This window comes from Gallaecimonas zhanjiangensis, assembly GCF_057624825.1.
Window position 1 is genome coordinate 2,826,287 of record NZ_CM172603.1, and the last position, 56,863, is coordinate 2,883,149.

Consider the following 56,863-nt stretch of genomic DNA (forward strand, 5'->3'; position numbering starts at 1 on the left):
AGTACTGCTCGGCGGTGTCGGGGGCCAGGGCCACCGTCATGCCGAACACTTCGCTGAACACGGTATCAAGCCAGATGCGCGACGGGGTGCCGCGAAAAAGGTGGTAGTTGTCGGCAAAGAGCCGCCAGATGGCGATGGGGTCGGTTTCCACGGCGGCGCCGTCGCGGCGGGGAATGCCCAGGCGTTCAAGGCTGATGCCCTGGCTGTAGAGCATGCGAAACACGTAGTGGTCCGGGCGGATAAAAAGCTCGCTGGCGTTACCAAAAGACGGGTTCTCGGCGAACCAGCGCGGATCGGTATGGCCGTGGGGGCTCAGTATGGGCAGATCCTTGATGCTGTCGTAGAGGCGCCGGGCGATGGCGCGCACTGTCGGGTCGGCCGGAAAGAGGCGGTCCGGGTGCAGGTTCAGTGGCTGTGGCATTGCAAGTATCCTCCCGTCAAAGGGTCACGCCGCGTTTCCAGATGGCAATTTCGCGGCTGTGGTTACGTTCGTTACAGGTCAATTCGCCCGAGGCTATGGCCAGCAGGCGCTCAAAAAAGGCTTGGCTTAAAGCGTCCATGGCAACCCCGTCCAGCAGTTCACCTGCGTTGAAATCAATCCAGTTGCCTTTGCGCTGGTAGAGATCGCTATTGGAGCTGATTTTCACCGTCGGTACCGGGAAGCCGAGCGGCGTGCCCCGACCGGTGGTAAAGAGGATCAAGGTGGCGCCGCTGGCGGCAAGGGCGGTGGAAGACACCGCGTCGTTACCCGGCGCTTGCAGCAATGCCAAACCGCGGCCATGGACAGGCTCGCCATAGGCCAGCACCTCTTGCACCTGGGCTTGGCCGCCCTTTTGGATGGCGCCTAATGACTTTTCTTCCAAGGTGGTCAGGCCGCCGGCCTTGTTGCCCGGTGAGGGGTTTTCGAACACCGGCTGCTTGTGGTCGATAAAGTACTGCTTGAAATCCTGCACCAATTTCACCACCGCCTCGAAGGTGGCGCTGTCCTTGGCGCGGTTCATCAGCACCTGCTCGGCGCCGAACATCTCCGGGGTTTCGGTTAAAAGCACGGTACCGCCAAGGGCGGTGAAGCGGTCGGTCATGCGCCCCACCAAAGGGTTGGCAGTGATGCCGGAAAAACCGTCGGAGCCGCCGCACTTCATGCCCAGCACCAGTTCGCTCGCCGGGCACGGCTCGCGTTTGTCCAGCGCCAGCAGCGGCAGCATCTGGCCGATGGCCTCGACACCGGCTTCCACTTCATCGTCCACCTGCTGGCTGTTGAAAAAGCGCACCCGATCGCTGTCGATGTCGCCGGCCGCTTCTAACAGCTTGTTGAGCTGGTTGTTCTCGCAGCCAAGGCCCACCACCAGCACGGCGCCAGCGTTGGGGTGGTTGATAAGGGCGGCGAGAATGGCGCGGGTGTCGTTAAGGTCGTCCCCCAGCTGCGAGCAGCCATAGGGGTGCACAAAGGGCACGAAGGCGTCGGCGATGCCGGCAAATTCCTGCTCGCAGCGGCTGGCGATACGCTGGGCAATGGCGTTAACGCAGCCAACGGTGTTGACTATCCACACCTCGTTGCGGGTGCCAACCCGGCCGTTTTTGCGCCGATAGCCCATAAAGGTGCCGCCGCCAAAGGCCTCAAGGCTGGGCTCAACCTGCTGGTAACGGTACTCCCCGGCGCCGCTGAGGTTGGTGGCGAGATTATGGGAATGGACATGCTCGCCCTTATTGATGGCGCTGGTAGCAGAGCCGATGGCAAAGCCGTACTTCACCACCTCATCCCCTGCCGCCAGCGCCTTTAAGGCTACCTTGTGGCCGGCGGGCAAATCGGTGGCCAGCAGCAGTTCTTCGCCGTCAATCAGGTGGCGGCTGCCCTTGTCCAGGGCCAGGGTGGCCACCGCCACATTGTCCTTGGGGTGCACTTTAACCAGGGCAACTTTCATAGGGCCTCCAGCTCGGTGGCGCTGACAAGCTTGCCCGCCACCCTGACGTTGTTAAGTTCGAGTTTGCCGACGTTCTCCAGCACCGAGGGCGCGGCGACTTTGTCGATACGGCAATTGCTGAGGGTGACCCCTTCGATGGGGGCCGAGGCAAAACCGCGCAGGTAAAAGGCGCGCTGCGCCGAGCGCACCACCAGGTTGTCGATGTGGATGTCCCGCACTTCGGGCAGGAAGCGGCCCTGTTGGCCTTCTTCGTAGAAGAAATTGATGCTGACCGCGTCTTTGACTTCCCCCACCCGCAGGTTGCGGATACGGATGCCTTCGATGGTGCCGCCGCGCCGGGCATTGGTTTTGATGCGAAAGGCCCGTTCCAGCTCCGGGCTATCCATCTGGCAGTTGTCCAAAAAGACGTTGTAGACGCCGCCGGAGATCTCCGAGCCCAGCACCAAGCCGCCGTGGCCGTCTTTCATCTGGCAATTGCGCACCACCAGGTTGCGACAAGCTTGGCCCACCCGACGGCCGTCTTCGTTGCGGCCCGATTTAATGGCAATGCAATCGTCACCGGTATCGAAGGTGCAGCCCTCAATCACCACGTGGTCGCAGCATTCCGGGTCGCAGCCGTCATTGTTGGGGCCGTGACTGCGGCACGTGACTTCCCGCACCGTTACCGACTGGCAAAGCACCGGGTGCAGCAGCCAAAACGGCGAGTTAACCAGGGTGACCCCTTCAATCAGCACGTTCTGGCACAAATAAGGCTGGATAAAGGCCGGGCGCAGGAAGGAGCCTTGGCCATGCAGGCGGGTACGCGGGTCGGTGCCGGCCAGCACTTCTTGCTGCAACTTGTCCCTTGCCGCCTTTTGGGTTTGGGCAATCGGGTCCTGGCGCCAATGGCCCTCGGGGTGCGGCCCCTTCCAGGGCCACCAGGTGTTGTCATCGGCGCCGCCGTCCAGTACCCCTTGGCCGGTCACGGCGATATTGCGCTGGCCGTAGGCATAGATGAGCGGCGACAGGCCCATCATCTCCATGCCCTCCCAGCGGGTGAACACCGCTGGCAGGTAATGGTCGGGGTTGGGGGAAAACACCAGCACCGCGCCCTTGTCCAGGTGCAGGTTGACGTTGGATTTAAGGTGGATGGCGCCGGTTAAAAAGCGCCCTTGGGGCACCCGTACCCGGCCGCCGCCCGCTGCCGCGCAGGCGGCAATGGCCGCAGCGATGGCATCGCTATTGAGCACCTTGCCGCCGGGCACGGCGCCAAAGTCGCTGATGGGAAAGTCGCGCTCGGCAAATTTCGGCAGTTGGGTGTTACGGACAATGTCATCGGCCAGGGCCCAGTCGTCTGCCGGCGCCTGGGTTTTAGGGGCACTAGCGCAGGCTGGCAACTGGCTTAGCACCAGCCCTGCACCCAGGGCCTTGATGAAATCGCGTCTTGGCAGACTCATGGCGTTACCTCCCCTGCAAACACAACTTGCCACCGGTGGCAAAGCCATTTCAAGAAAAGCCGGTTCATTGTTTGAGCTCCAAGGCAGCCAGGATAAAGGGCCCCACGGCTTTGGGGTCGTTGTCGCGTTTTTGCTCGCCTACGTAGTACTCAAAGCTGCCGCTGCGATAGGGCTCGCCGCCAAGGCCAGCAACGGCGCAGACCTGAGTGATAGTCACTTGGCCGCCTTGGGTTTTAATGAGCTTGTCAGTCAGGCCCTTAAAGCCTTTTTGGGCCACTGCCAGGTACTTTTCTGGCAAATAGCCTTGGTTCACCCCTCGGGCCAGGGCGTAGACCAGCATGGCGCTGCCGGAGGCCTCCAGGTAGTTGCCGTTGCCGGCGCCCTTGTCAGTGACCTGATACCAAAGCCCGGAGCTGTCTTGAAAGGCGCTGACGTTTTTCGCCAGCTCATTGAGGGTGGCAATCAAAAAGCCCCTGTCCTTGTGGCCACGGGGGAAGTGGTCCAGCACGTCTACCAGGGCCATGGCATACCAACCGAGGGCACGGGACCAAAAATTAGGGGAAGTGCCGGTTTGCGGGTTGGCCCAGCGCTGCTGGCGGCTTTCGTCCCAGCCGTGGAACAGCAGGCCCGTTTTCGGGTCCTTATCGTGCCGCTCTATCAGCCGAAACTGCTGGGCGATGTCGCTAAAGCTGTCGCTGCCTTCACTGAACCACTGGGCGTACTGGGCGTAAAAAGGCGCGCCCATGTAAAGGCCGTCCAGCCACATCTGGAAGGGGTAGCGCTTTTTATGCCAAAAGCCCCCTTCGCTGGTACGGGGCTGCCCCGCCAGCTGCTGGCGCAAAAGGTGCAAAGCCTGGATATAACGCGGATCCTGGCTTTGCTCATAGAGGGGAAACAAAATCTTGCCGGCGTTAATCATGTCGATATTGAAATCGCTCTGCTTATAGCCGCGAATGTCGCCGGTTTCGTCAATCAGGGTGTCGGCATAGGCCTTGGCGTAGTTGAAATAGCGCACATCGCCGCTTTCCTGATAAAGGCGCAGCATGGCGGTCAGCACCAGGCCCTGGGTGTAGTTCCACTTGGGCTTTTTATAGCCCTCGATGGTCCAGGCCTGTGGATGGCGGGCCATCTCGGCATCGGCCATCCGTTTGGCCCAACTGTCCTTGGCTGATGCCGCGCCCGTCAGCGCCAGCCAGCTGGCCAGCACCAGGGCGCCGGCTTTTAATAATTGCTGCATTCTCTCCCCCTATTGCTCTGTTCCCACCCGCTGACTGGTAGAGTCGCGGATGATGAGGCTGGGCTGCACTATGTAGTTCACCCTTGTGGTTTTTTCGTCTTTGTTTTCAATGGCGCTGATGATCTTCTGGGCCGCGAGGCCCGCCATGTCGGTGACCGGCCGGCGAATGGTGGTGAGCGCCGGAATGATGCGAGACGCCAGGATGTTGTCGTCAAAGCCGCACACCGACAGCTCCTGTGGCACCTTGATGCCAAGCTCATGGGCCACTTTCAGGACCGCTGCCGCCATTTCATCGGTGTTGGCAAAAATGGCGGTGGGCCTGCCCTCCCCGGCCAGCAAGGTGCGGGCGCATTCGAGGCCGCTTTGGTAGTTGTTCTTGCCATTGACGATGCGCCCCTCGGGTATGGGCAGCCCTAAGTCTTTTAAGGCGCCGCAAAAACCTTCAAAACGCTCGGTGGAGGAGTGGTAGTGCATGGGCCCGGTGATAAAGCCGATGTCTCGGTGGCCAAGGCCCACCAGATGCGCCGCCATTTGCCTGACGCCGGTGCGGTCGTCCGAGACCACGATATTGGTGTGGTCGTCCAAATCCAAGGAGGCCATACGCACATAGGGGTGGCCTTCGTCACGCAGCGCCGCCGCCAGCACTTTGCTCTCTGACACCGGTGGCAGCACGATAACCCCATCCAGTTTGGATCGGCCCACAAAGGCCAGGCAGTCTTCCACCATGGTGGGGCTGTCGTATTGACAAGGGTGCACCACCAGCTCGTAGCCCTGGCGCGAGCACACATCCAACAGGCCCCGTTGTACCTGGTCGATATAAAGGGCGTCGGGGTTGTCGTAGATGATGCCGATAAAGTAGGAGCGGCTTGAGGCCAGGCCCCTGGCCTGTTTGTCGGGCTGGTAGTTGAGATCGGCAATGATCTTCTGGATAAGTTTGCGGGTTTCTTCACCGACGCTTGCCGAGTCGTTCAGCACCCTTGAAACCGTGCGTTTGGACACATTGGCGGCCCGGGCCACATCGTTGATGGTGGGTTTTTTCATTAACATAATCATCTGCTCATCATCAGCGGGCTGCTGGCCTGCATGCCGTAGGTTAGCGGCAGCGCGCTTTTCTCGCGCGGCTCAGGCTGGCGATGATACACCGCTTTATAAATGGCGCTGGCGGTGTCTTTGAGCTCCCCAACCAGTTGGGTGATGCGCTCGCCTTTGAACTCCCCGGCCGGGCCAGTGCAGCCCAAGGCTGCCACCACGGTGCCACCGGTGTCACGAATGGGTACCGCCAGGCAGCTCACCTCGTCGTGGTATTCGCGGTCGTCCAAGGCATAGCCCAGGGCAATCACCCTTTTAAGCTCCTTGCGAAGGGCCTCTGGCTCGGTGATGGTGCGGCAGGTCAGCGCCGCCAGGTAGCGCCCGGCAAAGAGCCGCTCCAACTGGTCAAAATGCTTAAAGGCAAGGAACACCTTGCCGGTGGCCGAAGCGTGCAGCAGGGTGCTGACGCCAGGGCGGCAGGCAATCTTGGGGTGCTGGGCGCTGTTGCACACCTCAACAATCAGGCTCGACTCACTGTTGGGTACCGCCAGGTGCGCCCCAAGACCGGTGCGTTGGGCCAGTTGCTGCACCGGCCCTGCCGCCTGCTGGCGCAGCTTGTCGGACTGCAGCGCCTGAAAACCGAGGTTGAGCATGCCGGGGCCGCTGACAAACTGCTTGCCGCGTTTTTCCACCAGCGCCTCGGCACACAGGGTTTTAAGCAGCCGAAACACCGTGGTACGAGGCAGGCCAAGCTCGGCCTCCAGATGGGTGGCGGACAGGCCGTCACTGTTGGCGGCCAGCAGCTGCAACAGCTGGCAGGCCTTGGCAACACTGGGAATTTGATACTTATCCATGTCTCCCTCCTAGAGTCCCATCCATCGCGGCAAGGCTTCGCTGATGGCCGGTACATAGGTAACCAGCATCAGCACCGCAAACATGGCGATGTACAGTGGTAACAGGGGTTTGAGCAGCCGCTCTATGGTGGTGTTGGCCACAGCGCAGCCCACGAACAGCACGCTGCCCACCGGCGGCGAACACAGGCCAATAGAGAGGTTGAGCACAATCATGATGCCAAAATGCAAAGGCGACATGCCTAGCGACTCGGCCACCGGCAAGAAGATGGGGGTAAAAATGAGCACCGCCGGGGTCATGTCCAAAAAGGCCCCCACCACAATCAACACCAGGTTGATGATCAGCAAAATAACGATGGGGTTATCGCTCAGGGTCACCAGCGCCTGGCTGATGGCCTGGGGAATTTGCTCAAAAGACAGCAGCCAGGACATGGCGCTGGAGCAGGCGATAAGGAACATGACGATGGCGGTGGTTTCCACCGCTTTGAGCAAAATGCCCGGCAGCTGGCTGGGTTTGACCTCTTTATAAAACACCATGGACAGCACCAGGGCGTAAATCACCGCCACGGCGCCGGCCTCGGTGGCGGTAAAGATGCCGCCGATAATGCCGCCAATCACCACCACAATCAGCAGCAGGCTGGGCAACGCCGCCCCCACTTTGGGCAGCACCTGCGACCATTGCAGCCTATCGCCCACCGGGTAGCCCTTGGCCTTGGCGTAAATGGCGCACACCAGCATCAGCGCCAGCCCCAGCAAGATGCCCGGCAGGTAACCGGCCACAAAGAGCGCGGCGATGGACACCCCGCCGCTGGCGATGGCGTAGATGATAAGGATGTTGCTGGGGGGAATGAGCATGCCGGTGGTGGCCGCCGCGGCGGTGACCGCCGCGCTAAAGTCGCGGCTGTAACCCTTGCTCTCCATCTGCGGCACCATAAAGCTGCCGATGGCCGAGGTGGCCGCTACCGCCGAGCCGGAAATGGCCCCAAACAGCATGCAAGACACCACGTTCACCAGCGCCAGGCCGCCGGGCAAGGCGCCAATGAGCGCCATGGCGCACTCGATAAGCCGCCGGGCAATGCCGCCCCGGCCCATGATGAGCCCCGAGAGAATAAAAAACGGAATGGCCAGCAGCGCAAAGCTGTCGATGCCCCCCACCATGCGCTGGGACACCGTGCTCACCGCCGTTTCAAAGTCCACATTGATAAGCAAGGTGGCCACGGTGGCAATGCCGATACAAAAGGAAATGGGTACGTTGATAAGCAGCAGCACAAAAAACAGCGCCAGCAGTACCACAACAGATAACGCCATCAGCTGGCCCTCCTGCTTAGCAAGTGCTCACAGGCATAAAACATCATCAGCAGCCCCGACAGCGGCACCACCGAATACACCCAGCCCATCTCGATGCCCATGGCCGCCGACACTTGCTTGAGCTCAAGGGTCAGCGACATCAGGTGATAACCGCCGGCCACCATCACCGCGCCAGCAAAAAGCAGCACGCAAAGGTGTACCAGGGCATCAGCCCGCCGCCCCTGCACCGGGCCAAGGCGGTCAGTTAAAAGGCTCAGGCCCAGGTGCGCCTTCATCCGGTAGCTATAAGCGGCCCCCAGCATGCCCACCCAGATAAGAAGAAAACGAGCCATCTCTTCGGTGTCGGAGCTGGGGCTTTGCAGCACGTATCGCGACAGCACCTGCCAACTCACCACCAGCACGATGGCGGCCATGGCAGCAATGAGCACCCACTTGAGGGCCAGATCCAACATTTGCGTCAGTAATTTCATGGCGCCCCTCACATGGTTTTGATGCGCTCAAGGAGGCGGCCAACCGCCGTGCCCTTGAAGCTGTCGTGGATGGGTTTGACCGCCGCCATAAAGGGCGCCTTGTCTGGGCGAATAACCTCTACCCCTTTGGCTTCCACCGCCTTGATGGCGTCGTCGGAGGCTTTTTGCCAGAGGTTTTTCTCAAAGACGATGGAGTCGTCTACCGCCTGGCGCAGCCACTTTTGCTGCTGGGGGTTGAGGCTGTCCCACACCTTTTGGCTGGCCAAAATCACGTCCGGCACGAAGCTGTGTTCGTCCAGGCTGTAATAAGGCGCCACCTCATAGTGGTGAGAGAGGTAATAGCTGGGCGGGTTGTTCTCGGCGCCGTCCACCACCCCTTGTTGCAAGGCGGCATAAAGCTCACCCCAGGCGATGGGGGTAGCGGCGCCGCCCATGGTGTTGATCATCTTCACGGCGGTGGGGCTATTGAGTACCCGGATCTTCTTGCCCTTGATGTCGGCCGGGTTCTGGATAAAGCCCTTGGACGAATAAAAGCTGCGGCTGCCGGCATCGTAATAGCCCAGGCCAATCAGGTGCGCCGGCCGGGTCTGGGCCAGCAGGTTCTGGCCGATGTCGCTGTCCAGCACCCGCCAGAATTGGTCGCGGTCCTTAAAGACATAAGGAATGGAAAAGAGCTGCATCTGCGGCACAAAACCCTCAAGGGTACTGGCCGAGACCTTGGTCATGGCCAGGCTGCCAATTTGCAGCAGCTCCACCAGCTCGCGCTCGGTGCCCAGTTGGCCGTTGGGGTAGATCATCAGGCGCATCTGGCCGCCAGAATACAGCTCCAGGCGCTGGGCCATGTACTCCATGGACTGGTGCACCACGTGCTTGCTGTCCAGGGTGTGTGCCATTCGTAGCACCGTGACCTTGGATTCCTGATGACACCCCCCCAGGAGCATCAGGCCCAGTGCCACCGGTAGCAATTTACCGATAAGGGCTCGCATAAATTTCCCCATTGTTGCAGTCCCTGCTGCCGGACTGCCGTTGCTGCTGACATTGCTGTTGTTATAAGCCGGCGCCGTTAACGCAGGACATCGGCCGGGAACTTGTCCATGTCTTCGTAATCGAGGTTTTCACCGGCCATGCCCCAGATAAAGCTGTAACTCTGAGTACCGGCGCCGCAGTGAATGGACCAGGGCGGCGAAATAACCGCTTGCTCGTTCTTGACCCAGATATGGCGGGTTTCGGTGGGCTCGCCCATGAAGTGGCACACCCCCTGCCCCTGGGGCAGGCCGAAGTAGAAGTACACTTCGTTGCGCCTGTCGTGCTGGTGGGCCGGCATGGTGTTCCAGACGCTGCCGCTAACCAGCTCGGTCAGCCCCATCTGCAACTGGCAGGTCTCTACCACGCCATTGATAAGGAGCTGATTGATATAGCGCTCGTTGGCGGTTTCGCTGCTGCCAAGATGCAGCACCTTGGCGTCACTCTTGCCGACTTTCTTATTGGGATAACGGGCATGGGCCGGGGCAGCATTAAGGTAAAAGCGCGCCGGGTTTTGGCTGTCGAGGCTTTCAAAGCGCACCGCTTCGTTGCCGGTGCCAAGGTACAGCGCCTCTTTAAAATCCAGCTCAAAAGCGCTGCCATCGGCGACCACCCGGCCGGGACCACCCACATTGATGATGCCAAGCTCGCGCCGGTACAGGAAAAAAGGCGCCTTTAACGGGTCGATGGCCTCCAGGGCCAGCGGCGTTTTGCCGGGCACGGCGCCCCCCACCATAAAGCGCTCGTAATGGCTGTAAACCCAGTTCACCTCGCCTTCGACCATCAGCTGCTCGGCCAAAAAGGCGCTGCGCAGCTGCTCGGTGTCCATGGCCTTGACCTCATTTTTACCAAGGGCGTAGCGCACCTCGTAATGGGTTGTCATCGGTTACCTCCTGTTATCGGGCCAGCCAGCCGCCGTCGACCGCCAGCACCTGGCCGTTGATGTAGTCACTGGCGTCTGACGCCAGGAACACCACGGCCCCTTTTAAATCTTCCGGCTCGCCCCAGCGGCCAGCGGGAATACGGTTTTCAATTTCCTGGCTGCGCGCCGCGTCGTCTTGCAGGGCCTGGGTGTTGTCGGTGCGAAAATAGCCCGGCGCAATGGCGTTGACCTGCACCCCAAAGCGCCCCCACTCGTTGGCCAGGGCCTTGGTGATCCCGGCGATGGCGTGTTTAGAGGCGGTGTAGGCCGGTACCCGGATACCGCCGCTGTAAGAGAGCATGGAGGCGATATTGACGATTTTGCCGCTGCCTGTGGCCACCATCTCCCGCCCCAGCAACTGGCTGAGCAAAAAGGCCGACTCCAGGTTCACCTGCATCACCTTTTGAAATTCGGCCAAGGGGTGATCCAGGGCGTCTTCCCGGTAGATGCAGCCGCCATTGTTTACCAGCACGTCAACCTTGCCACTGGCCAGGGCCTTTTCTGCCAGAGCTTTCACCGCGTCGCTGTCAGCCAGGTCCGCCGCCAAGGCCATCGCTTTGCCACCGAGGGCACGAATTTTGGCAACCGTGTCATCGCAGCCACCTTCTCGAGAGCTGGCACAGATCACTTCGGCGCCGTTTTCGGCCAATCCCAGTGCCATGGCTTGCCCCAAACCACGGCTGGCGCCGGTTACCAAAGCGCGTTTTCCTGTCAGGCTAAACATGATGCGTCTCCTACCGCAGTCAATCTTTCTTTAAAAATCAAATAGCTAAAGAAAAAGCCCAAGATAAAGAGGCAGTGGCCGGTGAATTTCAGATTTGAATCTTTTTTCATTTTTGGCTGCTTTCCCTTAAGGTAAGGCTTTGACCTTTACGTAACAGTAATTACACATATAGCTAAGCTTTGTCACGCGAAGGCCAGAATGTCAACCAAATGATGCCACCGGTGGCAAAGCACAAAGCAGCCTGGTTCACATATAAAGCGTTTACAGCAAACCAGGCCAGCAAGGGCAGTACTCATCACTTAGGGGGAGAACAAGAATGCAGCCCAAGTTCAAACTGAATCGTATTGCGTCCAGCCTGGTAGTGGCCGGTCTGTTTTTTGGGGGAGCGAGCCTTGCCATGGCCGCAGAAGAGCCTGCTAAAGACGGCGCTAATCAGACCGCTGAAGATATGGAAGTCATTGAAGTTACAGGGTACCGAGCCAGCTTGAACCGGTCTTTGCTGGATAAGCGCGCCGCCGTGGGCTCCAAAGAAAGCATCATGGCCGAGGACATCGGTAAGTTCCCGGACTTGAACGTTGCCGAAGCCCTGCAACGCATTCCCGGTATTACCATCACCCGTGAAGCCGGTGAAGGCCGCCAGGTCTCCTTGCGCGGCCTGGGGCCGAAGTTTACCCGGGTGACCATCAACGGCATGGACTCTGCCGCTGCCACCGGTGGCTCCGATGCCTCGGGCAGCGTCAACACCAGCCGCGCCTTCGATTTCAACATCTTCGCCTCCGAGCTCTTTAAGCAGGTGGATGTGTACAAAACCCCGGAAGCGTCCCGCGATGTGGGCCTGGCCGGTGCCATTAACATGCGTACCGCCCGCCCCTTCGACTTTGACGGCTTTAAAACCGCCCTGTCCCTTAAAGGCGCCTACTCCGAGCTGCCGGATAAAACCGACCCCAGGGCGGCGTTTTTGATCTCCGACACCTTTGCCGACGACACCTTCGGTGCCCTGTTTTCGGTGGCTTATTCCAAACGCTCCATCCGCGAGGAAGGCCACACCACGGTGCGCTGGCAGCGCAACAACTTCTCGGCGGTAGGGGCAAACGCCAACGGCGAGCTGAACGGCGCCTTTTACCCTCGCTTCCCCCGTGCAACCGGGGTGCTTAACGAGCAAAAACGCTTAGGGGTTACCGCCTCTTTGCAATATCGCCCCAGCGACAAAATAGAAATGACCCTGGACGTGCTCCATGCCGAGCTCAACAACGACCGGGACGAGTTCCAGTATTCGGCGCCGCTTTCTAAAAACACCTCCAAGATCACCCCGGTGGCAGCGGTGCTAAACGGCGACGAGATTGTGGCGGGCAAGTTCGAGCATGTGTCCACGGTGTCGGAATACCGCCGTGACCGCATGGAAACCGAGTTTGACCAGTACACCTTCAACACTGACTGGCAGATCACCGACGACTTCAAAGCCAATATCCTGCTGGGCTATGGCGATTCGACCTACAAGAACCCGCTGCAAAACACCGTGGGTATCGCCAACAACGACAGCACCTTCTCCTACAGCTATGCCAGTAACATTGATGTCAACAACATCACCAACGGCACGGCGGTCAGGAACATGGACATGCCCAACATGGTGTGGGGTTTTGATACCACTGACCCGGGCAATTATGTGGTGGACCTGATGCGGGTGCGCTCCACCAAGACCGACAACTCCAACAAGGTGGCAGAATTCAACTTCACCTACATGGGTAGGGACGACGCCAAGCTGCACTTTGGCGCTGGCTATCGCAAATACGAGATGGAGTTTCGGGATTATCGCAACAGCGGCGAGAACAACTTCGACGGCGACCCGGTTACCAGCGACATGGCCTACCTGCTGCCCCTGGGCGGCTACGGCGACGGCCTGGACCCAACCTATTTCCCCAACGACAGCAACTGGCTGACCCCCAACTACGATGCCTTTATGGCCGCCTACATGGGCCAGCCGGGTACCGAAATGGAGCTTTCAGGCCAGCGCTCTTTTGGGGTGAGTGAAACCATCTACAACGCCTATGCCCAGTTCGACAACGTATCGAGCCTCTTTGGCAAGACCCTGCGTTATAACTTTGGGGTTCGTGTCGAGCGCACCAAGACCACCTCCGACACCTACGTGGGCGGTGACGTGGATGCCTTCGTCAACTATGAGAACTTCTACACCGACGTATTGCCCTCGGCCAACTTCGCCCTGGATTTGACCGACCAACTGGTAGGCCGCTTCTCCATGGCCAAGGCCATTACCCGCCCAAGCCTTGGCAGCCTGGCTGGCGCCGTTAACCCCAGCTCGGTTAACCAGAAAATCAGCTCCGGCAACCCCAAGCTTGAGCCGTTCCGCGCCAACCAGATTGATTTGGGCCTGGAGTGGTATGGCGAAGATGAGAGCATGGTGGGTGCCAGTGTCTTTTATAAAGACATCGAGCAGTGGATCAGCACCGAAACCTCCAGCCGCCTGCTGACCCCAAGCGAAGTCACCGAGTACAACCTGGACACCAGCTACTTCAACCCAGCCACCGACCAGTTTGCCTTTACCAACCCGGTGAACTCTCCCGGCTTTGACATCCTCGGTTACGAGTTCATCTACCAGCAGCCCTTTAGCTTCCTGCCGGGCTTCTTGAAGAACTTCGGGGTGGTGACCAACTTCACCTACGTGGATGCCAAGACCGACTACGAAAAAGAAGACGGCGTCTTTGACTCGGCCCCCATCACTGGGCTGTCGAAGATCAGCTACAACGCCACCCTTTACTACGAAACCGATGTTTACGGTGCCCGCCTGTCCTACAACTACCGGGACAAATACCTCAACAACCTGGGTACCACCAGCAACAACGGCAACGATTCCAACGGCTTTAAAGACGTGGGTTACCTCGACTTCTCGGCCTTCTACAACATCAACGACAACATCTCCATCAGCCTTGAAGCCATCAACCTCACCGATGAGTACAGCTTCTTCTGGGTTGACCGGGACGCCCAGCGCCCCTACGAGGTGCTGCACACCGGCCGGCAATACTTCCTGGGCCTAAGGGCCAGTTTCTAAGCCTCATGGGGGAGCTTGCTCCCCCCTTTTTTATCAATGGAGTAGATGTATGGACTGCAAAGCCTTCACCCTCGCCGTGCTGGCCCTGGCCACAGCCCCGGCCATGGCCGCCGCGCCGCTGCTAACCCTGACCATTCACAACCCCAACCCCGCCGCCCTGTCCCAGGTGCTGGAAGTGCCCTTGGCCGGCCACAACCTGCCGGCCATGCTCAAAAGCGATAGCGGCGAGGTGGACACCGAGGACAAAAACGGCGACGGCAAGGCCGACACCCTGCTGCTGTGGGTAACGGTGCCGGCCAATGGCCAGCAACAGGTGAATATCAGCCAGGGCAACGCCAAACCTATGGCCCGCACCCATGCCGAGTTGTCAGTGCGCCAGGGCGGTAAATGGCAGGGCCAAAAGTACGTTGCCGACGGTTTTACCTTTAAAGAAGCCGACCAATACCAGACCCCGCCGCAACTGACCGACCATTCCTTTTATCTGCGCTACGAGGGGCCGGGCTGGGAGAGCGACAAGATTGGCTACCGGCTTTACCTCGATTGGCGCAACGCCTCGGATGTGTTCGGTAAACGCACCAGCGACATGGTGCTAAAAGACGTGGGCCAGGACGGCTATGAGAGCTATCACCACCTAAGCGATTGGGGCATGGACGTGCTCAAGGTGGGTAAATCCTTAGGCATCGGCTCCCTCGGCCGCCTCACCGGCCAAGGCATTGCCCACTTTAAGGAGGTCAAGGACACCCGCTACCAGCTGGAAAAAGACGGTGGCCTGCGCTCAGCCTTCAAGGTGCATTACCGGGGCTGGAAGGTGAATGACGAAACCCTCGACGTGGACAGCCGCTACCAGATTGATGCCGGCAGCTACGCCAGCAAAGTGACGGTCAGTACCCGCCCAGCCACCCAAAACCTGGTCACGGGCCTGGTTAAGCTCCCCGCTACCGAGCTGTTAAAAGGCAGCAGCGGCGACTGGCACTACATGGCCACCTGGGGCAAGCAGAGCCTGTCTGGCAAGAACGACAACCTGGGCCTGGCGCTTTTCTATAAGGCCAGCGAAGTGGCCAAGGTCAGCGAAGGCGACCACGACCATATGCTGCAATTTAACGCCTCCGAGCAGCCGCTACATTACTACCTGATGAGCTACTGGCCCGACCCGGCCAAGGCCGGCAGCACCGACGAAGCGCACTTCAAGGCGCTTTTAACCGAGCAGCTGACCCGCCTGGCAAGCCCGTTGAAAGTCAGCCAGGTCGACTGGCACTGACCATAAAAAAGCCCCCTTTCGGGGGCTTTTTTATCCTGCCAACTTGTCGGCAAACGCCTCGGCGTATTTGCGGGTCTTTTTGTAAACCCCGTGGGCGGCGATGTCTTCCAGTAACGGCTGGTAGCTCTTGTTGCCGGATTTACCGAGGATACGGCAGATCCAGGCGTAGAAGTTATCCTGCTTTTGGAAGCGAAAACGGCTGATACGGGCTTCGGTATCGAGAATATGGCTTAGCTGGGCCAACAAATAAGGATTAGTACCGTAGTTGCGGGCAATATCCTTAATGGCATACATGCGCTGGTCGTCGTCACCGGTGCGCAGCATGTTCGACAGCTGGTTGCCACGCCAATCAAGGGACGGGTCCATGGTAGACACGTCATGAATTTGCTTGGCTAGGTGGCTGTGGTAATCCATCTGGAGCAAATAGCGCTTGGCGTACTTTTGCAGCGCTTCAGTCGCGCCCTTGTCTGCCACCAGTTGCACCGTCGGGCGGTACTTTTCAAGGCCAGAGAGCGCCAGCGCTTTGGCGGCCCAAGTGGCTTCTTCTATGGCTGCAGGATCGCTGCTTTGGTAGTTATCCAGCACCTGCTTTTGCACCAGGCCGTACAGGGCGTCGCTGTAGAGCCAAACCTTCAACAAGGATTTGTCGGTATCGATGCGCTGGTCGCGGTCGGTACTTTTAATACCGGCAATATAAGGCGCGTTGATTTCGGCCGGGATGTAATCGGCTGAGGTAAGCCCTACCGGCTTGATGTCGGCCGCTTTAGCTTGTTCACTGCGGGCCTGGCGCTTGGCAAGAATGGCTGCGTCATCCAACCCTTTGGTTTTAAAAGCAAAGGCGTTAGCGTCGTACTGGCGATCGATTTGGATGTATTTAATGACCTCGTTGACAGTCGCGCTCAGATAACGGTATTCGAGCTTGGAGTCGTCGGTAAACATGCCACCAAGGGGAACGCTGGAAACAAAGTTATTAAGGTTTTGCGGGTCAAATACCGGGCTGATGTCCTGCTCCAGCATTTCGTCGCCCAAATAATGCTTGGTGAAAAACTGCATGGTGGGATTGACCATTTTGTCCACCGGGAACGGGGTTTTATCGCCTACAAAACGCTGGTGGTAGTCAATAAAGATATCTAAATCCACGACGTTGAGGTCATCCTGGCCGGCCAATAACCCCTCATCTTGAAGGCGCGTATCAAGATACTGCCTGGCCAGCGCCTTGCCCTGCTCTTCGGGCAGCATGCGCTTACCGAGGCGGTCAAAGGACTTGGAGATGTCGATATCAAAATGGCGAATGCGGTATTTGACGGTGATGTTGCTCTTGGGATAGTGCGGCTTGTCGTCAATAGCCTTGCTGGCACACCCTGACAGCAGGGCTGCTGCCAGTACTGAAACAGAAAATATCCTTAACATGATTCCTTGCCTTCTTTACTGCTTAACTGCCCAGCCAGGCTGGCAGGGCCCAAAGTCGCGTCCTAGTTATTTAGCGACTTAACATTCCAAAATCATTAAAATGCCTTGCCGGTTTTTACACTCACCAGCCGGGGCCAGGCCAGCCTTGGTTGCCATAAAACCGGGAAGTTTCGGGCGCTTGCCTAAATAGTCGGCAAACAGTTCCACTCTGGCGGTTAAACCGTTGACGCTCTGCTCTGGTATCGGCATAATTCGCGCCGTTCACTCGTTGGCTATGTAGCTCAGTTGGTTAGAGCACATCACTCATAATGATGGGGTCGCAGGTTCGAATCCCGCCATAGCCACCATGAACAATGCGGAAGTGGCGAAATTGGTAGACGCACCAGATTTAGGTTCTGGCGCCGCGAGGCGTGAGAGTTCAAGTCTCTCCTTCCGCACCATTTTGCTGGAGTATCGCCAAGCGGTAAGGCAGCGGGTTTTGATCCCGCCATTCCCAGGTTCGAATCCTGGTACTCCAGCCATGTTATTGATACTGGCCTTTTTAGCGCGGGTATCACGGCAGCAGTTGACGAAGCCCTCAGGGTTTTGAATAATTGCCAGCCCAAAAGAATAAGCGTGGCTATGTAGCTCAGTTGGTTAGAGCACATCACTCATAATGATGGGGTCGCAGGTTCGAATCCCGCCATAGCCACCATGATTTTGCTGGAGTATCGCCAAGCGGTAAGGCAGCGGGTTTTGATCCCGCCATTCCCAGGTTCGAATCCTGGTACTCCAGCCATTCATTTTGATGCCTGCCGAGGTAGGTGTCGGATAAAAAGAAAAAACAGTTTTGCTGGAGTATCGCCAAGCGGTAAGGCAGCGGGTTTTGATCCCGCCATTCCCAGGTTCGAATCCTGGTACTCCAGCCATTACATCCAGGCCCGCCTAGTGCGGGCCTTTTCTTTTTCTATTCCCGATAGCCTGATTCCAGCTTGCCCATCCTATGTCGCTATTGGGGCTTTGCCCGGATATTGCCCGAGATGAAAGCCATCCCTGGCGGCTCATACCACCTCGCACTTCCTGTGCTCGCGCTCAACTGCAGCAAAGCAGTGCTTTGCTTTCTAGCTGAGCCCCGCCATTCCCAGGTTCGAATCCTGGTACTCCAGCCATTACATCCAGGTCCGCCTAGTGCGGGCCTTTTCTTTTTCTGCTTAAGGCAAAGCCCTTCCCTATCAAAGCTTGCACCGTGCCTCCCCCTGGCTGCATCTTAAAAGCTATTCCCCCTTTCATGGACAGCCCTATGCACAAACTCTTTTCCTACGGCACCCTGCAACTGCCTCAGGTACAACAGGAAACCTTTGGTCGGCTGCTGCAAGGCGATAAGGACAGCCTGCCAGGTTATGTGCTGGCCAGCATCACCATCCGCGACCCGGAAGTGATCCGCAAAAGCGGTACCGCCATCCACCCTATCCTCCAATACACCGGCAACAGCGATGACAAGGTGGCAGGTACCGTGTTTTTGCTGACCGACAGCGAATTGGCGCACTCCGACGCCTATGAGGTAGAGGAATACCGGCGGGTAGAAGCAGTGATGAGCTCCGGGCAGAAGGTGTGGATCTATGCCGATGCCAGTGAGACGCAAGCGGGGTAAGGAAGGGAAAGCGGTGCTTTGCTTTCGCTATGTCCCGCGATAGGAGCATCCCTGGCGGCTCATGCCACCTCGCACATCCTGTGTTAGTCGGTTCGTCCTGAACCTCCCCCTTCGGGCCATCGCAGGGAACCTGCGATGTTCAAGGACGCTCCCGGCGTCCTTGTCGCGCACAATGGCAGCAAAGCAGTGCTTTGCTTTCGTCTTGTCCCAAGTTTAAAGCCATCCCTGGCGACTCTTGCCACCTCGCACATCCTGTGTGCTCGCGCTCAGCTGCAGCAAAGCAGTGCTTTGCTTTCGTCTTGTCCCGCGATGAAAGCCATCCTTGGCGGCTCATACCACCTCGCACATCCTGTGTGCTCGCGCTCAGCTGCAGCAAAGCAGTGCTTTGCTTTCGTCAGATCCAGTCATGGGGAAACATCCCTGTAGTCCGCCCACCTCGCACATCCTGTGCTCGCGCTCAGCTGCAGCAAAGCAGCGCTTTGCTTTCTAGCTGAGCCCCGCAGCGTAGCGCAGGATCTGTTTTTTGATGGGGGGGAGGAAATCAAGGCCCATTACCGCCAGGCCGCGCAGCTTACCAAGCAGTGGCTTGTCGTTGGAAAAGCCCTTGTAGCAGGCGTCCATCATGGTTTGCATCAAGAGGTTATGGGGTTTGCGGGCGCGCTCATACGCTTTTAGCTGGCTGTCACTCCACCAGGGCTCGCCCTGGGTAAAGGCGGCGCCGATAAGGCGGCCGAGCACTTCCACGTCGCGAAAGCCGAGGTTCACCCCCTGCCCTGCCAGCGGGTTGATGGTGTGGGCGGCGTCCCCCACCAGCCAGACGCCATTTTGGCCATAGTGCTGGGCATGGCGGCGGGTAAGAGCAAAGTTGCCGGCGCTCAGCACCTCGATTTCCCCAAGCTGGGCCGGGTACACCTTTTTGGCCTCTTCGGCCAATTGCGCCGGGCTTAACGCCGCCAGCCTTTTTATCTCGCCAGGGCTGTCGTACCAGGCCAGCACCGCCTGGTTGTCGACCATCGGCAGCCAGGCTTTGGGGCCGGTAGGGGTAAATTGCTGCCAGGTGGTATCGCTCATCTGGCCCTGGGTTTTCACCGCCACCAGCAGGCAGCGCTGGCGATAGTCCCAGCCGGTCAGGCCAATACCGGCCTGGCCGCGCAGCCAGGAGTTGGCGCCGTCGGCGGCAATGGCGAGCCGTGCGTGAATGGTATCCCCGTTATCCAGGGTCAGGCTGACCCCGTCACTGTGGTGAGTAAAGTCGCTAGCGCGGGCCAGTTTTAGGGTCACGGCATCTGGCAGTACGTCCCAAATGGCCTGTTGCAGGCGGGTATTTTCGATAAAGACCCCTAACTGCTCGCAGCCGATTTCATCGCTGCTAAAAAGGCATTGCTGGGCGCCTTCATACACCGCCAGATGCTGGTAGGGCTGGCAATGGGCGGCAGGCAGCATAACGCCGAGGCTTTCAAGGTAACGCACCGCCCCTTCGCTGATGGCGCTGACCCTGGGGTCTAGCTGGCCTGGTAGCCGGGGCGCTTGCTGCTCGATAAGCACCACTTGCATGCCTTGGCGCCCAAGGGCCAAGGCCAGGGCCGCCCCCACCATGCCGCCACCATTGATTACCAGATCCACGTTCATCACTGCTCCTTCTTAGGCTGGCGCCATTGTACCCAAAGCGCCCCGGCGGGACTGACAAAAACCCTTACATTTGCGCAAGGAATTAAAGGCAACCTTCTTCTGTCTAATGCACTGCCACCCGGCAAACGTGGAGATGCATCATGAAACGTACCTTTCTTCTCGCCGGGGCTGCCGTGGTTATGTTGTCCACCCCGGCCCTGGCTGCAATGGACCCCCAAATCGAAAATGCCCTGATAGCAGTGTGCAAGGCATCCATCAGCAACAAGCCCTTCGTGCTCAGCGGCACCCTCAAGGAACATCGCTTGAGCTACCCGGTTGTCGCCGACAAACTGGTTTGCAACAACCAACGGCTTTATAACTTCGCCCTCGACCGCGGCGCCGACCGCACCGCCGCCCAGATCTTCAGCCGTGGCCGCATGGGTGTGGTAACCATCGAAGACCTCAGCAAAACCGCCAGCAATACCGACTGGTCGGTGTCCTTCTAAGTGCCAGCATGCCACCTCCGCCGTGGGGGTGGCCTGTTCTGGATCAGCAAAGTCTGTTGCCCACTTGCCAAGATGGTCGCCAACAAGCGGCCCGGCATTGTGGTAGCGGCCAGGCGCATAGGGTAGAATACGCGGTCATTTTCCATCCCGATTAGAAGTTGCAGGTAGCGAGTCACATGGGCAAGAAGTTGCACATTAAAACCTGGGGTTGCCAGATGAACGAGTACGATTCAGCCAAAATGGCGGATCTGCTGGGCAGCACCCACGACCTAAGCGTCACCGAAGTACCCGAAGAGGCCGACGTGCTGCTGCTCAATACCTGCTCCATCCGCGAGAAGGCCCAGGAGAAGGTATTTCATCAGCTGGGCCGCTGGAAGGAACTGAAAAAGTCCAACCCCGACCTCATCATCGGCGTTGGTGGCTGCGTGGCCTCCCAGGAAGGGGAATTTTTGCGCGAGCGCGCGCCCTATGTGGACATCGTGTTTGGGCCCCAGACCCTGCACCGCCTGCCGGAAATGATCAACCAGGTGCGCGGCACCAAGTCGGCCATCGTCGATATCTCCTTCCCCGAGATTGAGAAGTTCGACCGCTTGCCCGAGCCCAAGGCCGAAGGCCCCACCGCCTTTGTGTCCATCATGGAAGGCTGCTCCAAATACTGCTCGTTCTGCGTGGTGCCCTACACCCGAGGCGAGGAAGTGAGCCGCCCGGTGGACGACGTGCTTTATGAGATCGCCCAGCTCGCCGAACAGGGCGTGCGGGAAGTGAACCTCCTTGGCCAGAACGTCAACGCCTTCCGTGGCGCCACCCACGACGGCGGCATCGGCAGCTTTGCCGAGCTATTGCGCCTGGTGGCGGCCATCGACGGTATCGACCGCATTCGCTACACCACCAGCCACCCGGTGGAATTTACCGATGACATCATCGAGGTGTACCGCGACACCCCGGAAGTGGTGAGCTTCTTGCACCTGCCGGTACAAAGCGGCTCGGACCGGGTGCTGAACCTGATGAAGCGCAACCACACCGCCATCGAGTACAAATCCAAGATGCGCCGCCTGCGCGAAGCGCGCCCGGACATCTGCCTGAGCTCCGACTTTATCGTCGGCTTCCCCAACGAGTCTGACGACGATTTCGAGCAGACCATGAAGCTGATTGCGGATGTGGGCTTTGACCAGAGCTTTAGCTTTATCTACTCGGCCCGCCCCGGCACCCCGGCCGCCGACATCCCCGACGATGTCACCGAAGACACCAAAAAGCAGCGCCTTTATGTGCTGCAAGAGCGCATCAACCAGCAGGCCATGAACATCAGCCGCCAGATGTTCGGCACAGTGCAGCGCATCCTGGTTGAAGGCCCGTCCAAGAAGAACCTGATGGAGCTTCGCGGCCGTACCGAGAACATGCGGGTTGTAAACTTCGAAGGCGACCCCAATCTTATTGGCAGCTTCGTGGACGTGGAGATAACCGACGTGTATCCCCACTCCCTGCGGGGCCGCATTGTCCGCACCGAGCCCGACATGGGGCTGCGCGTGGCGGTAAACCCGGCCGATATCGTGGCGCAATACGATGCCCGTAACGGCAAGGCCGACGCCCTAGGCGTCGCCACTTTTGACCCTACAGCGTAAGAGGAACCATTGGCTAACCCTTTACTGACTGTCAGCGTACATCTCGAGCCCGCCCATATGGACCGCCTGGCGTCCCTGTGCGGGCCCTTTGATGACAACCTCAAGCAGATTGAGCGCCGCCTGGGCGTTGAAATCAACTACCGCGACAACCACTTCCAGATTTTAGGCCGCGCCATTACCGCCAAGGCGGTGGCTGACCTCCTTCGGGATCTGTACGTGGAAACGGCGCCGGTTAAAGGCAAAATCCAAGACCTGGACCCGCAAGTGGTGCACCTGGCCATCCAGGAGCTGCAGGTGCTGGAAGCCGAAGGCAGCCTCGATGAAAACCGCGAGATTTTCGTCAAGACCAAGCGCGGCGTCATCAAGCCCCGTACCCCCAACCAGGGCCAGTACATCCAGAACATCCTGAACCACGACATCAGCTTCGGCATTGGTCCGGCCGGTACCGGCAAGACTTACCTGGCCGTGGCCTGCGCCGTGGACGCCCTGGAGCGCCAGGAGATTCGCCGCATCCTCTTGACCCGCCCGGCGGTGGAAGCAGGCGAAAAGCTGGGCTTTTTGCCTGGGGATTTGAGCCAGAAGGTCGACCCTTACCTTCGCCCCCTCTACGACGCTCTCTTTGAGATGCTGGGTTTTGAGAAGGTCGAGCGGCTGATTGAGCGCAACGTCATCGAAGTGGCGCCCCTTGCCTACATGCGCGGGCGCACCTTGAACGACGCCTTTATCATCCTCGATGAAAGCCAGAACACCACCGTCGAGCAGATGAAGATGTTCCTGACCCGCATTGGCTTTAACTCCAAGGCGGTGATCACCGGCGACATCACCCAGGTGGACTTGCCCCGCAATGCCCGCTCTGGGCTTCGCCACGCCATCGAGGTGCTGCAAGAAGTAGAAGACTTGTCCTTTAACTTCTTCCAGTCCGCCGACGTGGTGCGCCACCCAGTGGTGTCAAAAATCATCAACGCCTACGATGCCTTTGAGCAGCAGCAAGAGCGCCTCAAAGCCGAGCGCAAGCGCGACCGTGAGCAGCAGGAAACCCGCCCATGAGCCTGGATTTGGATCTGCAAATCGCCTCTGACGCCAAAGCCATTCCCAGCCTCGAGCAATTCGAGCTGTGGGTGGCCGAGGCCCTCAAAGACAGCGGCCGGGACGAGACCGAACTGACGGTACGTATCGTCGATGAAGAAGAAGGCCTAGAGCTCAACAGCACCTACCGGGGCAAGGACTACGCCACCAACGTGTTGTCCTTTCCCTTTGAGGTGCCAGAGGGCATCGAGCTGCCGCTTTTGGGTGACCTGGTTATCTGCGCTGGCGTGGTGGCCCGTGAGGCCGCCGAGCAGCAAAAGGACGCCACCGCCCACTGGGCACATCTTGTCATACATGGCACCTTGCATTTGCTGGGGTATGACCATATAAAGGACGAGGATGCGGAGCTGATGGAAGGCAAGGAAATTGTGCTTCTTCAGGGCCTTGGCTACCCGGACCCTTACGGCGACCGCGACATTTAAATTTTGGTTTAAAGGACTATGAGCGACGACAACCCGCACTCGAGTCAGGGCTCTTCCAAGAGCTGGCTTGAACGTATCAGCCATTTCTTTTCTGATGAGCCCAAGAACCGTGACGACCTGATGGTGGTCATTGAAAGTGCCACCGAACGCGAGCTTATCGACGTCCAGACCAAAGACATGCTGCAAGGCGTGCTGGATGTTTCCGAACTGCGGGTCAGGGATATCATGATCCCCCGCAGCCAAATCGTGGCCATCGACAAGAGCCAGGGGGTGCAGGATTTTCTGCCCACCATTATCGAGTCGGCCCACTCCCGCTTTCCCATCATCAACGAAGACAAAGACCACATCGAAGGCATTTTGCTGGCCAAGGATCTGTTGAAATACGCCTTTGGCCAGGCAGAAGCGTTCGATTTGGACAAGGTCAAGCGCGAAGCCGTGATTGTGCCTGAGTCCAAACGGGTGGATGTACTGCTCAAAGAATTCCGCTCCGGGCGCTTTCATATGGCCATTGTGGTTGACGAATTCGGCGGCGTGTCGGGCTTGGTGACCATCGAGGATATCCTCGAGGAGATCGTCGGCGACATCGAAGACGAATACGACGCCGAGGACGACGAAGGCGAAGAAATTCGCAAGCTCACCAACCGCACCTTCGCGGTGGCGGCGCTCACTTCCATCGAAGATTTCAACGACCATTTCGCCAGCCACTTCTCCGACGAGGACGTGGACACCATCGGCGGCCTGGTGATGCATGCCTTTGGCCACCTGCCGGCCCGGGGCGAGTCGGTGGTGCTGGACGGCCTGCAATTTAAGGTTACCCGCGCCGACAAACGCCGGCTGATCCAGCTCCAGGTCACACTGCCAGAAGAGCAGGGATGAAAAAAATCGGTATAGGCCAGGCACTTTGGGTCTGGGTTTTGGGGGCGATCAGCCATATGGCGTTCGCCCCCTATCACATGGCCTTTGTGCTGCTGATCACCCTGCCCCTGTGGCTCTGGCAATTGCAGGACAAAAGCCCGCGCCAGGGTGCCTGGCTCGGGTTTTACTTCGGCTTCGGCTTTTTTGTCACCGGGGTGGCCTGGGTCCATGTGGCCATCGCCACCTATGGCGGCATGCCGCTTATTGTCAGCATGGCCATCATGGCGGTACTGGCCCTCTACCTCGCCCTCTACCCGGCTCTGGTAGGGTATCTTTTGAACCGATTTTTCCCGGTGCTGACCTGGCCACGCTACTTGGTGGCACTGCCCATTTTTTGGATGGTCAGTGAATGGCTGCGCGGCTGGGTACTGACCGGCTTTCCCTGGCTTAACCTCGGGGTCAGCCAGCTCGACACCCCCTTTGGCAATTACTTGCCCATCGGCTCGGAAGCCCTGGCCGGTTTCATGCTGGTGCTGTGCGCCGGGGCGCTCGCCTATGGCCGCTATAAAAAGCCCTGGGCTCTCGCCGCCTTGGGGCTTATCGGCTTTTCCGCGCTGCTGCCCAAAGACTGGGTCCATGAGCGGGGCCAGGAAATGAGCGTGGCCCTGGTGCAGGGCAACATTCCCCAGAGCCTGAAATGGGACCCCTCCGCCCTGGCTCCCACCCTGTACAAGTACCTGGATCTGTCCCGGCCCCATATGGATGCTGACCTGGTGCTGTGGCCAGAAGGAGCCATTCCCGATGTGGAAGAAGCCGAGCAGGACTTTCTCGACCAGCTCAATAGCATTGCCGCCTTTCGCAAGAACAACCTGGTGACCGGCATCATCGATTACCGCTACAACACCCAGCGCTACTACAACACCGCCATCGTGCTGGACGGCCACTACCACTACGGCGATGCCAACCGTTACGTCAAACACCACTTGCTGCCCATCGGCGAGTTTGTGCCTTTTGGCGATCTGCTGCGGCCCCTGGCGCCCTTTTTCAACCTGCCGATGTCAGACTTCTCAGAAGGCCCCTACATCCAGCCCAACCTCAAACTGGGCAACTTCCGGGGCGCCATGGCCATTTGCTACGAAGTGGCCTTTAGCGAGCAAGTGCGGGCCAACGTGGACAAAGACACCGACATCCTGATGACCATCTCCAACGATGCCTGGTTTGGCGACTCCATCGGCCCCTTGCAGCATCTGCAAATTGCCCAGACCCGGGCCCGGGAGCTGGGCCGGCCCATGGTGCGGGCTACCAACGATGGGGTCACCGCCACTATCGATGCCGAGGGCCATATCCGCCGCGAGCTGCCGCGCTTTGTGGCCGCCACCCTCACCGACCAGTTGCCGCTGGTCACAGGGCAAACCCCCTATGCCCGCTTTGGCCTGTTGTGGTGCTGGTTGCTGGTGCCGCTGGGCGCCATTGCCTGGCGCTTTCGCCTCCATTAAAAAACCGGGCCAAGGCCCGGTTTTGTTATTCCTGTTCGGGGCGATATTCCCGCTGGAAGTGGTCGTTGGAGCATTGCGGGCACAGGGGAATGCGCCCAGGGTGGTAGAAGTGCATCACAAAGCCGCAGCGCTGGCAGCGCAGGGCGCCAAAGCCGATGAAATCCTCGCTGCGGTAACCGTCGGGGTGTTTGAGGTCGTTGGCAAAGCTCTGCCAGGCAAGAGCCGTCTGGTCGGCGCCCTCATAAAGGAGCTTCCACAGCTCTTCGGTGCGCGGGTCCACATCCAGCGCCCCTTCGTGCTCGGACAAGGCGTACAGATCGTCCTTGAGCTTGGCTTCAATCAAGGCCAGCTCATCCTTGGTCATTTCGCCAGCGGCGTGCAACAGACCCTTGGCTTCTTCTACCAGGGCGTCGAAGCGCGCTTCGACCTTGCCTTCATCAATGCGTTTTTTCAGCTCGTCGAGCAGGCGTTGATAACCTTTTACTGCCATGGTTTCACTCCGTGTTTTTTCTCTGTGATACGCCGCCTTAGCCCAGATTGCAAGAAGGGGCACGGGTGGGTGGCGGGGGGCCTTTGCGCAAGGTATCCTATGGCGATTATTTTCAAGCCTAGTTTTCGCGACGCGGTAACCCATGCAAGAACAATACGATCACAGCGCTATCGAGCCCCAGGTGCAGCGCCACTGGGAAGAGAACAACACCTTCGTGGTTAACGAAGATCCGGCCAAGGAAAAGTTCTACTGCCTTTCCATGTTCCCCTACCCGTCCGGCCGCCTCCATATGGGCCACGTGCGTAACTACACCCTGGGCGACGTGATCTCCCGTTACCAGCGCATGCAGGGCAAGAACGTACTGCAACCCATGGGTTGGGACGCCTTCGGCCTGCCGGCGGAAAACGCCGCGGTAAAAAACAAAAGCGCCCCGGCCAAGTGGACCTACGAAAACATCGCCTACATGAAAGGCCAGCTCAAGACCCTGGGCTTTGGCTACGACTGGACTCGGGAAGTGACCACCTGTACCCCCGAGTACTATCGCTGGGAGCAGTGGTTCTTCACCAAGCTGTTTGAAAAAGGCCTGGTCTACAAGAAGATGGCCACCGTCAACTGGGACCCGGTAGACCAAACCGTCCTTGCCAACGAGCAGGTGGTTGACGGCCGCGGCTGGCGCTCCGGCGCCCTGGTGGAGCAAAAGCAAATTCCCCAGTGGTTCGTGAAGATAACCGACTACGCCGAAGAGCTGCTCAACGACCTTGAGACCCTCGAAGGCTGGCCCGAGACCGTTAAGTCCATGCAGGCCCACTGGATTGGCCGCTCCGAGGGTGTGGAGCTGAGCTTTGCCGTCAAAGGCGAAACCGGCACCCTGGACGTGTACACCACCCGCCCCGACACCCTGATGGGCGTGACCTACGTGGGCATTGCCGCCGGTCACCCCCTGGCCGACAAAGCCGCCGCCAACTTCCCTGAGCTGGCCGACTTTATCGAAGAGTGCAAAAACACCAAGGTGGCCGAAGCCGACATGGCCACCATGGAGAAAAAGGGCATGGACACCGGCCTTAAGGCCATCCACCCCTTAACCGGCGAAGAAGTGCCGATTTGGGTCGCCAACTTCGTGCTGATGGATTACGGCACCGGCGCCGTCATGGCGGTACCGGCCCACGACCAGCGCGATTACGAGTTTGCCAGTAAATACGGCCTCGACATCAAGCAAGTGATTGCTTTTGCTGAAGGCGACATCAAAGAAGCGGCCCTGACCGGCAAAGACGGCACCTTAATCAACTCCGGCGAGTTTGATGGCCTGGCCTTCCAGGGCGCTTTTGACGCCATCGCCAACAAGCTCGAAGCCCTTGGCTGCGGCAAGCGCAAGGTTAACTATCGCCTGCGCGACTGGGGCGTGTCTCGCCAGCGTTACTGGGGCGCCCCTATCCCCATGATGACCTTGGAAGACGGCACCACTGTGCCGGTGCCCGAAGACCAACTGCCGGTGCTGCTGCCAGAAGACGTGGTGATGGACGGCATTACCAGCCCCATCAAGGCCGACCCCGAGTGGCGTAAAACCACGTATCACGGCCAGAGCGCAGAATTTGAAACCGACACCTTCGACACCTTTATGGAGTCAAGCTGGTACTACGCCCGCTACGCCAGTGCCCACACCGACGACGCTATGCTGGACCCGACCAAAGCCAACTACTGGCTGCCGGCCGACCAATACGTGGGCGGTATCGAGCACGCGGTGATGCACTTGTTGTACTCGCGCTTCTACCACAAGCTGCTGCGCGACGAAGGCCTGGTGAACTCCGACGAGCCCTTCAAGCGCCTGTTGTGCCAAGGCATGGTGCTGGCCGATGCCTTTTACTACGTCAACGACAAAGGCGGCCGCGAGTGGGTATCACCGCTGGATGTGACCGTTGAGCGTGACGAGAAAGGCCGCATTGTTAAAGCCACCGACAACACCGGCCGTGAGGTTATCTACGACGGCATGTCGAAGATGTCCAAGTCCAAGAACAACGGCATCGACCCACAAGTGATGGTGGAGCGTTACGGCGCCGACACCGTGCGCCTCTTTATGATGTTTGCCGCCCCCCCGGAGCTGACCCTCGAGTGGATTGAGTCCGGTGTGGAAGGGGCCAACCGCTTTATCAAGCGGGTTTGGAAGCTGGCCTTTGAGCACCTTTCCAAAGGCGCCGTGAGTGAGCTTAATGTCGCGGGGCTTAATGCCGACCAAAAGGCCCTTCGCCGCGAGCTGCACAAGACCATCGCCAAAGTGGACGATGACCTTGGCCGCCGCCAGACCTTCAACACCGCCATTGCCGCCGTGATGGAGCTTCTGAACAAGCTGGCCCGTGCTCCCCAAGAGTCCGAGCAAGACCGCGCCTTGCTGCAAGAAGCGCTGATGAGCATGACCTTGGTGCTGCATCCCATCATCCCCCACGTCACCACCGCCCTTTACCAGGCGCTGGGCGGCCAGGGCGATATTTGCGATGCCAGCTTCCCGGTGGCCGACCAGGACGCCCTGGTGGAAGACGAAAAGCTCATCGTGCTGCAGGTAAACGGCAAGGTGCGTGGCAAGGTCACCGTGCCTGCCGACATCAGCAAAGCCGACCTCGAAGCCATGGCCATGGCCGACGACAACGTTAAACGTTTCCTCGACGGGGTAACGGTGCGTAAGGTCATCGTCGTGCCTGGTAAACTGGTTAATATCGTCGCCAACTAAGGAATGGATATGCGCTGGCTTGTCTTTGCCACCCTGTTGCTGCTCGGAGGTTGCGGTTTTCACCTCCAGGGCAGCTATGAGATGCCGAGCAGCTTCAAAACGGTGAACCTCACCAGTTTTGACCCCTACGCCAGCATCACCAAGGCGGTTACCAAGAGCCTGACCGCCAGTGGGGTTAACCTCATTGGCGGCAATGGCCCGGAGATCCACCTGGTGGCCGACCACCTGGACCGCCAGACCCTGAGTCTGTTCAGCACCGGCCAGGTGGCGGAATACGAGCTGGTCTACACCCTGAAGTGGCAGATCATCGAGAAGGACAAAGATCCGCGGGATCTCACCATCGAAGTGCGCCGCGACTACCAGGACGACCCCACCAAGATCCTCGCCAAGGACAAGGAACGGGAACTGCTGGTTGACGAAATGCGCAAAGAAGCGGCGGACCGCCTGGTACGCCAACTGGCCCAGGGCTGATGCAGGTTCGCCCCCAGCAATTGAATGACGCCCTCAAACGCCAGCCCCTGTGGGTGCTGGTGTTTGGGGACGACGCCTTTCTGGTGGAAGAAGCCCTCGACAAAATACGGCGCCATGGCCAGCGCTGGGGCGTGGAAGAACGCTTGAGTTTTACCGTGGAAGGCGGCTTTGACTGGGCGGTTATCCGCGAGGAATACCAGAGCCTGTCGCTGTTCGCCTCCAAGCGCATTATTGAGATAAACCTGCAGCAAAAACCGGACGAGTCCGGTAAAGCGGTGCTGCAGGAACTGACCCAACACCCCAATCCCGATCTGTTGCTGGTGCTGCGCGGCCCTCGCGCCGAAAAAGGCATCACCAACGCCGCCTGGTTCAAAACCATGAGCGAGCAGGGTATTTACCTGCCCCTCTACCCCCTTGGCGAGCGCGAGTTTCCCGGCTGGCTGGCCAGAAAGCTGCAAGATGCCGGCTTTAAACCCACCCCGGATGCGGTCCAGGCCCTGGCCCACTTCACCGAAGGCAACCTGCTGGCTGCCGCCCAGGAAGTGGAAAAGCTGGCCCTCTTGCATCCCCAAGGGCCCTTGAGCGAAGACGACATCACCGGTGCCGTGCTGGACCACGCCCGTTTTGATCTCTTCCAGTGGACCGACGCCCTGTTGGGCGACGACGCCGCCAAGGCGCTGCGGGTTCTGACCCGGGTCATGGAAGAAGGCACCGAGCCGCCGCTGCTGCTGTGGGTCCTTGGCCGGGAGCTAGACACCCTGCTGGCGCTGGTTACCTCCGGCAACCCGCAAGGAGAGCTTGCCAAAAGGCGCATGCCACCCCAGCGCAAGAGCCTGTACCTGGCCGCCATCAAGCGGCTTTCCGCCGGCAGGCTGCGGCAAATCGGCCGCCACCTGGCCTGGCTTGACCAGCAATTTAAAACCCAGGACGGGCGCGGCGTCGAGCAAGGGCTTAACGATCTGACCCTGGCCTTTTTCCCCGGTAAGCGCCCAGCGCTACCGGTTATTCGCCCGGGGTACGTGCAATGAAGCCGCTGGGCCTTTTTGGCGGCACCTTTGATCCCATCCACCTTGGCCACCTGCGCATGGCCATTGAGGTGATGGAAACCTTCGAGCTCGAATCGCTGCGCCTGCTGCCCAACAAGGTGCCGCCGCACCGGCCCCAGCCGCTGGCGAGCGCCGAGCAGCGCCTGGCCATGACCCGCCTAGCGGTAGAGGCGGTGCCGGGGTTGGTGGTGGATGAGCGTGAACTCAAACGCCCCGGCGACTCCTACACCGTCGACACCCTTGAAGACGTGGCCCGGGAATTTCCCGGCCGGCCGCTGCTGTTCATGATGGGTATGGACAGCTTGTTGTCTTTTACTTCCTGGCACGGCTGGCAGCGCATCCTGGAGCTGGCGTCCCTGGCGGTCTGTTGCCGCCCCGGCCATCGCCTCGACTCCGACTCTCTGGACGTGCAGCTCTCTTGGCGGCTGGGGGAAGGCCCGGTGACCGGCCCTGGGCAAATCCTGCCCATCACCACCACCGAGCTGGCCATCTCGGCCACGGATATCCGAACGCGGGCCAAAAACGGCCAGCGGCTGGATTTTTTGCTGCCCAAAGCGGTAGCCGATTACATTCAGGCATCGGGCCTGTACCGGGCCGACAAGGCTTCGTGATAGACTCCCCGCCTTAATTTTTTGACAGGTAATTTCATGAACGGCGAACAACTCAAAGATTTTGTTGTCGATAAGGCCGACGACCTGAAAGCCGTGGACATCAAGACCCTTGATGTACGTGGCAAATCGTCAGTCTGCGAATTTCTGGTGATCTGTTCCGGCACCTCCCGGACCCACGTCAACGCCATTGCCGAGAACGTTGTGACCGAAGCCAAACAGACCGGCATGCAGCCCCTGGGCATAGAAGGCAAAGCCGGTGGCGAGTGGGTACTGGTAGACCTTGGCGACGTGGTATTGCACGTGATGCAGGAACAGACCCGCGACTTTTACCAACTGGAAAAACTCTGGGGCTGATGAAGCTCAAACTCATTGCCGTCGGTCAAAAGATGCCTTCGTGGGTGAGCGAAGGTTTTAACGAATACCAACGCCGTTTCCCCCGCGACTGCCCGCTGGAACTCATCGAAGTGCCAGCCGGTAAAAGGGGCAAAAATGCCGATATCAGCCGCATCCTCGATAAGGAAGGCGAGCTGATGCTGGCCCAGGCCCAGGGCTGCCATATTGTCACCCTGGACATCCCCGGCAAGCCCTGGGATACCCATCAACTTGCCGAGCAATGGACCCGCTGGCAGGTTGACGGCCGGGACGTGGCCATCATGGTTGGCGGCCCCGAAGGGCTGGCACCGGCCGTAAAAGCCGCGGCCGAGCAGTCCTGGTCGCTCTCCAAGTTGACCCTGCCCCACCCTCTGGTGCGGGTGGTGATGGCAGAGGCCCTGTACCGGGCCTGGAGCCTCAACAACAACCACCCCTACCACCGAGAGTAAGATGGCGCGCAAGAAGGTCCAGATCCGCGATCACAGCTTCGAGGCATCCCTGTTCTGGCGCCGCGCCCTGTTTTGCCTGCTGGTGGTGGTGGTCTGTTTCGGCGCGCTGATAACCAACCTCTATCATCTGCAAATCGACGAGCACCAGAACTACCAGGTGCGCTCCAACGACAACCGCATCAAGCTGGTGCCGGTGGCCCCTAACCGCGGCATCATCTATGACCGCAACGGCGTGGTGCTGGCCGAGAACCGCCCGGTCTATTCCCTGGAAGTGGTGCCGGAGCAGGTCAAATCTTGGGACGAGCCCCTTAAGGGCCTGCAGCAGCTGCTGGGCATCGACGACGACACCATCAGCGATTTCAAAGAATCCTTAAAAGGGGTGCGCCGCTTTAACCGGGTCACCCTGCTTGAAGAAATGACCGAGAAGCAGGTGGCGGAGTTTTCCGTTAACCAGTACCGCTACCCGGGCTTTTCCGTCGAGGGGCGGCTCAAGCGCTATTACCCCTATGGCGATGCCATGACCCACGTGCTGGGCTATGTGGCGCGCATCAACGACAAAGACCTGCAAGACTTGGCCGACAAGGACCAGCTCTCCAACTACGCCGCTACCCACGAGATTGGCAAGCTGGGGGTGGAGCGCTATTACGAGAGCCTGCTGCACGGCCAGGTCGGCTACATGGAAGTGGAAGTAAATAACCGCGGCCGGGTGATCCGCACCCTGCGTTTTGAGCCGCCGGTGCCGGGTAAAGACCTCTATCTGAACATCGACCTCGGCCTGCAACTCAAAGCCCAAGAACTGCTGGCCGGCCACCGCGGCTCCATCGTTGCCATGGACCCTCACACCGGCGGCATCCTGGCCATGGCAAGCGCCCCTTCTTACGATCCCAACCTCTTCGTGCGGGGCATCACCAGCAAGGAATACAACAAGCTGCTGCACTCGCCAGACCGGCCGCTGATTAACCGCTCCACCCAGGGCCGCTACCCGCCAGCCTCTACCGTCAAACCCTTTATGGCGCTGGTGGGCCTGGAAGAAGGGGAAATAACCCCCACCAGCAAGATTTGGGACCCAGGTTATTTCGAGCTACCCAATGTCGACCATAAATGGCGCGACTGGAAGCGCTGGGGCCACGGCTGGGTGGATATGAAAAAGGCCATCTCCGAGTCCTGCGACACCTACTTTTACCAGTTGGCCTTGGATCTGGGTATCGACCGCATCCACAACTGGATGACCAAGTTCGGCTTTGGCCAGTACTCGGGTATCGATATCCACGAAGAAACCAACGGCGTAATGCCCTCTCGCAGCTGGAAAGAGCGGCGGTTTCGCCAGCCCTGGTACATAGGCGACACCATTCCTATCGGTATCGGCCAGAGCTACTGGACCGTGACCCCGGTGCAGCTGGCCACCGCCGTAACCATCATGGCCAATGCCGGGGTCTACCATACGCCCAAGCTGCTGATGGCCACCGGCTCGCCGACCGGCATCATCAAGCTGCCCCCAGAAGACAAGCCCGAGGTCAAAGCCAGCCCCCTGCATTGGCATGAGGTGGAAGCGGCTATGCGCTTTACCGTCACCAGCCCTCACGGCTCGGCGCACAAGGCACTGAATGACGCGCCCTATACCGCCACCGGTAAAACCGGTACGGCTCAGGTTATCAACATCGGCCAGGACGAAAAATACGACGCCAAAAAAGTGGCCGAGCGGCACCGCGACAACGCCATGTTCATCACCTACGCCCCTTACGAGACGCCCAAAATCGTGGTGACCATCGCCCTTGAGAACGTGATTGGCGGCGGCAGCTCGGTGGCCGCGCCCCTGGCCCGTCAGGTGCTGGATTATTACCTGCTGGATGAAGGCCACCTGAAAGACGACGAGGCCAGCCATGACTGAACAAAGAAGCCTGCTCAACCGCCTGCACCTGGACGGCTGGCTGCTGTTTTTCCTGCTGTGCCTGATGGGGGTCAGCCTGGTGGTGGTGTACTCGGCCTCCGGCCAGTCCGCGCCCATGATGGAGCGGCAGATGGTGCGCCTGGCCCTGGCGCTTGGGGTCACGGTGCTGCTGGCGCAAATCCCCCCTGATACCTACAAACGCTGGTCGTTGCCGCTCTTTACCGTCGGCACCCTGATGCTGGTGGCAGTGCTGGTGGTGGGGGATATCGGCAAGGGCGCCCAGCGCTGGCTGGACCTTGGCTTTATGCGCTTTCAGCCCTCAGAGGTCATGAAGCTGGCAGTGCCGATGATGGTGGCCTATTACATCTCCCGCCACCCGCTACCCCCTACCCTGCTGCAGCTGTTCAAGGGCTTTATGCTGGTGATAGTGCCGACCCTGCTCATCGCCAAGCAGCCCGACCTTGGCACCGCCATTTTGATTGCCGCCTCCGGGGTATTCGTCTTGTTTTTGTCCGGCATGAGCTGGCGCCTGGTGGGCGCGGCGGTGGCGGCCATCGGCGCCTTTTTGCCCATCCTCTGGTATTTCTTGATGAAGGATTACCAGCGCCAGCGGGTACTGACCTTCCTAAACCCCGAATCCGACCCTTTGGGCAGCGGCTATCACATTATCCAGTCGAAAATCGCCATCGGCTCCGGTGGCCTGTGGGGCAAGGGCTGGCTGCATGGCACCCAGTCGCAGCTGGAGTTCTTACCCGAGCGCCACACCGACTTTATTTTTGCGGTATTGAGTGAAGAATTTGGCCTGGTGGGGGTGTGCTGCCTGCTGCTTTTATACCTAGCCATCATCAGCCGTGGGCTGTATCTGGCCACCCAGGCTCAAACAGCGTTCAGCCGCCTGTTAGGTGGCGCCATTATGCTGACCTTTTTTGTGTATGTGTTCGTGAACATCGGCATGGTGTCGGGCATGTTGCCGGTGGTGGGGGTGCCCCTGCCGCTGGTGTCCTACGGCGGTACCTCCATGGTGACCCTGATGGCCGGCTTTGGCATCCTGATGGCGATACATACCCACAAACGCCTGCTGCATAGCTGACGGAGGTCAGATGACAAAATGGAAATGGGGACTGGCGCTGCTTTGGTCCCTGCCGGCCTGGGCACAGATCCCACAGGACCAGGCCCAGACCCTGGCCCAACTGTCAGGCCTGACGGAGCAACAAGTCCAAGACGCCATGGCCGGGGTAGAGAAAAACCAGAAGATCCTCGACGCCATCGCCACCCCCTGGGAAGCCAAACCCTGGTACCAATATCGCCCCATTTTCATTACCCCCGAGCGCCTTGAAAAAGGCCTGGCCTTCTGGCGCGCCAACGAGGCGCTGCTGCAACAGGCCGAAGCCCAGTACCATGTACCGGCGGCGGTGATTGTGGCCATCATCGGGGTAGAGACTTACTACGGCACCCACATGGGCACCTACCCGGTGCGCGACGCCCTCTATACCCTCGGTTTTTACTACCCGGCCAGGGGCGCCTTTTTTACCAAGGAACTGGGCCAATACTTGAAACTGGCCCAGCAGCAAGGCTGGCAGCAAAGCCCGCTGGGCAGCTACGCCGGCGCCATGGGCATGGGCCAGTTTATTCCGTCGAGCTACCAGCATTACGCCGTGGATTTTGACGGCGACGGCAAACGCGACCTCTTTGCCAGCAACGCCGATGCCATTGGCTCGGTAGCCAATTATTTTCACGAGCACGGCTGGCAAATAGGCGAGCCGGTGCTGGCCAGCGCCACCGTTAAAGGCAAAGCGCCGCTCACCGACGGCCTGGAGCTTGACACCACCCTTGGCGCCCTGGCCAAGGCCGGGGTCAGCCCCGCCATCGCCATGGATGAGGCCACCCCGGCCAAGCTCTTTGCCTTTGAGCAAAAAGACGGCACCGACTACCAAGTGGCCTTTCACAACTTTTACGTGATCACCCGTTATAACCGCTCGCCGCTGTACGCCCGGGCCGTCTGGACCCTGGCCCAACAGCTGGAGCACGCCCATGGCAAATAAGGCCTGGTGCTACGGCGCCTTGTTGTTGCTGGGCGCCTGCTCCAGTACCCCCGATAGCGGCACCGGAAAAAGCGGCGACAGCCAAAGCGGCCGCTACAGCCAGCAGAACGACGCCTACCCGGTAGACGTGCCCAAGCTTGACCATGTCAGCGACGCCAAGGTCACCAACGAGCCCTACTCGCGCCAAGGCAATCGCGATTACGAGCTGCGGGGCCAGTTTTACAAAGTGATAAAAGCGCCCCAGGGCTTTACCCAGGAAGGCTACGCCTCCTGGTATGGCACCAAGTTCCATGGCTATCACACCTCCAATGGCGAGGTGTACGATATGTACGCCATGAGCGGGGCCCATAAAACCTTGCCGCTGCCCAGTTTCGTGCGGGTCACCAATCTGGACAACGGCAAGCAGGTGGTGGTGCGGGTAAACGATCGCGGGCCCTTTCACCAGGGGCGCATTATCGATTTGTCCTACGCCGCAGCCTACAAGCTGGACATGCTCAAAAAGGGCACGGCCAGGGTCAAGCTGGAAGTGATCACCGCGCCACAAAAAGAAACGGTGCTGGCCCCCCTTAAGGCCACCCACCCTATCTTTATCCAGGTGGTGGCCAGCAGCGACCAGGACCGCGCCGTTGACGCCGGCAAGCGGTACGCGGCGCTGATGGGCTGCGGCTACCAGGTGGTGCAGGACCAGGGCCTGTACAAGGTGCAGCTGGGCCCGGTCAGCGACGAGCTTAAAGCCGAAGCCCTGATTGAGAAGCTAAAAGGCCAAGGCATAGCCCGGCCATTCAAGGTTTATGCGGAACCTCAGGGGACCGATGGGGTCAACATCCCCTGATGCCTCTGGTAACCTATACAAATTCGAAATAAGAAGATGACTTTATCTATGCGCAACGCCCTTTTATCTTTGAGCCTGCTCGGCTTGACCGCCTTTTCTGTTCAGGCCGCCCGCATCGTTCCCCAGGCGCCGCAAGTTGACGCCAAGGCCTACGTGCTGATGGATTTCAACTCCGGCAAAATTCTCGCCGAAAGCAACGGCGACGAGCGCCTGCCGCCGGCCTCTTTGACCAAGATGATGACCAGCTACATCATCGGTAAGGAGATCAAAGACGGGCGCATCAAGCGCGACGACATGGTCACCGTCTCCAACAACGCCTGGGCCAAGAACTTCCCCGACTCCTCGAAGATGTTTATCGAGGTGGGCACCCAGGTCAGCGTGGGCGAGCTTAACAAAGGCATCATCATTGATTCGGGTAACGACGCCTGTGTGGCCATGGCCGAGCACATCGCCGGTACCGTCAGCGGCTTTGCCGACCTGATGAACGCCGAAGCCAAACAACTTGGGCTTAAAAACACCCACTTTGTGAACCCCCACGGCCTGCCGGACCCGGAGCACTACTCCACCGCCCACGACATGGCGCTGCTGGGCGCGGCCCTCATTCGCGACCTGCCGGAGGAGTACAAGATTTACTCCGACGAGTCCTTTACCTACAACGGCATCAAGCAGTTCAACCGTAACGCCCTGCTGCACGACAAATCCATGAACGTGGACGGCATCAAAACCGGCCACGTCTCCGAAGTGGGTTACTCGCTGGTAGCCTCCGGCGTCAAAGACGGTATGCGCCTGGTCTCGGCCGTTATCGGCACCAAGTCCAACGCTGCTCGCCGTGATATCTCCAAAGAGCTGCTGAACTGGGGTTTTCGCTTTTATGAAACCGTGACCCCCTTCAAAGCCGGCCAGGAATTTGCCAAACAGCGCATCTACATGGGCGACGTTGATCAAGTGCGCCTGGGCGTGCTGGACGCCACCCCGGTAACCGTGCCGCGCGGCGCCGCCAGCGACATCAAGGCCGACTTCCAACTGGACAAAGAGCTCAAGGCCCCGCTGGCCAAAGGCGAGCGCGTCGGCACCCTGTTTTTGAAGCTCGATGGCCAAGACATCGCCCAATATCCGCTGGTGGCTCTGGACGAAGTCAAGCAAGGCGGCTGGTTCTCCCGCTTGATGGATTACCTGACGCTGCTGGTCAAAGGCTGGTTTAGCTGAGGCCTTGAAAACGCCGCAACTGCCCCCATATAGAAAGGCGCCACAAGGCGCCTTTTTTGTCGCTTTCTGGTACACTGTCCACCATTAACGTCTGGAGTGGTAGCATGCAGACCGAGTTCGATAAATATCTGGAGTTTCCTTGCCAGTTCCCCTTCAAAGTCTTGGGTCAGGCTCATGACGAGTTGGTGGATAAGGTAGTGGCCGTGGTTCAGGAACACGCCCCGGGTGACTATTCCCCCAGCGTGCGCCCCAGCACCAAAGGTTCCTACCATTCGGTAACAGTGCAGGTGACCGTCACCTCCAAGGACCATATAGAAACCCTCTATAAGGCCCTCGGTGACATTGAATTGGTCAAATATGTGCTCTGAGCTTCGGGTCCGCCAACTGGGACGGCAGCCCTATCAGCCGGTGTGGGACGCCATGAAGGCGTTCACCCAGGAGCGCGGACCAGACTGCACCGACGAGCTTTGGCTGGTCGAACACCACCCCGTCTTTACCCAGGGCCAAGCCGGCAAAGCCGAGCATGTGCTCTTCCCCGGTGATATCCCCGTTGTGCAAGCCGATCGCGGCGGCCAGGTAACCTACCATGGCCCGGGCCAGCGCGTGCTTTATGTGCTGGTGGATCTGCGCCGTAAAAAGCTGGGGGTGCGGGAGCTGGTTACCCATATCGAACAGGCAGTGGTGGAAACCCTCGCGCATTTTGGCGTCGACAGCGCCCCTCGGGCCGACGCCCCCGGCGTGTACGTGGGCGACAATAAAATTTGCTCCCTGGGCCTTAGGGTACGCCGCGGCTGCTCCTTCCATGGCCTGGCCCTCAATGTGGCCATGGATTTAGAGCCCTTCCACCGCATCAACCCCTGCGGCTATGCGGGCATGGAAATGACCCAGCTCAGCGCCCTTCGCCCCGATACCACTCTTAACGATGTAGATCCCATACTGGTCGCCAAACTGGCCAAGCGCCTGGGCTTTGACGATTGGTCCTATACAGACGGATTGGATGTAGCTTCATGAGCAAGACCGTACGCATTGAACCCGGCGTTAAACTCCGCGATGCCGACAAAATGGCCCTGATCCCCGTTAAGGTGATGCCTTCCGAGCCCAAGCAGATGCTCAGAAAGCCAGACTGGCTGCGGGTAAAGCTGCCGGCCAGCACCCAGCGTATCGACGACATCAAAGGCGCCATGCGCAAGCACGGCCTGCACTCGGTCTGTGAAGAGGCCTCCTGCCCAAACCTCTCCGAGTGTTTTAACCACGGCACCGCCACCTTCATGATTTTGGGTGCCATCTGTACCCGCCGCTGCCCCTTCTGCGACGTGGCCCATGGTCGCCCCCTGGCCCCCGACGCAGCCGAGCCCGAAAAACTGGGCCTGACCATCCGCGACATGAAGCTCAAGTACGTGGTGATCACCTCGGTTGACCGGGACGATCTCCGTGACGGCGGCGCCCAGCACTTTGCCGACTGCATCAAGGCCATCCGCAAGTACAGCCCCAACATCAAGATTGAGATTCTGGTGCCGGATTTTCGTGGCCGCATGGACATCGCCCTGGATATCCTTAGCGAAACCCCACCGGACGTGTTCAACCACAACCTGGAAAACGTGCCGCGCCTTTATAAAATGGTGCGCCCCGGTGCCAACTACGAGTGGTCTTTGGAGCTGTTGAAACGCTTCAAAGAGCGCAACCCCGCCATTCCTACCAAGTCCGGCCTGATGATGGGCCTGGGGGAAGAGAACGGCGAAATTCGCACCGTAATGCAGGACCTTCGCGACCACGGCGTCACCATGCTGACCCTGGGCCAATACCTGCAACCAAGCCGCCACCACCTGCCGGTAGCCCGCTACGTGCCCCCGGCCGAGTTCGACGAGCTGCACGACAGCGCCATGGACATGGGCTTTGAGCACGCCGCCTGCGGCCCCCTGGTACGCTCCAGCTACCACGCCGACAAACAAGCGGCTGGGGAAGAGGTCAAATAACTCCCCCCCTATGAAAAAGGCGCCTTAGGGCGCCTTTTGTTTTCCGGTTCAGGCATGTCCGATATGCCATGGCGCGCCAAAATTTCCTCCCCAATACTTCGCGTTCAGATCTTAGGCACACTCAAGGAAGAGTCATGTCACGCCAGATGCTTTCTTCGCAAGCGCGCAGCATTGCTGCCAATACCTTGGTCAGCTGGAAAGACGCCGTTCAATACCCCGAGCTATCCAAGCTGTTTGATAACGACACCCAACGCCCCATGACGGTCAAAAAGCTCCCCGCCAAGCTGTCGGCCTGGCTGGAGACCCGGGTAAAACTCAAACACCAGGCCTTTCAAATGCTGTGCAGCCTCAACGACTTTGACCGCCTCAAAGTGGTTGAGGAGATAGTCAGCATCTGTAAAAACCCCAGCGCGCCGGATGTGTCGGTGCAGCGCAAGAATGCCTTTCAGCGCCTTCGCCGCAGCCAATATCCTTTTAAGGGGTATCACTATTTGGTGATGTTTGCCGTGGAAGGCCCAAACATCGTGGTCAATGATGTGCTGTTTGATAAACGACTGCTGGGGGTGAAAGAAGGGGCCAGCTACATGGAGCGCAACGCGCTTTATCGGGTGAAACGCACCGGCCATGCCACATTCGACCCCAACAACAGCGATAGCGAAATCGTCAATAAGCTGATGGACAACTGGGACACTGCCACTCCTCAGCCCGTGCACAGGGTTGAAACCCGCTACGCCGCCGTCAACGGTATGCTCAACGAGTTGTCCAAGGCCACCTGGTTGATGGGTACTCACTTGGACACGGCTTATAAAGGCTATCGGATAGACGACTACACCTTGTTCCATAACCCCAGTGACAGCGCTAAAGAAGATTTACTGGAATGCGCCTTCGATAAAAGGGCTGCGGGCCGTATCCACGGTTTTAGCCACAACGTCCATCATTTGGCTGCGGTGCTCAATGAAGCGCAGCAGCGCGGCCAGCAAACCCATTGGGTGGCACACAGCCAGGGTGCCATTATTTTTGCCAGAGCGGTGCGGGTGCACCTTAAGGAAATTGGCACTCCGCTTAACTGCCATAAAGTCAGTTTGCATGGCGCCGGCTGCAACATGGCTGACGCACGTTTGGTGTGCCAGCAGGCACTTATCCAGATGGTATCAAGCCGTAACAACCCCTTCGATATGGTACCCAATCTGGCTGGCGGCAACGATGTCAGCCCATCGGGCCTGATCCGCTCTTTAAAGTTCGCAGGGCTGGTGGCTGGTGAGAACAGCCTGGCAAGCCCTCACACCTTGCCTTACCTGGGGCTGGAGACCTACTATCACCAACTGGTCATGACCGGCAACCACGACCGGGCCCGTATCGTTGCCAAGTACCGCCCCTAGGATCTCGTCTTGCTGAACACGTTAAAACAAAAACTGGTGCAGAGCGGGACCCATGGCGGTCCCGACCTTGAGCACAGCTTGTCTCATCAGGTCCGCTTTGATACAGCGCAAATCCACCTTTTAAAGCCGGGCAGCCTGATAGAAGAGCGCGTCCCAAGCAGCTACCCTTGCCAGCTTGATGCCGCCGACTTTGCGACAAACCAAGCCCAAGCCAGCCAACTGCGCCGCACCCAGCACCCACGCATCACCATTGCCTCAACCCTCTGGCAATACCGCCAGCCACGTTGGTACAAGCATCAACATGAGCCGTTCACCTTGGTCACCGCCATTTGGGGTGTGGAGAAGCTCAAGCGCCCTTTAGTAGAGCCGACCTCGACGGCCTTAGCGCAGTATCTCCAAGACGACTACCAACACCATTTCAATGACCAAGGTGGCCACAACTGGCAAATACGGCAAAAAGCCATCGCCTATTGTGCCACCCGGGAATACCAGTCTGAGCCGGCCCGAGTAGAGGCCTATTACCAGCAGCTGGTAAAGGGCGAGGCCAACCCTGCCCATCTGGCGCAGGTTCTGGTGGACTACGGCGATTACATCGACAGCGCTGTGGATGCAGACTCAGCCCATATACCGACGTTTTTTGAAGAAGTGACGATGGGAACCATGCCCTGGGTACGCTTTGAATGGAGCTATCACGGCTTTCGCCCCGACAATCTGTATTACGCCAGCCCCTTGGATACTGGGCACCTGTTGCTGCTGGATTTCAGCTTTAACCGCCTATTGCCAGATACCGATCAGTACTGGTTGGAGCGAGCGCGAGAAGACGCCGCCAAGGTGGTCACCGGCACCACAGTGCAGCGACTGGCACTGCCTCAAGAATAAAAAGGCGCCCTTGGGCGCCTTTTTATTATCCGTGCATCAACCCTGCCAGCCCCTGGTACCCGAGATAAAGCCCGACCATGCCAATAAGCAGGCTGGAGAAATACGGGGCCTTGCGGGCAAAGTCGCCAAAGCCGGCAAAACGTTTGGAGGCGTGGCGCACCCCAAGGGCCGCCAAGGCGCCGGAGGCCACCAGCGTTAATGCCAGGCCAACACTGAAACTCAGCACCAAGGTTGCCCCCAGCGCCACCTTCTTCAGTTGCAGGCACAGCAGCAATACCGTGATCGAGGCCGGGCAGGGAATAAGGCCGCCGGTCAGGCCAAACAGCACTATCTGCCCGGTAGTAACCTCGCGGTTACTAAAACGGCGGCGAATGTCTTCGGCATGGGCCCGCTCGTGGGCGTCTTGATATTCACCGTCGCCAAGAGTTAGCGCCGCGCCATGAGGGTGGGCATGGCTGTGGCTGTGGCTGTGGCTGTGGCTGTGGCTGTGGCTGTGGCTGTGGTCATGGTCATGGTCATGGTCATGGTCATGGTCATGGTCATGATGGTGGTGCGGGCGCCAGGTACGCCAGAACATCCATAGCGCCACCACCACAATAATGCCCCCCGAGGCGAGCTGGAAGTAAGGCTCGGTCTGCTCGGCATTCCAGTGGCTGCCAAAATAAAGCCCGGTCATGGCCACCGCCCAAACCACCAGGGTATGGGAAAAAGTGGCCGCCAGCCCCAGCAGTACCGCTTGGGTCAAGGTGCCCCGAATGGCCACGATAAAGGCCGCCATCATGGTCTTGGAGTGGCCTGGCTCCAGGCCGTGCAGGGCGCCCAGCAAAATGGCGCTGGGAATAAACAGCCAGGCATTGCCTTGGGCCAACAAGGTAGAGAAGGTTTCCATCCGTTTTCCGATGCGCCTTATAATGTGGCCAAGATGATACTCCCCCCGAGTATAAAAATACTACCCCCCAGTATATGAGTGCGAGGTAAAAGCGATGCATACCGTCAAGGACAAAGCCAAGCTGCTGGCACGGGTAAAACGGATCCAGGGACAAGCCAGTGCGTTGGAAAAACTGTTGGCCCAAGAACAAGACTGCGCCGCCATCTTGCAGCAAATCGCCGCCATTCGCGGCGCCGTTAACGGCCTGATGGGCGCCGTTATCGAAGGCCACTTGGTGGACCACCTGGTGGAAGAAGAAAGCCTTAGCGCACGCCAGCAAGAAGCAGAGGCCATCCTGCAGGTGATTAAGTCCTACCTCAAATAATCCCAAGGCGCCGCAGCAGGCCTGCCACAGGCCTTGCTGCGATAGCTTCTCGCCGTTTCGCTCCACTCCCCGTACGCCCCTCCTCGCCTAAAACCGTGAATGCCATTTTTTCAATTACTTACCTACATACCTCGCCCTTAAAACCCGGCGGGCCCTACGCCCTGCGCCGTTATAACTTGCATAAGTGAAGTAACAAGCATAACGTAACTATCAATTTAGTAGTGACCTATTTCCGGGCCCCCGGCAAAGCAGCAAGAGGCGTAGTGGCATATGAGCAGTTTTCATCTGGCGAAAGGTAAATGGGGGCTGCGGGTGGCGCTGTTGCTGCTAACCCTGGTGGCGGGCGGCACTTATGGCTGGCATTGGTGGCAAACCGGGCGCTTTATCGAAAGCACCGACGATGCCTATGTGGGAGCCAACATCACCCCCATCAGCGCCAAGGTGCCCGGTTACATCACCGAAGTGGCGGTAACCGACAATCAGGCGGTAAAGAAAGGGGCGCTGCTGGTGGCCCTGGACGACCGGGATTATCGTCTCGCCCTGGCCAAGGCCGAGGGAGCCGTGGCCGCTCAGCAAGCGCAACAGGCAAATCTGGAGGCGCGCCGCCATCAGCAGCAAGCGGTGATAGAGCAGGCGCATGACCAGATAGCCGCCAGCCAAGCCGAGCTCAGCCGGGCCCACGACGATCAGCAGCGCTATCACCGCCTGCTCGGTCAGTCGCTGGTATCAAAACAACATGCCAAGCAAGCGGACACCGACTACCAACAGGCCCAGGCCGAAACCAAAAAAGCCGAGGCGGCCCTGGCGGTGGCTGAACGCCAACTGCTGGTGCTGCAAACCGAGGCCCAGCAAACGGCCGCCCAACTGCAACAAGCCGAAGCGGTGCTGGACAAAGCCCGCCTCGACCTTTCCTACACCCGGATCCTGGCCCCCTTTGACGGCGTGGTAGGGAATCGCCGGGCCCGCACCGGCGCCTATGCCCAAACGGCAGCTCAGCTCTTGGTACTGGTGCCAAGCCATGGCCTGTGGATAGACGCCAACCTCAAGGAAAGCCAACTGGCGCGGCTGCACCAGGGGAACAGTGCCACCATCGTTGCCGATGTGCTGCCTGGGCGTACCTTTCACGGCCAGGTGCTGAGCCTGTCGCCGGCCACCGGGGCGCAATTTAGCGTGCTGCCACCGGAGAATGCCACCGGCAACTTTACCAAAGTGGTACAGCGGGTACCGGTGCGTATTGCCCTGGACGGCAAAGACGCCGAGCTGGGCCTGCTGCGCCCGGGATTGTCGGTTACCGCCAGCATCGACGTGCGCTGAGACAGCCCATGAGCAACCTTATTCCGGTTCAGGACATGCCCACCCGGACCCGGGTGATCGCCTTTGCCAGCATGTGCCTTGGCATGTTCATCGCCTTGCTGGATATCCAGATCGTCTCGGCTTCGCTATTTGATATCGGCGGTGGGCTCTCCGCTGGCACCGACCAAACCACCTGGATCCAAACCAGCTACCTTATCGCCGAGATAGTGGTGATACCGCTGTCGGGCTGGCTGACGAGGGTGATGTCGTCGCGCTGGCTGTTCGCGGTGTCGGCAGCCGGTTTTACCTTGACCAGCCTTTTGTGCGGCCTGGCCTGGAACATCGAGAGCATGATTTTGTTCCGTGCCTTGCAAGGCTTTCTGGGCGGCTCGATGATCCCGGTGGTGTTCACCACTGCCTTTGCCTTCTTCCAGGGCAAACAGCGGGTAATAGCCGCCGCCACCATCGGCGCCATCGCCTCCCTGGCCCCAACCCTGGGGCCGACCTTGGGCGGCTGGATCACCGACCATTACGCCTGGCAATGGCTGTTCTACATCAACCTGGTACCGGGCATTTTCGTCACCTTGGTGGTGCCGAGGCTGGTGCACATCGACAGCCCCGACTGGTCGCTGCTCAAAGGCGCCGACTACCTCGGCATGGTGCTGATGGCGCTCTTTCTCGGCTGCCTGCAATACACCCTGGAAGAAGGGCCGCGCTGGGATTGGCTGAGCGACCCAACCATCTGCGCCACCCTTTGGATAAGCCTGCTCAGCGGCGTGCTGTTCGTCTGGCGCAGCCTGCGTTATCGCAACCCGGTGGTGGACCTTCGCGCCCTTGGCGACAGCAACTTTGCCCTGGGCTGCTTTTTCTCGTTCATGACCGGCCTTGGCATCTTCGCCACCATCTACCTCACCCCGGTCTTCCTGGGGCGGGTGCAGGGCTTTAGTGCCTGGCAAACCGGCCTGGCGGTGTTTTCTACCGGTGTCTTTCAGCTGCTGGCCATCCCCTTTTACGCCATGCTGGCCAACCGCGTTGATCTTCGCTGGCTGATGATGTTTGGCCTGGCCTGCTTTGCCCTGTCGATGTGGCAGTTCTCCTACATCACCCACGACTGGACCTGGCACGAACTGCTGCTGCCCCAGGCCCTTCGCGGCATAGGCCAGCAGTTTGCGGTGCCGCCCATCGTTACCCTGACCCTTGGCAGCCTGGCACCGGAGCGGCTCAAGCTGGCCTCGGGGCTCTTTAACCTGATGCGAAACCTCGGCGGCGCCATCGGTATCGCCCTTTGCGCCACCTTGCTTAATGACAGGACCAATCAGCACTTTTTCCATCTCGCCGAGCACCTGACCCCGGCAAGCGAAGCCACCGACACCCTGCTAAGCCAACTGGCCAGCCACTTTAGCAACTGGTTTGGCGACGACAGCGGCCAGGCCGCCGCCCTTCGCCAGCTCTGGCATCTAACCTACCGCGAAGCCCTGACCCTGACCTTTGCCGATGTTTTTTTGGTGCTGCTGGTGGCTTTTATCGCCACCACCCTTGCCGCGCCGCTGATGCGTGGCCTGGCCGCTGCGCCTCCCAAAGGTGCCGGGCACTGATGAGCGCTTTTTCCGCTGGGCCTAATCGGCCCGGCACGCAGGGCGTTAAAGCCTTATTTTTCAATGCTATAAAAGTAACGTATCGGCCAATGGCGCAGGCACCGCCTATAGTTACTCGCGTTTTGAAAGTAGCAAGACCATAGTTACTTCACATTTGAAAGTTAAGTGATGCGCCGTGTCCAAGGCCGGGGTATCACCCACCCGCTACCCATGTGAGGATTTGCCATGTCTACCCAACCTGTCATTGCCTTTGTTACCGGCGCCAACCGCGGCCTGGGCCTGGAATTTGTCAAAGCCCTGCAAGCCGCAGGCGCCAGTAAAATTTACGCGGCGGCGCGCGACCCGGCCAGCATCACCCTGCCAGGGGTCGTGCCGGTGAAGCTGGATGTCACCCGCCCGGAAGAGGTCGCTAAGGCCGCCGCCCTTTGCAGCGACGTGACTTTGCTTATCAACAACGCCGGCATTGCCGACTTTAAAGGCTTTATCGAAGAAGACAGCATCAGTGCCACCCAGCGGATGATGGACACCAATTTCTACGGCATGATCCGGGTCAGCCAGGCCTTCTCGCCGGTGCTTAAAGCCAATGGCGGCGGTGCCATCCTCAACGTGCTGTCGGTAGCCAGTTGGCTGGGCTCGCCGCTGCTGGGGCCCTACGCCGCCACCAAGGCCGCCGCCTGGAGCTACACCAACAGCCTGCGCTTGCATCTGGCCGAACAACAGACCCAGGTCAGCGCCCTGCATGTGGGCTTTATGGATACCGACATGGCCAAAGAGGTGCCCTATGAAAAGGTCAGCGCTGCCAGTGTCGCCCGCCAAGCCATTGCAGAGGTGGCAGCCGGTAAGACCGAGATTTTAGGCGACGATGTCACCCGCGCCGTCAAAGCCGGGCTGAGCCCCGAGCAGGCGGTGTACCTGACCGCCATGGAGCGCTGAGCGATGGCGGCGCCCTTTTGCGGGCGCCGCTGTTACAATGCCTCGAAGACAAGTCCAAGGGGCCCTAGATGCAACGCAAAAAACTCGACGGTACACCCTGCCCTATTGCCCGCAGTCTCGAACGTGTGGGGGAATGGTGGAGCATCCTTATCCTGCGGGACGCCTTTTACGGCCTGACCCGTTTTGACGAATTTGAAAAAAGCCTCGGCATTGCCCCCAACATGCTGACCCGGCGCCTGGGCACCCTGGTGGAAGAAGGGCTGCTGGAAAAACGCCTCTACCAGCAAAAACCGCCCCGCTATGGCTACCACCTGACTCAAGCGGGCCTGGATTTTCGGCCGGTGCTGATGGCCTTTGCGGCCTGGGGCAACAAGCATTTCGCGCCTGAGGGCCATAGCATCGACATCATCGATACCGACACTGGCCGCCCGGCTGAACCGATGATGGTAGACGCCCATACCCTCAAACCCCTGACCTCGGCCACCCACATGATGGCGCCGGGCCCGGCGGCAACGGCCGAGCAGCGCGAGCGCCTGGCCCGCTATGCCAAGTTAAGGGCCGAACGCCTCAACCCATAAAGCGGTAGCCGATACCGGGCAGGGTCTCGATAAGGGCCGGCTGCTCGGCATCGTCCCCAAGTTTGCGCCTAAGATTTGCCACCACAATGCGCAGGTAGTGGTTGTCGTCCTTGTGGCTCGGCCCCCACACCGCCACCAGCAATTGTTGCTGGGTCAGTACCTGGCCGGGGTGGCGCAACAGCTCCACCAAAAAGGCAAATTCCTTCTTGGACAGCCGAATATCCCGGCCCTGGTGGCGAAGGGTTTGGCTGGGCAGATCCAGTTCCAGGTCACTGCTGGCAAAACGCAGCTGCCCACCCTGAGCCAGCCGCAGCTGCTGGCGCAGCAGCACCCGCACCCTTGCCATAAACTCCTGAATGCCGAAGGGTTTGGTCATGTAGTCGTTGGCACCGGCGTCCAGCAGCCGCACTTTTTCGGCTTCGTCTTCACGCACCGACAACACCAGCACCGGCCAGTCATGGTCGCGGCGGATGGCACTCAGTACCTGGCTGCCGTCGCCGTCGGGCAGGCCAAGATCCAGCACCACCAGCTGCGGATGCTGCTGGCGGCAAAGGGCCAGGGCCTCATGGACCGTAGCCGCTTCCAGCACCGCAAAGCCCTCGGCGGCCAGGCTCAGCCGCAAAAAGCGGCGAATGGCCGCTTCGTCGTCAACGATAAGCACGGTGATCATCGGCTTTCCTCGGTATTTAAGGCCAAAGGCAGGGACAGGCGCATGCAGGTGCCGGTTTGGCTGGGCCCGGCGAAAGCCCAGATCTTGCCGCCGTGGGCTTCCACCATGGCCCGGGAGATGGCAAGCCCAAGGCCGGTGCCGCGGCTGCCCCCGTCGCCCACCGGCTGGGTGTAGAACAGGTTGAAGATACGGGTGCGGTCAGCCTCGTTGATGCCGGCGCCTTTGTCGATGATGTCTACCAACAGATCCGGGGCCGCCACCATGGCGCGTATCTCGATGGGGCTGCCGGGGGGCGAGTAGCGGGCGGCGTTATCCAAAATATTGACCAGCACCTGCTCTATGAGCGCCGGGTGTACCCGAAGCCTGGGCAGGGCCGGGTCCAGGTGGGTTTGCAGGGGATGCTGGCTAAGAGCTGCCGCCAAACGCCCGGCGGCGCCGTCAATCAAGGCCGCCAGGGTCACCGGCTCGCGATTAAGGATAAAATCCGGCTGGCCGAGACGGGTCATATCCAACAGGTTTTGCACGTAACCGTGCAGGCGCTGCGCTTCTTGCAAGATGGAAAATTGCAGCTCGGTTTTGTCGGCCGGGGCCAGGCGATCGTCGTAGTCCAGCAAAGTAGTGCTGGCCCCCATGATGCTGGCAAGGGGGGTTTTAAGGTCGTGGGAGACCGACGACAACAAAGCGGCGCGCATCCGGTCGGTTTCAGCCTGAAATTCACTTTGCTGCAAGCGGCTGTCCAGCTCTACCCTGGCGAGAGCCGCGCGGATATCCGCCAGCATGGCCTGGAGCTGGTGCTCGGCGCCGCTACCCAAAGCACTTGGCAGCTCAAGCGCCAGGGCCTGGCCCTCCCCCAGGGGTTGATACTGCATGGCGGCGGCGTTGAGGGTCTGGGTAAAGTGGCCCGCCACCTGCTGGTGGGCCAGGCACCATTGCAGCGCCGCCTGATCGGTCATGCCAAGGCCGCGCTGCTGCAAGGCCTCTTCGCTACCCACGCAAAACACCTTGAGCGCCAGGGCGTCGGCCACGGCCGAGGCGCCAAGGCCCAGCACCTCGTCTTTGCTGTGGGCCGATGCCAGGGCCTGGCTCAGGCCCAACAGCGCCGTGCCGATACGGTGGGATTCGCGAAGCCCCACCAGTTGCTGGCGCTGTTTGGCGGCCAGCCGGCCGGCGGCCATGCCTACCACCAGCAACGCCAGCAAGGTCAACAGATCGCTGTTACTGGCCACCGCCAGGGTGTAATAGGGCTCGGTGAAAAAGAAGTTGAACGCCACAAAGCCCAGCAGCGCCGCCAAGGAGGCCGGCACTACGCTGGTAGAAAGGGCGGTAGCCAGCACCCCCAGCACAAACAGCAGCGCCATGGCCGATGCCGGCAGCCAGGGCGCCGCCGCCAGGGCGATCAGGGTTGCCAGGGTCATGATGCCAACCCCAAGGGCCAGCTGCCCCCAGCGCCCCGGCGCCGGCGCGCGCAAGGAAGAGGGGCTGGGCTTGGCAACCTGGGTGTCCACCAGGGTCAGCTCCAGCTGGCTGGCCTTGGCCATCAGGTAGCGAAGCAGCGAACGGCGCCACCAGCGCGGCTTGGGTTTACCCAGCAGCAGCTGCGAGACATGCTGGCTGCGGGCGGTATCCACCAAGGTTGCCCCCACCCAGGGGCTGGCGAGGGTCAAAACCCGGGCGCCAAGCTGCGAGGCCAGCGCCAGGGCGTCGGCGAGGGCCGCAGAAGGGGTGCCTCTGGTTTGCACATGCAGCACCAGCCAGGGCTGTTGGCGGCGCTGGGCAATGCGATGGCCATGGCGCACCAGGGCACTGGCAGCGCCGTTATCGGCCAGGCACACCATCAGCTTGCCACGCAAAGAGGCTTGCTCGCGGCCCTGGGCCTGCCATTGCAGCTGCATGTGGCCTTCCACATGACTGGCCGCCGCCTGCATGGCCAGCTCGCGAAGGGCGGTGAGGTTGGGCAGCGAGAAAAAGGCCTGCAAGGCGGCCCGCGCCTGGGCTTCCATGTAGACCTTGCCCTCTTTCAGGCGCGCCAGCAGCTCCCTGGGGGGCAGGTCAATTAGCACCAGGCTGTCGGCCCCCAACAATACCTTGTCGGGGAGGGTTTCCTTGACTCTGACCCCGGTCAGCTGCCAGACCACATCGTTGAGGCTTTCTAGGTGCTGGACGTTGAGGGTGCTGTAGATATCAATGCCGGCCGCCAGCAGCTCTTCTACATCCTGGTAGCGCTTTTGGTGGCGGCTGCCGGGAGCATTGCTGTGGGCTAGCTCATCTACCACCGCCAGTTGCGGGCGGCGGGCCAACAGGCCATCGAGATCCATCTCGTCAAGGGTTTGGCCACGGTGGGCCAAGGACCGGCGCGGCGCTACCTCCAGACCCGCCAGCAGCTCTTGGGTGTCTTGGCGGCCATGGGTTTCCACTACCCCTACCACCACGTCCAGCCCCTGAGCGATCAGCGCCGGCAGGGCCTGGAGCATGGCGTAGGTTTTACCCACGCCAGGGGCCGCGCCTAAAAATATCTTCAGCTTGCCCCGCGGCGAGTCTTGTTCCAGCTCAGCCAGCAGGGCGTCGGCGCGGACATCATCGCGCATAGGGTTCCTTATCCAGGGCCAGATTCAGCAGCAGCACATTAACCACTTGCGGGCCAAGAATACCAGCTTGGCGCCGGCTAAGAACCAGGCTTTGCACCTTGGCAGCCGGCAGTCCCCTGGCCGCCGCCACCCTCGGCACCTGCTCCAGGGCCGCCGCCAGGGGGAGATCCGGGTCTACCCCTGAAGCACTTTTGGTGAGCATGGCCGGGTGGCTGTAGGGCTGAACCTCGGCAAAGGAGCGGCGCGCGGCGCTACCTTGGGGAAGGTTAGTGGCGCCAGAGCCAGCGCCGTCATAACCGGTGGCCGAGGGCCGGCTGTGAAAATAGCCGGCGCCGCTAAAACCCTGACCGATAAGGGCCGAGCCGATAAGGCGCCCGGCGCCGTCGTGGATAAGGCTGCCGTTGGCCTGGGCCGGGAACAGCCACTGGCCAAGGCCAGTGACCAACATGGGGTAGCCAAGGCCCAGCAGCAGGGTGAGTACCAGCAGGGTACGGATAGCGTTCATCAGGGGCTCCTTACACTAGGCCCAGGGTCGAAATAGCCAAATCAATCAGTTTGATACCAACAAAAGGCACCACCAGCCCACCGACCCCGTACAGCAGCAGGTTGCGGCGCAGCAAGGCACTGGCGCTGCCCTTGAGGCTGACTCCTTTAAGGGCCAACGGCACCAGGGCGATGATGATCAATGCGTTAAAGATGATGGCCGAGAGGATGGCGCTTTGCGGGCTAGCCAGGTGCATCAGGTTCAGCACTCCCAGTTGGGGATAGGCCGCCACAAAGAGCGCCGGCAAGATGGCAAAGTACTTGGCCAAGTCGTTGGCGATAGAGAAGGTGGTCAAGGCGCCACGGGTTACCAAGAGCTGCTTGCCCACTTGCACCACGTCCAGCAGCTTGGTGGGGTTGGAGTCCAGGTCCACCAGGTTGCCGGCTTCTTTTGCCGCCTGAGTGCCCTCGTTCATGGCCAGGCCCACATCGGCCTGGGCCAGGGCCGGGGCGTCGTTGGCGCCGTCGCCGCACATGGCCACCAGCCGGCCGTCTTGTTGCTCCTGGCGGATATAGGCCAGTTTTTTCTCGGGGGTGGCCTCGGCGACAAAATCGTCTACCCCCGCTTCGGCGGCGATGGCGGCGGCGGTGAGGGGGTTGTCACCAGTGATCATCACGGTGCGGATCCCAAGGGCGCGCAGCGCCTGAAAGCGCGCCTTGATGCCGGGTTTGATGATGTCTTTAAGGTGCACCGCCCCCAGCAGGCTTTGGCCCTGGCACACCAGCAGCGGCGTGCCGCCCTGGCGGGCAATGGCGTCCACCGCCTGCATCAAGGGCTCAGGGGCCTCGCCTGCGGCAAGACCCAAATGGCGCAGCACCGCGTCCACCGCACCCTTGCGATAGCGCTGCCCGCCCCGGTCAAGGCCACTGAGGCGGCTTTGCGCCGAAAAGGCCACCACCTCGTCCCCCGGCGCTTCCTCGCACTGGGGTAAGGCTGCCAGCACCAGGATGGATTTGCCCTCGGGGGTGTTGTCCCCCAAGGAGGCCAGGGCCGCCGCCTCGGCCAGCCGGGCTTGGTCGACCCCCGGTGCCGGGATAAAGGCATCGGCCATGCGGTTGCCAAAGGTGATGGTGCCGGTTTTATCCAGCAGCAGGGTGCGCACATCGCCAGCGGCCTCCACGGCGCGGCCGGATTTGGCAATCACGTTCAACTTGACCAGCCGGTCCATGCCGGCAATGCCGATGGCCGACAACAAGCCGCCGATGGTGGTGGGGATCAAGGTGATAAAAAGGGCGATGAGGTAGAGCCTTGGCACCTGGCTGCCGTTGTAACCTAAGAACCAGGGCAAGGTGGCCACCACCAGCAGGAAGATGAGGGTCAGCCCCACCAGCAAGGTATCAAGGGCCTGCTCGTTAGGGGTTTTCTGGCGCTTGGCCCCTTCTACCAGGGCAATCATTCTATCCAGGGTGCCCTGCCCCGGCTCGGCGCTCACCTCGACATAAATGCGGTCAGACACCACCAGAGTATTGCCGGTTACGCCGCTGCGGTCGGTGCCGGACTCGCGGATCACCGGCGCCGACTCGCCAGTAATGGCCGCCTCGTTCACCGAGGCAATACCGGCCACCACTTCGCCGTCCGCCGGGATGGTTTCTCCCGCTTCCACCAGCACAATATCGCCCCGGCGCAGGCTGGGAGCGGCTACCCACTGGCCCTCAGTGTCGTCAAGGCCGGTCACCTTACGGGCCTGCAACTGGCTGAGATTGGCCTTGAGGCTGTCGGCCCGGGCCTTGCCCCGGCCTTCGGCCAGGGTTTCGGCGACGTTGGCAAACCACAAGGTCAGCCACAGCCAGCCGGTGAGCTGCCAGGCAAGAAGCGGGGCAACACCGGAGATGGCCGCCCCCAGCAGCGCTTCGAGGCTGGCAAGCACCGCCGCCACCCACAGGCAAAAGAGGATAGGTTTGTTAACCAGCGCCTTGGGGTGAAAACGGCGCAGCGCTTCGCTTGCGGCGCGAGCCGCCATAACCGAATCGAACATCAGAAGGCTCCCACAGTCAGGGCATCGGCGACAGGGCCCAAAGCCAGGGCCGGCAAGAAGGCCAGGCCGCCAATCATCAGGATGGTGATCACCAGCAGGGTGATGAACAGGGCGCCCTTGATGGGAAAATCGCCCTGGCTGGTTTCTACCTTGGCCGCGCCGGCCAGGGAGCCGGCTACCGCCATGACCGGCAAGATGATGCCAAAGCGCCCCAGCGCCATGGCCAGTGCCAGCAGCAGGCACTGGGTGTTGTCGCTGGCGCCAAAGCCAGCAAAGGCCGAGCCGTTGTTGCCGGTCGCCGAGGCATAGGCATAAAGCAGGCGGCTAAGGCCATGGGGGCCGTCGCTGCCGATAACGCTCTCATGGCCCGGCAGCAGCAGGGTCAAACCGCCCAGCACCAGCACCCCAAGGGGCATCACCAGCATGCTGGACACCACCCATTTCATCTGCCCGGCGCCCAGCCGTTTACCAAGATACACCGGGGTTTTGCCCACCATCAGGCCGCACAGGAACACGGTCAGCAGCACAAACAGCAACATGCCGTAAATACCGGCGCCAACGCCGCCGAAGATAACTTCCCCCAGCAGCATGTTCACCAGGGCGACTAAGCCGGAAAGGGGCGCAAAGCTGTCGTGCATGGCGTTGACCGAGCCATTGGATGCGGCGCTGGTGGCCACCTCCCAGAGGGTTGAGAGGGTCAGGCCAAAGCGGCTTTCCTTGCCTTCCCAGTTGCCAGGCTCGGTGGTTAACCCGGCAAGAGTTGGGTCGGGCAGGCTCTCTTGCCACAGCGCTACCGCCAGGCCAATTAGCAGCAGTACCAGCATGGCCGCCAGGATGGCGCGGCCATGGCCGCTGTCTTTGATGTAGCGGCCAAAGGCAAACACCATGGCCGCTGGCAGCAGCAGCAAAGCCACCATCTCCAACCAGTTGGAAAGTGCCGTGGGGTTTTCAAAGGGATAGGCGGAGTTGGCCCCGAAAAAGCCGCCGCCATTGGTGCCGAGCTGCTTGATGGCTTCTTGAGAGGCCACCGGCCCCAGAGCCAGGGTCTGCTGGGCGCCTTCAAGGGTATGGGCCACCGGGTAGGAGCTGAAGGTCTGGGGCACCCCTTGCCAGATAAGCAGCAGCGCCATCACCAGCGCCATGGGCAGCAGCAGGTAGAGCGCGATGCGCAGCAAATCCTGCCAGAAATTGCCCAGTTGGCTGCCCTGGCGCTGGCTGATGCCCCGAAACAGCGCCGCCGCCACGGCAATACCGGTGGCGGCAGAGGCAAAGTTTTGTACCGTCAATCCCAGCATCTGGCTGAAATAGGAAAGCTGCAGCTCACCGCTGTAGGCTTGCCAGTTGGTATTTGAAACAAAACTGACGGCGGTATTGAGGGCCAGTTGCCAGGGCAAACCCGGCAGATGCTGGGGGTTTAGGGGTAAAAAGCCCTGGGCCATCAGCACCAGCATCAACAGCGCCATGCCGGCGAGGTTAAAGGCCAGCAGGCTGCCAAGGTAGCGCTGCCAGTTCTGCCCTTGGCTATCGCTGGTGCAAAGCTTTAAAAGGCCTTTATCCAGGGCATGGCCCGGCCCTTCCAGCACGCGGTGAATGTAGCGGCCAAGCCAGGGCGCCGGCAGCAGCACCAGCAGGATAAACAGCAAGGGGTAAAACCATTGTTGCCACATGTCGCCTCCTAGTGCTCGCTGCGAACCAGGGCAAAGCCCAGGTAACAGAGCAAGGCGACAACAACGAAAAGATACAGCCAGTTCATGAGGGTTCTCTCGGTTCAATGGACCAAGAAAGCCTAAGAACAAGGGCCGTTAAGGGGCTATAAAGGCTGGGGCCGGGGCCGTAAAGAAGCCGTAAAAAAGGCGCCTTGCGGCGCCTTTGGCTAGGTTAACGGTGCTCGTTAAACTCTTGGGTGACATCCGCCGCCCTTGGCAGCTTGCTGATGTCTTCGGCCCTAAGGGGCTTGATGGGGGCTTTTTTCAGCTCGGCTTCGAGGTAGCTGATGGCCTTGTCGAGCTGGGCATCCTTACCCTCGAAGGTGGCGTGGGGCAGGTTGTCTACCTCGATGTCGGGAGAGACCCCCTGGCCTTCCACTATCCAGTGGCCGTCCAGCTCAAACTGCGGAAACTCAGCCACCCTCGCCATGCCGCCATCGGAGAGCGCATTGCGGCCAGTCAGCCACACCCCGGCCCCAGCGGTGCGCATGCCAATCAGCGGCGCCAGGCCCAGGGCCTTGATGCCAGCGCTGAAGGTCTCGCCATCGGAATAGGTGATTTGGTCGGTCAACACCACCAGATGGCCCCTGAAGGCCTGTTGCATGTTGGTGTTGGCATCGCCGTGCTTGGGCTGCCAGAACATCCAGGCCCGTTGCAGCAGCTTGTTGATCACCCAAGAATCGATGTTGCCACCACGGTTGCGGCGCACGTCGATGATGAGCCCGTCTTTGCCGTAGTTGGCAAAGAACTCCCGGGCAAAGCTCTCGATGTCGCCGCTACCCATGGCATAGAGATGCAGGTAGCCAATCTTGCCGCCGCTGGCCTTGGCCACGGCGCTGCGGTTGTGCTCAACCCAGTTTTGGTAGCGAAGCTGGCTGTTGGCCTGCAAGTCAACCGGGTAGACGATGGTGTCATGGCGAGCGCTACCCCGGGTGAGGGTCAGCAGTACCTGTTTGCCGGCCTGGTTACGCAGCAGCAGGCTGACATCACTCAAGGTACTGACCTTGCGGCCATTGATGGCCTTGATAATGTCGCCATCGCGGGCGTCCACGCCGGGGCGCGCCAGTGGGCTGGCCTGCTCGGGTAGCTCGGGGTCGGTCTCAAGAATGTGGCTGATGCGCACCCCGGCATCACTTTGCAGCAGCTCGGCACCAAGGCTCGCGGCGCTAGCGGCATCGGGGTTTTGCGGGAAGTCCCCGCCCCTGACCTGGGAGTGCAAGGCGCTGAGCTGGCCGGTCATCTGGCCCAAAAGATCGGCCAGTTCCTGACGGTCGGAGACCCTTGCGACCAGCGGCTCGAAGCGGGCCTTGATGGCGTTCCAGTCCTGGCCGCGAAGGGCCGGATCAAAGAAGGAGTCGCGGTGCATCAGCCAGGCGTCGCGGAACATCTGCAGCCACTCGTCGCCGGGGTTGATGGCAAGCTGCCACTGCTCGCCCTGGACCCGCTGGTTGGCGAGATCGCCTGGCATCTTGGCACCGGCCGGCACGATAAACATCTG

51 protein-coding genes and 6 tRNA genes (2 of these 57 cut by a window edge) are annotated in these 56,863 nt (G+C 60.0%); 36 read left to right on the forward strand and 21 right to left on the reverse strand.

What is annotated here, in order from left to right:
- The 11 genes from uxaC to kduD form a co-directional block, all read right to left on the reverse strand.
- Positions 1-421: the 5' end (the start) of a glucuronate isomerase gene (uxaC, locus tag AC22G1_RS13475; RefSeq protein ID WP_487313835.1), read on the reverse strand. 995 nt of this gene lie to the left of the window's left edge; only the first 421 of its 1,416 coding nucleotides appear in the window; its start codon is at positions 419-421; its stop codon lies beyond the left edge, outside the window.
- A gap of 16 nt (positions 422-437) precedes the next feature.
- Positions 438-1,922: a UxaA family hydrolase gene (locus AC22G1_RS13480; protein WP_487313836.1), complete on the reverse strand. Its 1,485-nt coding sequence runs from the start codon at positions 1,920-1,922 to the stop codon at positions 438-440.
- Complete coding sequence (locus tag AC22G1_RS13485; RefSeq protein WP_487313837.1) at positions 1,919-3,358, reverse strand: glycoside hydrolase family 28 protein; 1,440 nt, start codon at positions 3,356-3,358, stop codon at positions 1,919-1,921. Before AC22G1_RS13485 ends, AC22G1_RS13480 begins: the two co-directional genes overlap by 4 nt.
- A gap of 64 nt (positions 3,359-3,422) precedes the next feature.
- Entirely contained in the window at positions 3,423-4,595 is a 1,173-nt protein-coding gene (locus AC22G1_RS13490) for a glycoside hydrolase family 88/105 protein (protein ID WP_487313838.1), read from the reverse strand.
- Positions 4,596-4,604: 9 nt separating this feature from the next.
- On the reverse strand, positions 4,605-5,648 hold the full coding sequence (locus tag AC22G1_RS13495; protein ID WP_487313839.1) for a LacI family DNA-binding transcriptional regulator: 1,044 nt from the start codon (positions 5,646-5,648) through the stop codon (positions 4,605-4,607).
- Positions 5,645-6,478, reverse strand: coding sequence for an IclR family transcriptional regulator (locus AC22G1_RS13500; RefSeq protein WP_487313840.1), 834 nt, complete (start codon positions 6,476-6,478; stop codon positions 5,645-5,647). Before AC22G1_RS13500 ends, AC22G1_RS13495 begins: the two co-directional genes overlap by 4 nt.
- Before the next feature lie 9 nt (positions 6,479-6,487).
- Entirely contained in the window at positions 6,488-7,783 is a 1,296-nt protein-coding gene (locus AC22G1_RS13505) for a TRAP transporter large permease (RefSeq protein ID WP_417358050.1), read from the reverse strand.
- Positions 7,783-8,253 (reverse strand): TRAP transporter small permease, encoded by a 471-nt coding sequence (locus tag AC22G1_RS13510; protein ID WP_487313841.1) that lies wholly within the window; start codon positions 8,251-8,253, stop codon positions 7,783-7,785. The genes AC22G1_RS13505 and AC22G1_RS13510 overlap by 1 nt, the downstream gene beginning before the upstream one ends.
- A gap of 8 nt (positions 8,254-8,261) precedes the next feature.
- On the reverse strand, positions 8,262-9,239 hold the full coding sequence (locus AC22G1_RS13515; protein WP_487313842.1) for a TRAP transporter substrate-binding protein: 978 nt from the start codon (positions 9,237-9,239) through the stop codon (positions 8,262-8,264).
- Positions 9,240-9,316: 77 nt separating this feature from the next.
- Positions 9,317-10,159, reverse strand: a complete 843-nt coding sequence (gene kduI, locus AC22G1_RS13520; RefSeq protein WP_487313843.1) for a 5-dehydro-4-deoxy-D-glucuronate isomerase — start codon at positions 10,157-10,159, stop codon at positions 9,317-9,319.
- Between the two features lie 13 nt (positions 10,160-10,172).
- Entirely contained in the window at positions 10,173-10,922 is a 750-nt protein-coding gene (kduD, locus tag AC22G1_RS13525) for a 2-dehydro-3-deoxy-D-gluconate 5-dehydrogenase KduD (protein ID WP_487313844.1), read from the reverse strand.
- 316 nt (positions 10,923-11,238) lie between these two features.
- Here kduD and AC22G1_RS13530 point away from each other — a divergent pair, with 316 nt between their 5' ends.
- Positions 11,239-13,986 carry a TonB-dependent receptor gene (locus AC22G1_RS13530; protein WP_487313845.1) on the forward strand — a complete coding sequence of 916 codons (2,748 nt, stop codon included), beginning with the start codon at positions 11,239-11,241 and terminating at the stop codon, positions 13,984-13,986.
- Positions 13,987-14,035: 49 nt separating this feature from the next.
- Positions 14,036-15,244, forward strand: coding sequence for a DUF4861 family protein (locus AC22G1_RS13535; RefSeq protein ID WP_487313846.1), 1,209 nt, complete (start codon positions 14,036-14,038; stop codon positions 15,242-15,244).
- 30 nt (positions 15,245-15,274) lie between these two features.
- Here AC22G1_RS13535 and AC22G1_RS13540 read toward each other — a convergent pair whose 3' ends face one another.
- Positions 15,275-16,654 (reverse strand): hypothetical protein, encoded by a 1,380-nt coding sequence (locus tag AC22G1_RS13540; protein ID WP_487313847.1) that lies wholly within the window; start codon positions 16,652-16,654, stop codon positions 15,275-15,277.
- A 270-nt stretch (positions 16,655-16,924) separates the two neighbouring features.
- On the opposite strand from AC22G1_RS13540, the gene AC22G1_RS13545 reads away from it, so the two are divergent.
- From AC22G1_RS13545 to AC22G1_RS13575, 7 genes are all read left to right on the forward strand, one after another.
- Positions 16,925-17,001 (forward strand) — tRNA-Met (locus AC22G1_RS13545).
- An 8-nt stretch (positions 17,002-17,009) separates the two neighbouring features.
- Positions 17,010-17,094 (forward strand) — tRNA-Leu (locus tag AC22G1_RS13550).
- 6 nt (positions 17,095-17,100) lie between these two features.
- A tRNA-Gln gene (locus AC22G1_RS13555) sits at positions 17,101-17,175 on the forward strand.
- A gap of 96 nt (positions 17,176-17,271) precedes the next feature.
- Positions 17,272-17,348: transfer RNA gene (locus tag AC22G1_RS13560), tRNA-Met, on the forward strand.
- Positions 17,349-17,357: 9 nt separating this feature from the next.
- A tRNA-Gln gene (locus tag AC22G1_RS13565) sits at positions 17,358-17,432 on the forward strand.
- 55 nt (positions 17,433-17,487) lie between these two features.
- Positions 17,488-17,562, forward strand: a tRNA-Gln gene (locus tag AC22G1_RS13570).
- Positions 17,563-17,933: 371 nt separating this feature from the next.
- On the forward strand, positions 17,934-18,284 hold the full coding sequence (locus tag AC22G1_RS13575; RefSeq protein ID WP_487313848.1) for a gamma-glutamylcyclotransferase family protein: 351 nt from the start codon (positions 17,934-17,936) through the stop codon (positions 18,282-18,284).
- Positions 18,285-18,770: 486 nt separating this feature from the next.
- On the opposite strand, the gene AC22G1_RS13580 is transcribed toward AC22G1_RS13575, so the two are convergent.
- Positions 18,771-19,907 carry an FAD-dependent monooxygenase gene (locus AC22G1_RS13580; protein WP_487313849.1) on the reverse strand — a complete coding sequence of 379 codons (1,137 nt, stop codon included), beginning with the start codon at positions 19,905-19,907 and terminating at the stop codon, positions 18,771-18,773.
- A 146-nt stretch (positions 19,908-20,053) separates the two neighbouring features.
- Between AC22G1_RS13580 and AC22G1_RS13585 the strand changes: the two genes are divergently transcribed.
- The 6 genes from AC22G1_RS13585 (at position 20,054) to lnt (ending at position 25,876) form a co-directional block, all read left to right on the forward strand.
- On the forward strand, positions 20,054-20,398 hold the full coding sequence (locus AC22G1_RS13585) for a DUF3718 domain-containing protein (RefSeq protein WP_487313850.1): 345 nt from the start codon (positions 20,054-20,056) through the stop codon (positions 20,396-20,398).
- 176 nt (positions 20,399-20,574) lie between these two features.
- Positions 20,575-22,017 carry a tRNA (N6-isopentenyl adenosine(37)-C2)-methylthiotransferase MiaB gene (gene miaB / locus AC22G1_RS13590; protein WP_487313851.1) on the forward strand — a complete coding sequence of 481 codons (1,443 nt, stop codon included), beginning with the start codon at positions 20,575-20,577 and terminating at the stop codon, positions 22,015-22,017.
- 57 nt (positions 22,018-22,074) lie between these two features.
- On the forward strand, positions 22,075-23,064 hold the full coding sequence (locus AC22G1_RS13595; protein WP_123421670.1) for a PhoH family protein: 990 nt from the start codon (positions 22,075-22,077) through the stop codon (positions 23,062-23,064).
- The gene (gene ybeY, locus AC22G1_RS13600; RefSeq protein WP_123421669.1) at positions 23,061-23,525 is read left to right on the forward strand and encodes an rRNA maturation RNase YbeY; all 465 of its coding nucleotides are present in this window, start codon (positions 23,061-23,063) and stop codon (positions 23,523-23,525) included. The genes AC22G1_RS13595 and ybeY overlap by 4 nt, the downstream gene beginning before the upstream one ends.
- An 18-nt stretch (positions 23,526-23,543) precedes the next feature.
- Entirely contained in the window at positions 23,544-24,401 is an 858-nt protein-coding gene (corC, locus tag AC22G1_RS13605) for a CNNM family magnesium/cobalt transport protein CorC (protein WP_050660462.1), read from the forward strand.
- The gene (gene lnt, locus AC22G1_RS13610; RefSeq protein WP_487313852.1) at positions 24,398-25,876 is read left to right on the forward strand and encodes an apolipoprotein N-acyltransferase; all 1,479 of its coding nucleotides are present in this window, start codon (positions 24,398-24,400) and stop codon (positions 25,874-25,876) included. Before corC ends, lnt begins: the two co-directional genes overlap by 4 nt.
- A gap of 25 nt (positions 25,877-25,901) precedes the next feature.
- Here the strand turns inward: lnt and AC22G1_RS13615 are convergent, their stop codons facing one another.
- Positions 25,902-26,366: a zinc ribbon-containing protein gene (locus AC22G1_RS13615; protein ID WP_487313853.1), complete on the reverse strand. Its 465-nt coding sequence runs from the start codon at positions 26,364-26,366 to the stop codon at positions 25,902-25,904.
- 142 nt (positions 26,367-26,508) lie between these two features.
- Here AC22G1_RS13615 and leuS point away from each other — a divergent pair, with 142 nt between their 5' ends.
- From leuS to AC22G1_RS13695, 16 genes are all read left to right on the forward strand, one after another.
- Positions 26,509-29,085: a leucine--tRNA ligase gene (gene leuS, locus AC22G1_RS13620; RefSeq protein ID WP_487313854.1), complete on the forward strand. Its 2,577-nt coding sequence runs from the start codon at positions 26,509-26,511 to the stop codon at positions 29,083-29,085.
- A 9-nt stretch (positions 29,086-29,094) separates the two neighbouring features.
- A complete protein-coding gene (locus AC22G1_RS13625) occupies positions 29,095-29,556 on the forward strand; it encodes an LPS-assembly lipoprotein LptE (protein ID WP_464948936.1) in 462 nt (153 codons plus the stop codon).
- Positions 29,556-30,584: a DNA polymerase III subunit delta gene (gene holA / locus AC22G1_RS13630; protein ID WP_487313855.1), complete on the forward strand. Its 1,029-nt coding sequence runs from the start codon at positions 29,556-29,558 to the stop codon at positions 30,582-30,584. The genes AC22G1_RS13625 and holA overlap by 1 nt, the downstream gene beginning before the upstream one ends.
- Positions 30,581-31,213 (forward strand): nicotinate-nucleotide adenylyltransferase, encoded by a 633-nt coding sequence (gene nadD / locus AC22G1_RS13635; protein ID WP_487313856.1) that lies wholly within the window; start codon positions 30,581-30,583, stop codon positions 31,211-31,213. Before holA ends, nadD begins: the two co-directional genes overlap by 4 nt.
- 36 nt (positions 31,214-31,249) lie before the next feature.
- A complete protein-coding gene (gene rsfS / locus AC22G1_RS13640) occupies positions 31,250-31,567 on the forward strand; it encodes a ribosome silencing factor (protein WP_050660455.1) in 318 nt (105 codons plus the stop codon).
- Positions 31,567-32,034, forward strand: coding sequence for a 23S rRNA (pseudouridine(1915)-N(3))-methyltransferase RlmH (rlmH, locus tag AC22G1_RS13645; protein ID WP_050660454.1), 468 nt, complete (start codon positions 31,567-31,569; stop codon positions 32,032-32,034). The genes rsfS and rlmH overlap by 1 nt, the downstream gene beginning before the upstream one ends.
- A gap of 1 nt (position 32,035) precedes the next feature.
- Entirely contained in the window at positions 32,036-33,922 is a 1,887-nt protein-coding gene (gene mrdA, locus AC22G1_RS13650; protein ID WP_487313857.1) for a penicillin-binding protein 2, read from the forward strand.
- A complete protein-coding gene (gene rodA / locus AC22G1_RS13655) occupies positions 33,915-35,012 on the forward strand; it encodes a rod shape-determining protein RodA (protein ID WP_050660452.1) in 1,098 nt (365 codons plus the stop codon). The genes mrdA and rodA overlap by 8 nt, the downstream gene beginning before the upstream one ends.
- 10 nt (positions 35,013-35,022) lie before the next feature.
- A complete protein-coding gene (gene mltB, locus AC22G1_RS13660) occupies positions 35,023-35,964 on the forward strand; it encodes a lytic murein transglycosylase B (protein ID WP_487313858.1) in 942 nt (313 codons plus the stop codon).
- Positions 35,954-36,796, forward strand: a complete 843-nt coding sequence (locus tag AC22G1_RS13665; protein ID WP_487313859.1) for a septal ring lytic transglycosylase RlpA family protein — start codon at positions 35,954-35,956, stop codon at positions 36,794-36,796. The genes mltB and AC22G1_RS13665 overlap by 11 nt, the downstream gene beginning before the upstream one ends.
- A 36-nt stretch (positions 36,797-36,832) precedes the next feature.
- Complete coding sequence (locus AC22G1_RS13670; RefSeq protein ID WP_487313860.1) at positions 36,833-38,002, forward strand: serine hydrolase; 1,170 nt, start codon at positions 36,833-36,835, stop codon at positions 38,000-38,002.
- Positions 38,003-38,106: 104 nt separating this feature from the next.
- The gene (ybeD, locus tag AC22G1_RS13675; RefSeq protein WP_050660448.1) at positions 38,107-38,370 is read left to right on the forward strand and encodes a DUF493 family protein YbeD; all 264 of its coding nucleotides are present in this window, start codon (positions 38,107-38,109) and stop codon (positions 38,368-38,370) included.
- The gene (gene lipB, locus AC22G1_RS13680; RefSeq protein ID WP_123421659.1) at positions 38,360-39,013 is read left to right on the forward strand and encodes a lipoyl(octanoyl) transferase LipB; all 654 of its coding nucleotides are present in this window, start codon (positions 38,360-38,362) and stop codon (positions 39,011-39,013) included. The genes ybeD and lipB overlap by 11 nt, the downstream gene beginning before the upstream one ends.
- Complete coding sequence (lipA, locus tag AC22G1_RS13685; RefSeq protein WP_050660446.1) at positions 39,010-39,975, forward strand: lipoyl synthase; 966 nt, start codon at positions 39,010-39,012, stop codon at positions 39,973-39,975. Before lipB ends, lipA begins: the two co-directional genes overlap by 4 nt.
- Before the next feature lie 134 nt (positions 39,976-40,109).
- Positions 40,110-41,354, forward strand: a complete 1,245-nt coding sequence (locus AC22G1_RS13690) for an alpha/beta fold hydrolase (RefSeq protein ID WP_487313861.1) — start codon at positions 40,110-40,112, stop codon at positions 41,352-41,354.
- A 9-nt stretch (positions 41,355-41,363) separates the two neighbouring features.
- On the forward strand, positions 41,364-42,233 hold the full coding sequence (locus AC22G1_RS13695; RefSeq protein WP_487313862.1) for a hypothetical protein: 870 nt from the start codon (positions 41,364-41,366) through the stop codon (positions 42,231-42,233).
- Between the two features lie 25 nt (positions 42,234-42,258).
- On the opposite strand, the gene AC22G1_RS13700 is transcribed toward AC22G1_RS13695, so the two are convergent.
- Entirely contained in the window at positions 42,259-43,122 is an 864-nt protein-coding gene (locus AC22G1_RS13700; RefSeq protein ID WP_487313863.1) for a nickel/cobalt efflux transporter, read from the reverse strand.
- 94 nt (positions 43,123-43,216) lie between these two features.
- On the opposite strand from AC22G1_RS13700, the gene AC22G1_RS13705 reads away from it, so the two are divergent.
- From AC22G1_RS13705 to AC22G1_RS13725, 5 genes are all read left to right on the forward strand, one after another.
- A complete protein-coding gene (locus AC22G1_RS13705; RefSeq protein ID WP_417354863.1) occupies positions 43,217-43,486 on the forward strand; it encodes a metal/formaldehyde-sensitive transcriptional repressor in 270 nt (89 codons plus the stop codon).
- A gap of 270 nt (positions 43,487-43,756) precedes the next feature.
- Positions 43,757-44,800: an HlyD family secretion protein gene (locus AC22G1_RS13710; RefSeq protein WP_487313864.1), complete on the forward strand. Its 1,044-nt coding sequence runs from the start codon at positions 43,757-43,759 to the stop codon at positions 44,798-44,800.
- A gap of 35 nt (positions 44,801-44,835) precedes the next feature.
- Entirely contained in the window at positions 44,836-46,374 is a 1,539-nt protein-coding gene (locus AC22G1_RS13715) for a DHA2 family efflux MFS transporter permease subunit (RefSeq protein ID WP_487316725.1), read from the forward strand.
- 225 nt (positions 46,375-46,599) lie between these two features.
- A complete protein-coding gene (locus AC22G1_RS13720) occupies positions 46,600-47,307 on the forward strand; it encodes an SDR family oxidoreductase (protein ID WP_487313865.1) in 708 nt (235 codons plus the stop codon).
- Between the two features lie 68 nt (positions 47,308-47,375).
- Complete coding sequence (locus AC22G1_RS13725) at positions 47,376-47,885, forward strand: winged helix-turn-helix transcriptional regulator (RefSeq protein WP_487313866.1); 510 nt, start codon at positions 47,376-47,378, stop codon at positions 47,883-47,885.
- On the opposite strand, the gene AC22G1_RS13730 is transcribed toward AC22G1_RS13725, so the two are convergent.
- The 6 genes from AC22G1_RS13730 to AC22G1_RS13755 form a co-directional block, all read right to left on the reverse strand.
- Positions 47,875-48,555, reverse strand: a complete 681-nt coding sequence (locus AC22G1_RS13730) for a response regulator (RefSeq protein WP_487313867.1) — start codon at positions 48,553-48,555, stop codon at positions 47,875-47,877. The two genes, AC22G1_RS13725 and AC22G1_RS13730, sit on opposite strands and share 11 nt — an antisense overlap.
- Positions 48,552-51,140, reverse strand: coding sequence for a DUF4118 domain-containing protein (locus AC22G1_RS13735; protein WP_487313868.1), 2,589 nt, complete (start codon positions 51,138-51,140; stop codon positions 48,552-48,554). Before AC22G1_RS13735 ends, AC22G1_RS13730 begins: the two co-directional genes overlap by 4 nt.
- Positions 51,130-51,645, reverse strand: a complete 516-nt coding sequence (locus AC22G1_RS13740; protein ID WP_487313869.1) for a potassium-transporting ATPase subunit C — start codon at positions 51,643-51,645, stop codon at positions 51,130-51,132. Before AC22G1_RS13740 ends, AC22G1_RS13735 begins: the two co-directional genes overlap by 11 nt.
- 10 nt (positions 51,646-51,655) lie before the next feature.
- Positions 51,656-53,659: a potassium-transporting ATPase subunit KdpB gene (gene kdpB, locus AC22G1_RS13745; RefSeq protein ID WP_487313870.1), complete on the reverse strand. Its 2,004-nt coding sequence runs from the start codon at positions 53,657-53,659 to the stop codon at positions 51,656-51,658.
- The gene (gene kdpA / locus AC22G1_RS13750) at positions 53,659-55,326 is read right to left on the reverse strand and encodes a potassium-transporting ATPase subunit KdpA (protein WP_487313871.1); all 1,668 of its coding nucleotides are present in this window, start codon (positions 55,324-55,326) and stop codon (positions 53,659-53,661) included. The genes kdpB and kdpA overlap by 1 nt, the downstream gene beginning before the upstream one ends.
- 211 nt (positions 55,327-55,537) lie before the next feature.
- On the reverse strand, positions 55,538-56,863 hold the final stretch of the coding sequence (locus AC22G1_RS13755; protein WP_487313872.1) for a S41 family peptidase. 1,947 nt of this gene lie beyond the right edge of the window; only the last 1,326 of its 3,273 coding nucleotides appear in the window; its start codon lies beyond the right edge, outside the window; the stop codon is at positions 55,538-55,540.

Bases quoted from the DNA above. Each gene is read 5' to 3' on its own strand.
- AC22G1_RS13480 (WP_487313836.1), bottom strand. From the start codon at position 1,922: ATGAAAGTTGCCCTGGTTAAAGTGCACCCCAAGGACAATGTGGCGGTG.
- AC22G1_RS13485 (WP_487313837.1), bottom strand. From the start codon at position 3,358: ATGAGTCTGCCAAGACGCGATTTCATCAAGGCCCTGGGTGCAGGGCTG.
- AC22G1_RS13490 (WP_487313838.1), bottom strand. From the start codon at position 4,595: ATGCAGCAATTATTAAAAGCCGGCGCCCTGGTGCTGGCCAGCTGGCTG.
- AC22G1_RS13495 (WP_487313839.1), bottom strand. From the start codon at position 5,648: ATGATTATGTTAATGAAAAAACCCACCATCAACGATGTGGCCCGGGCC.
- AC22G1_RS13500 (WP_487313840.1), bottom strand. From the start codon at position 6,478: ATGGATAAGTATCAAATTCCCAGTGTTGCCAAGGCCTGCCAGCTGTTG.
- AC22G1_RS13505 (WP_417358050.1), bottom strand. From the start codon at position 7,783: ATGGCGTTATCTGTTGTGGTACTGCTGGCGCTGTTTTTTGTGCTGCTG.
- AC22G1_RS13510 (WP_487313841.1), bottom strand. From the start codon at position 8,253: ATGAAATTACTGACGCAAATGTTGGATCTGGCCCTCAAGTGGGTGCTC.
- AC22G1_RS13515 (WP_487313842.1), bottom strand. From the start codon at position 9,239: ATGCGAGCCCTTATCGGTAAATTGCTACCGGTGGCACTGGGCCTGATG.
- kduI (WP_487313843.1), bottom strand. From the start codon at position 10,159: ATGACAACCCATTACGAGGTGCGCTACGCCCTTGGTAAAAATGAGGTC.
- kduD (WP_487313844.1), bottom strand. From the start codon at position 10,922: ATGTTTAGCCTGACAGGAAAACGCGCTTTGGTAACCGGCGCCAGCCGT.
- AC22G1_RS13530 (WP_487313845.1), top strand. From the start codon at position 11,239: ATGCAGCCCAAGTTCAAACTGAATCGTATTGCGTCCAGCCTGGTAGTG.
- AC22G1_RS13535 (WP_487313846.1), top strand. From the start codon at position 14,036: ATGGACTGCAAAGCCTTCACCCTCGCCGTGCTGGCCCTGGCCACAGCC.
- AC22G1_RS13540 (WP_487313847.1), bottom strand. From the start codon at position 16,654: ATGTTAAGGATATTTTCTGTTTCAGTACTGGCAGCAGCCCTGCTGTCA.
- AC22G1_RS13575 (WP_487313848.1), top strand. From the start codon at position 17,934: ATGCACAAACTCTTTTCCTACGGCACCCTGCAACTGCCTCAGGTACAA.
- AC22G1_RS13585 (WP_487313850.1), top strand. From the start codon at position 20,054: ATGAAACGTACCTTTCTTCTCGCCGGGGCTGCCGTGGTTATGTTGTCC.
- miaB (WP_487313851.1), top strand. From the start codon at position 20,575: ATGGGCAAGAAGTTGCACATTAAAACCTGGGGTTGCCAGATGAACGAG.
- AC22G1_RS13595 (WP_123421670.1), top strand. From the start codon at position 22,075: ATGGACCGCCTGGCGTCCCTGTGCGGGCCCTTTGATGACAACCTCAAG.
- ybeY (WP_123421669.1), top strand. From the start codon at position 23,061: ATGAGCCTGGATTTGGATCTGCAAATCGCCTCTGACGCCAAAGCCATT.
- corC (WP_050660462.1), top strand. From the start codon at position 23,544: ATGAGCGACGACAACCCGCACTCGAGTCAGGGCTCTTCCAAGAGCTGG.
- lnt (WP_487313852.1), top strand. From the start codon at position 24,398: ATGAAAAAAATCGGTATAGGCCAGGCACTTTGGGTCTGGGTTTTGGGG.
- AC22G1_RS13615 (WP_487313853.1), bottom strand. From the start codon at position 26,366: ATGGCAGTAAAAGGTTATCAACGCCTGCTCGACGAGCTGAAAAAACGC.
- leuS (WP_487313854.1), top strand. From the start codon at position 26,509: ATGCAAGAACAATACGATCACAGCGCTATCGAGCCCCAGGTGCAGCGC.
- AC22G1_RS13625 (WP_464948936.1), top strand. From the start codon at position 29,095: ATGCGCTGGCTTGTCTTTGCCACCCTGTTGCTGCTCGGAGGTTGCGGT.
- holA (WP_487313855.1), top strand. From the start codon at position 29,556: ATGCAGGTTCGCCCCCAGCAATTGAATGACGCCCTCAAACGCCAGCCC.
- nadD (WP_487313856.1), top strand. From the start codon at position 30,581: ATGAAGCCGCTGGGCCTTTTTGGCGGCACCTTTGATCCCATCCACCTT.
- rsfS (WP_050660455.1), top strand. From the start codon at position 31,250: ATGAACGGCGAACAACTCAAAGATTTTGTTGTCGATAAGGCCGACGAC.
- rlmH (WP_050660454.1), top strand. From the start codon at position 31,567: ATGAAGCTCAAACTCATTGCCGTCGGTCAAAAGATGCCTTCGTGGGTG.
- mrdA (WP_487313857.1), top strand. From the start codon at position 32,036: ATGGCGCGCAAGAAGGTCCAGATCCGCGATCACAGCTTCGAGGCATCC.
- rodA (WP_050660452.1), top strand. From the start codon at position 33,915: ATGACTGAACAAAGAAGCCTGCTCAACCGCCTGCACCTGGACGGCTGG.
- mltB (WP_487313858.1), top strand. From the start codon at position 35,023: ATGACAAAATGGAAATGGGGACTGGCGCTGCTTTGGTCCCTGCCGGCC.
- AC22G1_RS13665 (WP_487313859.1), top strand. From the start codon at position 35,954: ATGGCAAATAAGGCCTGGTGCTACGGCGCCTTGTTGTTGCTGGGCGCC.
- AC22G1_RS13670 (WP_487313860.1), top strand. From the start codon at position 36,833: ATGACTTTATCTATGCGCAACGCCCTTTTATCTTTGAGCCTGCTCGGC.
- ybeD (WP_050660448.1), top strand. From the start codon at position 38,107: ATGCAGACCGAGTTCGATAAATATCTGGAGTTTCCTTGCCAGTTCCCC.
- lipB (WP_123421659.1), top strand. From the start codon at position 38,360: ATGTGCTCTGAGCTTCGGGTCCGCCAACTGGGACGGCAGCCCTATCAG.
- lipA (WP_050660446.1), top strand. From the start codon at position 39,010: ATGAGCAAGACCGTACGCATTGAACCCGGCGTTAAACTCCGCGATGCC.
- AC22G1_RS13690 (WP_487313861.1), top strand. From the start codon at position 40,110: ATGTCACGCCAGATGCTTTCTTCGCAAGCGCGCAGCATTGCTGCCAAT.
- AC22G1_RS13700 (WP_487313863.1), bottom strand. From the start codon at position 43,122: ATGGAAACCTTCTCTACCTTGTTGGCCCAAGGCAATGCCTGGCTGTTT.
- AC22G1_RS13705 (WP_417354863.1), top strand. From the start codon at position 43,217: ATGCATACCGTCAAGGACAAAGCCAAGCTGCTGGCACGGGTAAAACGG.
- AC22G1_RS13710 (WP_487313864.1), top strand. From the start codon at position 43,757: ATGAGCAGTTTTCATCTGGCGAAAGGTAAATGGGGGCTGCGGGTGGCG.
- AC22G1_RS13715 (WP_487316725.1), top strand. From the start codon at position 44,836: ATGCCCACCCGGACCCGGGTGATCGCCTTTGCCAGCATGTGCCTTGGC.
- AC22G1_RS13720 (WP_487313865.1), top strand. From the start codon at position 46,600: ATGTCTACCCAACCTGTCATTGCCTTTGTTACCGGCGCCAACCGCGGC.
- AC22G1_RS13725 (WP_487313866.1), top strand. From the start codon at position 47,376: ATGCAACGCAAAAAACTCGACGGTACACCCTGCCCTATTGCCCGCAGT.
- AC22G1_RS13730 (WP_487313867.1), bottom strand. From the start codon at position 48,555: ATGATCACCGTGCTTATCGTTGACGACGAAGCGGCCATTCGCCGCTTT.
- AC22G1_RS13735 (WP_487313868.1), bottom strand. From the start codon at position 51,140: ATGCGCGATGATGTCCGCGCCGACGCCCTGCTGGCTGAGCTGGAACAA.
- AC22G1_RS13740 (WP_487313869.1), bottom strand. From the start codon at position 51,645: ATGAACGCTATCCGTACCCTGCTGGTACTCACCCTGCTGCTGGGCCTT.
- kdpB (WP_487313870.1), bottom strand. From the start codon at position 53,659: ATGTTCGATTCGGTTATGGCGGCTCGCGCCGCAAGCGAAGCGCTGCGC.
- kdpA (WP_487313871.1), bottom strand. From the start codon at position 55,326: ATGTGGCAACAATGGTTTTACCCCTTGCTGTTTATCCTGCTGGTGCTG.